The organism is Bacillus benzoevorans (genome assembly GCF_014207535.1).
Lineage (GTDB): Bacteria > Bacillota > Bacilli > Bacillales > Cytobacillaceae > Bacillus_BD > Bacillus_BD benzoevorans.
On sequence record NZ_JACHGK010000013.1, the window covers coordinates 1 to 57,671 of the forward strand.

At 37.9% G+C, this 57,671-nt stretch carries 56 protein-coding genes and 2 pseudogenes (1 of these 58 running past the window's edge); 43 read left to right on the forward strand and 15 right to left on the reverse strand.

The features are described 5' to 3' along the window. Both HNR53_RS16330 and HNR53_RS16335 read right to left on the reverse strand, forming a co-directional pair. The coding region (locus HNR53_RS16330) for an IS3 family transposase (RefSeq protein WP_184527948.1) at nucleotides 1-210 on the reverse strand (210 nt) is incomplete at its 3' end. Between the two features lie 53 nt (nucleotides 211-263). Continuing rightward, nucleotides 264-581, reverse strand: coding sequence for a helix-turn-helix domain-containing protein (locus HNR53_RS16335; protein ID WP_184527951.1), 318 nt, complete (start codon nucleotides 579-581; stop codon nucleotides 264-266). Between the two features lie 227 nt (nucleotides 582-808). On the opposite strand from HNR53_RS16335, the pseudogene HNR53_RS23245 reads away from it, so the two are divergent. The 13 genes and pseudogenes from HNR53_RS23245 to HNR53_RS16395 form a co-directional block, all read left to right on the forward strand. Further along, nucleotides 809-975: pseudogene (locus HNR53_RS23245) on the forward strand (NAD-dependent epimerase); the annotation flags it as partial. Continuing rightward, nucleotides 938-1,426 carry a VanZ family protein gene (locus HNR53_RS16340; protein ID WP_246439626.1) on the forward strand — a complete coding sequence of 163 codons (489 nt, stop codon included), beginning with the start codon at nucleotides 938-940 and terminating at the stop codon, nucleotides 1,424-1,426. The pseudogene HNR53_RS23245 and the gene HNR53_RS16340, both read left to right, overlap by 38 nt. 463 nt (nucleotides 1,427-1,889) lie before the next feature. Beyond that, a complete protein-coding gene (locus HNR53_RS16345) occupies nucleotides 1,890-2,246 on the forward strand; it encodes an ElyC/SanA/YdcF family protein (RefSeq protein ID WP_184528204.1) in 357 nt (118 codons plus the stop codon). 727 nt (nucleotides 2,247-2,973) lie between these two features. After that, nucleotides 2,974-4,140, forward strand: coding sequence for a nucleotide sugar dehydrogenase (locus HNR53_RS16350; protein ID WP_184527953.1), 1,167 nt, complete (start codon nucleotides 2,974-2,976; stop codon nucleotides 4,138-4,140). Between the two features lie 151 nt (nucleotides 4,141-4,291). Next, entirely contained in the window at nucleotides 4,292-4,744 is a 453-nt protein-coding gene (locus HNR53_RS16355) for a VanZ family protein (protein WP_184527955.1), read from the forward strand. Nucleotides 4,745-5,022: 278 nt separating this feature from the next. Continuing rightward, a complete protein-coding gene (locus HNR53_RS16360; protein WP_343065351.1) occupies nucleotides 5,023-6,594 on the forward strand; it encodes a YifB family Mg chelatase-like AAA ATPase in 1,572 nt (523 codons plus the stop codon). Further along, on the forward strand, nucleotides 6,587-7,144 hold the full coding sequence (locus tag HNR53_RS23665; RefSeq protein WP_184527956.1) for a transposase: 558 nt from the start codon (nucleotides 6,587-6,589) through the stop codon (nucleotides 7,142-7,144). Before HNR53_RS16360 ends, HNR53_RS23665 begins: the two co-directional genes overlap by 8 nt. 142 nt (nucleotides 7,145-7,286) lie before the next feature. Further along, nucleotides 7,287-8,351, forward strand: a complete 1,065-nt coding sequence (locus HNR53_RS16370; RefSeq protein WP_184527957.1) for a GAF domain-containing protein — start codon at nucleotides 7,287-7,289, stop codon at nucleotides 8,349-8,351. Beyond that, the gene (locus tag HNR53_RS16375) at nucleotides 8,326-8,508 is read left to right on the forward strand and encodes a hypothetical protein (protein WP_184527959.1); all 183 of its coding nucleotides are present in this window, start codon (nucleotides 8,326-8,328) and stop codon (nucleotides 8,506-8,508) included. The genes HNR53_RS16370 and HNR53_RS16375 overlap by 26 nt, the downstream gene beginning before the upstream one ends. A 209-nt stretch (nucleotides 8,509-8,717) precedes the next feature. After that, nucleotides 8,718-9,521, forward strand: a pseudogene (locus HNR53_RS16380) (ATP-binding protein); the annotation flags it as partial. 316 nt (nucleotides 9,522-9,837) lie between these two features. Next, nucleotides 9,838-10,446 carry an MBL fold metallo-hydrolase gene (locus HNR53_RS16385; protein WP_184527961.1) on the forward strand — a complete coding sequence of 203 codons (609 nt, stop codon included), beginning with the start codon at nucleotides 9,838-9,840 and terminating at the stop codon, nucleotides 10,444-10,446. A gap of 2 nt (nucleotides 10,447-10,448) precedes the next feature. Continuing rightward, complete coding sequence (locus tag HNR53_RS16390) at nucleotides 10,449-10,715, forward strand: hypothetical protein (RefSeq protein WP_184527962.1); 267 nt, start codon at nucleotides 10,449-10,451, stop codon at nucleotides 10,713-10,715. Nucleotides 10,716-11,502: 787 nt separating this feature from the next. After that, nucleotides 11,503-11,718 (forward strand): hypothetical protein, encoded by a 216-nt coding sequence (locus tag HNR53_RS16395; RefSeq protein ID WP_184527964.1) that lies wholly within the window; start codon nucleotides 11,503-11,505, stop codon nucleotides 11,716-11,718. Nucleotides 11,719-12,017: 299 nt separating this feature from the next. Here the strand turns inward: HNR53_RS16395 and HNR53_RS16400 are convergent, their stop codons facing one another. Beyond that, the gene (locus HNR53_RS16400) at nucleotides 12,018-12,221 is read right to left on the reverse strand and encodes a hypothetical protein (RefSeq protein ID WP_184527966.1); all 204 of its coding nucleotides are present in this window, start codon (nucleotides 12,219-12,221) and stop codon (nucleotides 12,018-12,020) included. Nucleotides 12,222-12,583: 362 nt separating this feature from the next. On the opposite strand from HNR53_RS16400, the gene HNR53_RS16405 reads away from it, so the two are divergent. Together HNR53_RS16405 and HNR53_RS16410 are read left to right on the forward strand one after the other, a co-directional pair. After that, nucleotides 12,584-13,468, forward strand: a complete 885-nt coding sequence (locus HNR53_RS16405; protein ID WP_184527968.1) for a HipA domain-containing protein — start codon at nucleotides 12,584-12,586, stop codon at nucleotides 13,466-13,468. After that, nucleotides 13,461-14,207: an HIRAN domain-containing protein gene (locus HNR53_RS16410; protein WP_184527970.1), complete on the forward strand. Its 747-nt coding sequence runs from the start codon at nucleotides 13,461-13,463 to the stop codon at nucleotides 14,205-14,207. Before HNR53_RS16405 ends, HNR53_RS16410 begins: the two co-directional genes overlap by 8 nt. A 35-nt stretch (nucleotides 14,208-14,242) precedes the next feature. Here the strand turns inward: HNR53_RS16410 and HNR53_RS16415 are convergent, their stop codons facing one another. Beyond that, nucleotides 14,243-14,593, reverse strand: coding sequence for a hypothetical protein (locus tag HNR53_RS16415; protein ID WP_184527972.1), 351 nt, complete (start codon nucleotides 14,591-14,593; stop codon nucleotides 14,243-14,245). A gap of 500 nt (nucleotides 14,594-15,093) precedes the next feature. Here HNR53_RS16415 and HNR53_RS16420 point away from each other — a divergent pair, with 500 nt between their 5' ends. The 9 genes from HNR53_RS16420 (at nucleotide 15,094) to HNR53_RS16460 (ending at nucleotide 22,611) form a co-directional block, all read left to right on the forward strand. Further along, the gene (locus tag HNR53_RS16420) at nucleotides 15,094-16,635 is read left to right on the forward strand and encodes a YifB family Mg chelatase-like AAA ATPase (RefSeq protein ID WP_184527974.1); all 1,542 of its coding nucleotides are present in this window, start codon (nucleotides 15,094-15,096) and stop codon (nucleotides 16,633-16,635) included. After that, complete coding sequence (locus tag HNR53_RS16425) at nucleotides 16,636-17,253, forward strand: transposase (RefSeq protein ID WP_246439628.1); 618 nt, start codon at nucleotides 16,636-16,638, stop codon at nucleotides 17,251-17,253. It abuts the gene before it with no gap. A 58-nt stretch (nucleotides 17,254-17,311) separates the two neighbouring features. After that, complete coding sequence (locus HNR53_RS16430; RefSeq protein ID WP_184527976.1) at nucleotides 17,312-17,710, forward strand: hypothetical protein; 399 nt, start codon at nucleotides 17,312-17,314, stop codon at nucleotides 17,708-17,710. Beyond that, nucleotides 17,700-18,047 (forward strand): hypothetical protein, encoded by a 348-nt coding sequence (locus HNR53_RS16435; protein WP_184527978.1) that lies wholly within the window; start codon nucleotides 17,700-17,702, stop codon nucleotides 18,045-18,047. Before HNR53_RS16430 ends, HNR53_RS16435 begins: the two co-directional genes overlap by 11 nt. An 834-nt stretch (nucleotides 18,048-18,881) precedes the next feature. Beyond that, complete coding sequence (locus HNR53_RS16440; RefSeq protein WP_184527980.1) at nucleotides 18,882-19,532, forward strand: hypothetical protein; 651 nt, start codon at nucleotides 18,882-18,884, stop codon at nucleotides 19,530-19,532. Between the two features lie 323 nt (nucleotides 19,533-19,855). Continuing rightward, a complete protein-coding gene (locus tag HNR53_RS16445) occupies nucleotides 19,856-20,554 on the forward strand; it encodes a hypothetical protein (protein ID WP_184527982.1) in 699 nt (232 codons plus the stop codon). Between the two features lie 86 nt (nucleotides 20,555-20,640). After that, nucleotides 20,641-20,907 carry a magnesium chelatase subunit ChlI family protein gene (locus HNR53_RS16450; protein WP_184527984.1) on the forward strand — a complete coding sequence of 89 codons (267 nt, stop codon included), beginning with the start codon at nucleotides 20,641-20,643 and terminating at the stop codon, nucleotides 20,905-20,907. Further along, nucleotides 20,900-21,457, forward strand: a complete 558-nt coding sequence (locus tag HNR53_RS23670; RefSeq protein ID WP_184527986.1) for a transposase — start codon at nucleotides 20,900-20,902, stop codon at nucleotides 21,455-21,457. The genes HNR53_RS16450 and HNR53_RS23670 overlap by 8 nt, the downstream gene beginning before the upstream one ends. Nucleotides 21,458-21,549: 92 nt before the next feature. Then, nucleotides 21,550-22,611, forward strand: coding sequence for an S-layer homology domain-containing protein (locus tag HNR53_RS16460; RefSeq protein WP_184527988.1), 1,062 nt, complete (start codon nucleotides 21,550-21,552; stop codon nucleotides 22,609-22,611). Nucleotides 22,612-23,143: 532 nt separating this feature from the next. Here HNR53_RS16460 and HNR53_RS16465 read toward each other — a convergent pair. Further along, complete coding sequence (locus tag HNR53_RS16465; RefSeq protein ID WP_184527990.1) at nucleotides 23,144-24,184, reverse strand: S-layer homology domain-containing protein; 1,041 nt, start codon at nucleotides 24,182-24,184, stop codon at nucleotides 23,144-23,146. A 352-nt stretch (nucleotides 24,185-24,536) separates the two neighbouring features. On the opposite strand from HNR53_RS16465, the gene HNR53_RS16470 reads away from it, so the two are divergent. Together HNR53_RS16470 and HNR53_RS16475 are read left to right on the forward strand one after the other, a co-directional pair. Then, nucleotides 24,537-25,163: a collagen-like protein gene (locus tag HNR53_RS16470; RefSeq protein WP_184527992.1), complete on the forward strand. Its 627-nt coding sequence runs from the start codon at nucleotides 24,537-24,539 to the stop codon at nucleotides 25,161-25,163. Between the two features lie 43 nt (nucleotides 25,164-25,206). Beyond that, a complete protein-coding gene (locus tag HNR53_RS16475) occupies nucleotides 25,207-27,060 on the forward strand; it encodes a hypothetical protein (RefSeq protein WP_184527994.1) in 1,854 nt (617 codons plus the stop codon). Nucleotides 27,061-27,339: 279 nt separating this feature from the next. Here HNR53_RS16475 and HNR53_RS16480 read toward each other — a convergent pair whose 3' ends face one another. Both HNR53_RS16480 and HNR53_RS16485 read right to left on the reverse strand, forming a co-directional pair. Beyond that, nucleotides 27,340-28,395 carry an NERD domain-containing protein gene (locus tag HNR53_RS16480; RefSeq protein WP_184527996.1) on the reverse strand — a complete coding sequence of 352 codons (1,056 nt, stop codon included), beginning with the start codon at nucleotides 28,393-28,395 and terminating at the stop codon, nucleotides 27,340-27,342. A gap of 179 nt (nucleotides 28,396-28,574) precedes the next feature. Further along, on the reverse strand, nucleotides 28,575-28,841 hold the full coding sequence (locus HNR53_RS16485; RefSeq protein WP_184527998.1) for a hypothetical protein: 267 nt from the start codon (nucleotides 28,839-28,841) through the stop codon (nucleotides 28,575-28,577). A 186-nt stretch (nucleotides 28,842-29,027) separates the two neighbouring features. Here HNR53_RS16485 and HNR53_RS23675 point away from each other — a divergent pair, with 186 nt between their 5' ends. The 5 genes from HNR53_RS23675 (at nucleotide 29,028) to yghU (ending at nucleotide 33,384) form a co-directional block, all read left to right on the forward strand. Beyond that, complete coding sequence (locus HNR53_RS23675; protein WP_184528208.1) at nucleotides 29,028-29,183, forward strand: VanZ family protein; 156 nt, start codon at nucleotides 29,028-29,030, stop codon at nucleotides 29,181-29,183. A gap of 417 nt (nucleotides 29,184-29,600) precedes the next feature. After that, entirely contained in the window at nucleotides 29,601-31,238 is a 1,638-nt protein-coding gene (locus HNR53_RS16495) for an RNA-binding domain-containing protein (RefSeq protein WP_184528000.1), read from the forward strand. Nucleotides 31,239-31,571: 333 nt separating this feature from the next. Then, entirely contained in the window at nucleotides 31,572-31,703 is a 132-nt protein-coding gene (locus tag HNR53_RS23680) for a VanZ family protein (protein WP_377802204.1), read from the forward strand. Nucleotides 31,704-32,094: 391 nt separating this feature from the next. Then, nucleotides 32,095-32,343 carry a hypothetical protein gene (locus HNR53_RS16505; protein ID WP_221452363.1) on the forward strand — a complete coding sequence of 83 codons (249 nt, stop codon included), beginning with the start codon at nucleotides 32,095-32,097 and terminating at the stop codon, nucleotides 32,341-32,343. 252 nt (nucleotides 32,344-32,595) lie between these two features. Then, nucleotides 32,596-33,384 carry a glutathione-dependent disulfide-bond oxidoreductase gene (yghU, locus tag HNR53_RS16510; protein ID WP_184528004.1) on the forward strand — a complete coding sequence of 263 codons (789 nt, stop codon included), beginning with the start codon at nucleotides 32,596-32,598 and terminating at the stop codon, nucleotides 33,382-33,384. Nucleotides 33,385-33,531: 147 nt separating this feature from the next. Here the strand turns inward: yghU and HNR53_RS16515 are convergent, their stop codons facing one another. From HNR53_RS16515 to HNR53_RS16530, 4 genes are all read right to left on the reverse strand, one after another. Continuing rightward, nucleotides 33,532-34,425: a hypothetical protein gene (locus HNR53_RS16515; protein ID WP_184528006.1), complete on the reverse strand. Its 894-nt coding sequence runs from the start codon at nucleotides 34,423-34,425 to the stop codon at nucleotides 33,532-33,534. Further along, nucleotides 34,403-35,218, reverse strand: coding sequence for an ImmA/IrrE family metallo-endopeptidase (locus HNR53_RS16520; protein WP_184528008.1), 816 nt, complete (start codon nucleotides 35,216-35,218; stop codon nucleotides 34,403-34,405). The genes HNR53_RS16515 and HNR53_RS16520 overlap by 23 nt, the downstream gene beginning before the upstream one ends. Continuing rightward, nucleotides 35,215-35,622 carry a hypothetical protein gene (locus HNR53_RS16525; protein WP_184528010.1) on the reverse strand — a complete coding sequence of 136 codons (408 nt, stop codon included), beginning with the start codon at nucleotides 35,620-35,622 and terminating at the stop codon, nucleotides 35,215-35,217. The genes HNR53_RS16520 and HNR53_RS16525 overlap by 4 nt, the downstream gene beginning before the upstream one ends. A gap of 361 nt (nucleotides 35,623-35,983) precedes the next feature. Then, a complete protein-coding gene (locus tag HNR53_RS16530) occupies nucleotides 35,984-38,899 on the reverse strand; it encodes an AAA domain-containing protein (protein ID WP_184528012.1) in 2,916 nt (971 codons plus the stop codon). 455 nt (nucleotides 38,900-39,354) lie between these two features. Here HNR53_RS16530 and HNR53_RS16535 point away from each other — a divergent pair, with 455 nt between their 5' ends. The 6 genes from HNR53_RS16535 (at nucleotide 39,355) to HNR53_RS16560 (ending at nucleotide 45,183) form a co-directional block, all read left to right on the forward strand. Further along, nucleotides 39,355-39,705, forward strand: a complete 351-nt coding sequence (locus HNR53_RS16535) for an ASCH domain-containing protein (RefSeq protein WP_184528014.1) — start codon at nucleotides 39,355-39,357, stop codon at nucleotides 39,703-39,705. A gap of 18 nt (nucleotides 39,706-39,723) precedes the next feature. Next, complete coding sequence (locus tag HNR53_RS16540; protein ID WP_184528016.1) at nucleotides 39,724-40,158, forward strand: hypothetical protein; 435 nt, start codon at nucleotides 39,724-39,726, stop codon at nucleotides 40,156-40,158. 675 nt (nucleotides 40,159-40,833) lie between these two features. Further along, nucleotides 40,834-42,168: an AAA family ATPase gene (locus tag HNR53_RS16545; RefSeq protein WP_184528018.1), complete on the forward strand. Its 1,335-nt coding sequence runs from the start codon at nucleotides 40,834-40,836 to the stop codon at nucleotides 42,166-42,168. After that, on the forward strand, nucleotides 42,161-42,838 hold the full coding sequence (locus tag HNR53_RS16550) for a retron system putative HNH endonuclease (RefSeq protein ID WP_184528020.1): 678 nt from the start codon (nucleotides 42,161-42,163) through the stop codon (nucleotides 42,836-42,838). The genes HNR53_RS16545 and HNR53_RS16550 overlap by 8 nt, the downstream gene beginning before the upstream one ends. Before the next feature lie 258 nt (nucleotides 42,839-43,096). Next, nucleotides 43,097-43,681 carry a DUF7713 domain-containing protein gene (locus HNR53_RS16555; protein WP_184528022.1) on the forward strand — a complete coding sequence of 195 codons (585 nt, stop codon included), beginning with the start codon at nucleotides 43,097-43,099 and terminating at the stop codon, nucleotides 43,679-43,681. A gap of 488 nt (nucleotides 43,682-44,169) precedes the next feature. Continuing rightward, nucleotides 44,170-45,183: an outer membrane protein assembly factor BamD gene (locus tag HNR53_RS16560; RefSeq protein ID WP_184528024.1), complete on the forward strand. Its 1,014-nt coding sequence runs from the start codon at nucleotides 44,170-44,172 to the stop codon at nucleotides 45,181-45,183. Nucleotides 45,184-45,244: 61 nt separating this feature from the next. On the opposite strand, the gene HNR53_RS16565 is transcribed toward HNR53_RS16560, so the two are convergent. The 3 genes from HNR53_RS16565 to HNR53_RS16575 form a co-directional block, all read right to left on the reverse strand. After that, on the reverse strand, nucleotides 45,245-45,820 hold the full coding sequence (locus HNR53_RS16565) for a competence protein ComK (RefSeq protein WP_184528026.1): 576 nt from the start codon (nucleotides 45,818-45,820) through the stop codon (nucleotides 45,245-45,247). A gap of 466 nt (nucleotides 45,821-46,286) precedes the next feature. Beyond that, nucleotides 46,287-46,964 carry a stalk domain-containing protein gene (locus HNR53_RS16570; RefSeq protein WP_184528028.1) on the reverse strand — a complete coding sequence of 226 codons (678 nt, stop codon included), beginning with the start codon at nucleotides 46,962-46,964 and terminating at the stop codon, nucleotides 46,287-46,289. A 258-nt stretch (nucleotides 46,965-47,222) separates the two neighbouring features. Continuing rightward, nucleotides 47,223-47,798 (reverse strand): competence protein ComK, encoded by a 576-nt coding sequence (locus HNR53_RS16575; RefSeq protein ID WP_184528030.1) that lies wholly within the window; start codon nucleotides 47,796-47,798, stop codon nucleotides 47,223-47,225. A gap of 1,082 nt (nucleotides 47,799-48,880) precedes the next feature. Between HNR53_RS16575 and HNR53_RS16580 the strand changes: the two genes are divergently transcribed. After that, a complete protein-coding gene (locus HNR53_RS16580; protein WP_184528031.1) occupies nucleotides 48,881-49,741 on the forward strand; it encodes a hypothetical protein in 861 nt (286 codons plus the stop codon). 483 nt (nucleotides 49,742-50,224) lie between these two features. After that, nucleotides 50,225-51,550: an MFS transporter gene (locus tag HNR53_RS16585; protein ID WP_184528033.1), complete on the forward strand. Its 1,326-nt coding sequence runs from the start codon at nucleotides 50,225-50,227 to the stop codon at nucleotides 51,548-51,550. 136 nt (nucleotides 51,551-51,686) lie between these two features. Here the strand turns inward: HNR53_RS16585 and HNR53_RS16590 are convergent, their stop codons facing one another. Further along, on the reverse strand, nucleotides 51,687-52,208 hold the full coding sequence (locus HNR53_RS16590; RefSeq protein ID WP_221452364.1) for a zinc-ribbon domain-containing protein: 522 nt from the start codon (nucleotides 52,206-52,208) through the stop codon (nucleotides 51,687-51,689). Between the two features lie 554 nt (nucleotides 52,209-52,762). Between HNR53_RS16590 and HNR53_RS16595 the strand changes: the two genes are divergently transcribed. From HNR53_RS16595 to HNR53_RS16610, 4 genes are all read left to right on the forward strand, one after another. After that, the gene (locus tag HNR53_RS16595) at nucleotides 52,763-54,334 is read left to right on the forward strand and encodes an IS200/IS605 family accessory protein TnpB-related protein (protein ID WP_184528037.1); all 1,572 of its coding nucleotides are present in this window, start codon (nucleotides 52,763-52,765) and stop codon (nucleotides 54,332-54,334) included. A gap of 245 nt (nucleotides 54,335-54,579) precedes the next feature. Next, nucleotides 54,580-56,235 carry a leucine-rich repeat domain-containing protein gene (locus tag HNR53_RS16600; RefSeq protein ID WP_184528039.1) on the forward strand — a complete coding sequence of 552 codons (1,656 nt, stop codon included), beginning with the start codon at nucleotides 54,580-54,582 and terminating at the stop codon, nucleotides 56,233-56,235. Nucleotides 56,236-56,450: 215 nt separating this feature from the next. Then, entirely contained in the window at nucleotides 56,451-57,374 is a 924-nt protein-coding gene (locus HNR53_RS16605) for a hypothetical protein (RefSeq protein ID WP_184528041.1), read from the forward strand. 293 nt (nucleotides 57,375-57,667) lie between these two features. Continuing rightward, nucleotides 57,668-57,671 carry the 5' portion of a cyclodeaminase/cyclohydrolase family protein gene (locus HNR53_RS16610; RefSeq protein WP_184528043.1) on the forward strand. The gene runs 587 nt beyond the window's last position, so only the first 4 of its 591 coding nucleotides appear in the window; it begins with the start codon at nucleotides 57,668-57,670; its stop codon lies off the right edge, out of view.

Here is a 57,671-nt window from a genome sequence, read left to right on the forward strand (position 1 = left end):
CATGATACGAGCTACTTTTTTATGATTGGCAATAGTACCTTTTTCTTTTAAATATTTAGCGATTCTTTTGGCACCATACGTACCGTTATGAAGAGTGTAAGCTCTTTTTATCTTGGTTAATAACTGCTTATCCTTATCTGAGATATTCTTCTTAGGTCTTCTCAGATAAGCATAGTATCCACTTTTGGAAACTCCTATGACACGACACAAAAGAACAATAGGATATTCCTTTCTTAAAGTTGAAATAGCTTCATATTTTTTGCTTATTCGTTCTCTTTGAGAAAGGCCTGGAACTTTTTTAATATCTCAATTTCCATTTCTTTTTCTTTTAACTTTTTCTCTAATTCTTTAACTTTTTTACTATCATCATTAGTTTTAGATGTAGCTGTAAGCGACCTGGAATTTTCTAATCCACTTTCACCGTATTCTTTATATGCATTGATCCAACGATAAACTGTATCTCGATGTAAATTGAGTTGGTCCGCAACCTCTTTAACAGGTTTCTTATCCTCTAATATTTCAAGTACCGCTTTTAACTTTACTTCGACACTATTATGTGTGAATGAGCTATTCTTCCTCATACCAAATGACCCCCTAAAATGTAGATATGTCGTATCATTATTGCCCATTTATTGTCCATTATAAGGGGGTCAACCACTGTCACTTGTCGGAATTTACCGAACTGTTTCTGTTGATAAATGAAAAGAAAAATGATTTATTGGTTGGGTCCCAGGTAAGTAGATCTTTATAAAATACGACATTGAATCATTTGTTTGCCCGAATTGTTGCAGGCATCTCCTCGATCAATGAGTTTGGTAGAGTATTTGAACCGATTAAGCCAGGCGATGTTCCGGCTACTCGCGCGACTACGGAAACGCTGTAGGAACTTTGATTGAAAAAGGGCTACAAAAGTTTGTGGATTGGTATGTGGGGTATTATGTGGAAAGTGATAAGAAGACTCAAATCAATGTATAAGATTTTTGTTGGGCTTGCTGCTATTGTTTGGATGGGGGTTATTTTCCTCCTATCCGCTCAACCAGCCACAGAGTCCAATGAACTTAGCAAGGGCATTACAGAATATATAATTAAGATAGTGGAAATGGTTCATCCAGGCGCTGAATTAAATATATGGATAAATAATAACGAAGTAAGAGGGCATGCACATTTTGCTACTTATTTAGTGCTCGGTATTCTGGTAATGCTTATTTTGAGGAGTATGGGGATACGTGTTATTCAGAGGATGGGACTGGCTTTATTCCTTTGTGTTCTGTATGCCGTATTCGATGAAATTCATCAGATCTTTTCTCCGGGAAGAGGGATTCAGTTAAAAGATGTTTTTGTTGATAGTATTGGGGCAAGCGTTGGTATTATACTAGTATGTGTTATTGGTTGGATAGGTAGAAGAGGGAAGCTCGCTAGGTCGTAATGGTTTAGCGTCCCGAACTTTGTCGAATTAATATTATTGACGTCAGGATGAGCTCGTAAATCTTATATTTTTTGCAATTACTAATCAGTTCGTAACTTTAAAGGGTCTATCTAGCTAAAAAACTGGATAGACCCTTTAAAGTCAGTATTTCCAATATGTGCATCCAATGCATGGTGATACACACAGATGAGATAACAAAAAGGAATATAATCCAGATATTAAAAGGTAAGTAATGAAAGTAAAAAGAAGAAATGTATGGACCTTATTAGTTGGGATTACCCTCTGTGTTGCTATTATTATTTTATCTATTCTATATTTCCCTAGGACGCTTTTGATTGATTTCTTACTTTATGAAGATCAGCCGGAAAAAGCGGATGTGATTATCTTGATAAGTTGCCGGGTATGCGGACAAAGTATTATTAACAAATGCATTGTCCTCTGGCAGCACAGTCGAAGACGCTGAATCCTATGGAATTCCACGAGACGCACTTTTAACAGAAACAAAGCGACTAGTACATATAAAAATGCCCTATATTCAAAAGGCATCATTTTAGAGCATGGAATTAAATCGGCGCTTGTTGTGACAAGTAATTATCATATGAGAAGAACAAGATTAGCCTTTGAACGGGTGTTTCATGATACAGATGTTTCATTTACCTATGTTCCGTATCATCATGACACCATCACAAGGGACAGTTGGGAAGAGAATGAAGGGTTATTCCAACGGGAATATAAGAAATTGATTGGTGGGTACTTTTTGTATTTTGACGGCATGATTACCCCATTGAGGAAAAGGTTTGAGGAGATTATGGAGAGATAACCATAGTTTTATCAACCTTGTTTTATATTCTCTGTCATACAACAAAGTTCCCGTTTTATCCAAGTAATCCAGGGAAAGTGTGAATTGATGGGGTTCTTTGATAAACTACCGAAATCGCTGAAGAAGACCATAAGGTATATTTTACAGGATGTTCATTCTATAGATAAATTAGAAGAAATAAAAAGAATACTTAATTCATATATTAATCAGCGGATGAAAGAATTAAAGAAAGAAAATTAGGTTGCAGAATAGGAAATTGCGTTGGGTGTCTACTGATTAACCTAAATTTACCAATTGGAATATAATATTTCTTTATAGCCATCCGGGTCAAAAATGCAATAAGAGGTTTTAAACAATAATTGTGGAGAGTCTATAGCATTTAGTTTTCCGTTTTAACCGCCTAGCACAGATTAAATGCTACAGTTCTGTAAGATAATATTTATCCTATTTTATTATTAAAATTTAACAAGTCAGAAGGTGTGGAGAATTGGCATATTTATCATACTTAGTGTCCCACCTTTTCTCTTATATTATAGTTATCCATCCATGATCAAGGTACCGACCGACCTCGTAATATAATTTCCTCTTCATTCTATCATATTCTTACATATTCCACTTTAAGTTTACGCCGTACACGAAACCTATATAATGTATACTGATATTTGAAAGTTCCATTTTAACCTAGCATCAATATATTATAAAGCAATGAAAGAAGGATGGAGCAACTATGAAAATTACAATTGCTGGAACAGGTTATGTTGGGTTATCCAATGCAATATTATTGGCCCAACATAATGAGGTTATTGCTCTAGATATAATTCAAGAAAAAGTAGACATGATTAACAATAAAAGGTCTCCTATTATTGATACTGAAATTGAGGAATATCTAGCTACAAAAGATTTAAATCTAACAGCTACTACAGATAATTATAAAGCATATAAAGATGCGGAGTATGTCATCATCTCAACTCCAACGAATTATGATCCAGAAAAGAACTATTTTAATACAAGAACAGTTGAAGCTGTGATTGCAAATGTGTTATCTATCAATCCTGATGCGGTTATGGTTATTAAGTCTACAGTACCTGTAGGATATACAGAAAAAATAAGAGAGAAATTTGAAACAGACAATATCATCTTCTCACCAGAGTTTTTGAGAGAAGGAAAAGCTTTGTATGATAATTTATATCCATCACGAATAATTGTTGGTGAACAGTCAGAAAGAGCTAAAGTGTTTGCTGACTTATTAGTTCAAGGTGCCATTAAAAAGGATATTCCTGTGTTATTTACAAATTCAACAGAAGCTGAAGCGATTAAACTATTTGCCAACACATACCTTGCAATGAGAGTTGCATTTTTTAATGAGCTTGATTCTTATGCAGAGATAAGGGAATTAGACAGTAAGCAAATAATTGATGGAATAGGCTTAGACCCGCGTATTGGTAATCACTATAATAATCCATCTTTTGGTTATGGAGGTTATTGCCTGCCAAAGGATACAAAGCAATTATTAGCCAATTATGCAGATGTTCCTAATAATATAATGACAGCTATAGTTGATGCCAATAGGACAAGAAAAGATCATGTTGCTGAAATGATTCTAAAGAAGGATCCAAAGATAGTAGGAATCTATAGACTTACCATGAAAACGGATTCTGATAATTTTAGACAGTCAGCAATTCAAGGTGTTATGAAGCGTATTAAAGCTAAAGGCATTGAGGTTGTTGTTTATGAACCAGCACTTCATGAGAAAACTTTCTTTAATTCAAGGGTGATTAATGATTTTGAAGAATTTAAGAATATAAGTGATGTCATTGTCGCAAATCGTATGTCTGATGATTTACGGGAAGTTGAGGATAAGGTTTATACGAGGGATTTATTTAGTAGGGATTAATATTATCCGCTGGGCTGAATGAGTTGGCGGCTTGGCGGATATTATTTATTGGAAGCATTGGTCTCACAGTGCTGGACAAAGTCCGTAATTAAGGAATAATAGGGATGCCAGCAAATTGGTGTGAGAGGTAATATCGAAAGGAAACATATAAATGTATAAAATTCTATCTTGGATAGCTGTTATTGTTTGGCTGGGAGTTATTTTCTACTTATCCAGCCAACCAGCTACAGAGTCCAATGAGCTTAGCAAGGGCATAACAGAATATATAGTTAAGATAGTGGAAATGGTTCATCCAGAGGCTGATTTAAATATCAATAATAGCAATATACGAGAATATGCCCACTTCTTTGCTTATTTAGTGCTTGGCATATTGGTAAAGGTTATTTTGAAGGTTATTGGAATACGTGGTATCCGAGGGATGGGACTGGCTATACTGCTTTGTGTCCTTTGTGCCGTATCCGATGAAATTCATCAGATCTTTTCTCCGGGGAGAGGGATCCAGTTAAAAGATGTGATTGTTGATAGTATTGGGGCATGTATAGGGATTATCCTAGTATTTGTCCTTGGTTGGGTAGTAAAAAGAGTGAAGCTCGCTAGGCTGTAGTGGTTTAGCGGGTTTTTACTTTCCATTTATTAACGATAGATTTTAATGGTAATTTATTGAAGTCTAATAATAAATACTATCTAATTTGACTATACAGACTTCAATTGGTGTAAGAAAGATCGGGTGCCAGGCACCATCCAGAGAATTGGAAATGACTTTTAATAAGTGCCTTTTATAGCATTTGAATTAAGATTTAGGAGAATAAATAATAGGTAATATTAGCTATGAAAATAGACTGAATAACTGTATACTGTAATTATTGGAATATATTGTTGGAAGTGATAGAAACGAAAGGGGTTGATGATGAATTGTCAGCAACGGTTATGACGGTAGGCTTAAATGGAATGGATGGCTACCGTGTCAAAGTAGAAGTGAATGCCCGAAAAGATAAGGAAGCATTTGTGATTGTTGGATTGCCGGATGCTTCTGTTAAAGAATCAAAAGAACGAGTTTGGAGTACATTGTATGAACGGGATGCTGATATTCATGAGAAGAAGATAACAGTAAATTTATCTCCTCCAGAGTTTAAAAAAACAGGACCTGGTTATGATGCAGCAATGGTGATCGCAGTATTAAAATCAATTGGCGAATTAGATGTAGAACTCCGTGAAGATCAATGTATTATTGGTGCAATTTCACTCAATGGGGAGATGCAACCATTTGAAGGGCTTGTACCTGTCATTACAAATGCAATGAAACTAGGCTTTAAAGAGATTTATATACCTCCTATTAATACCCGCCTATTTCCTACGACATTGGGAACAGAACTTATACCGGTTTCCACCATTTCCGGACTTATCTCACATTTACAAGGGCAAATAACATTAGATATTCCACTTTCCCCACCTATTGAATTAAGAGAAACGCAACAAATGAATAAAGAAGAAGTGCCTCAAATGGATTTTCAGGCTATTATTGGACATACACGGGCGAAACGAGCATTGGAAATTGCAGCGGCAGGAGGTCATCACGTTTTGTTAAGTGGTCCACCTGGATGCGGAAAAAGCATGCTTGCAGAGGCATTTCCCTCCATATTTCCAAATCTCGATCCTGAACAAGCCTTAGAATTATATGGGATTTACCAATTAGGTAGGGAGGAACTTCCTTCAGTAAAATACCGACCTATGCGGCATCCACATCACTCAGCATCCGGGGTCTCTCTACTTGGGGGTGGAACTTATCCAAAACCAGGAGAAATATCATTTGCACATTGTGGAATTCTGTTTCTTGATGAACTTGCTGAGTTTTCAAAAAAAACATTGGATATGCTTAGGCAGCCATTAGAAAGTGGCCGAATTACGATTAGCCGTGCGAAACAAACGGTCACTTATCCAGCAGAATTCACCCTAATTGCTGCCACAAACCCTTGTCCATGCGGGTATGATGGATCATCACAGCGATATTGCGTTTGTACACCAAAACAAATCGCTTCTTATAAACAGAGAATATCAGGGCCCATTTTGGATAGAATGGATTTTGCCTTAACATTAACAAGTGTTCCCCTTAATCAAGCACACCCCAAAACTGAAAGTTCTACGGTTATTAAGAAACGTGTTTCAAAGGCAAGAGAGCAACAATATAATCGTTATGGAAAACAATTATTAAATAATCGAGTCCCTTTTCAATTGATCCAAGATACAAGCCCGATTTCTAATCAGCAAATGCAGTATCTACATCAGATATGCTGGGAAAATAAATGGAGTAACCGAACGCAAATTAAAATCATCCGCGTGGCACGTACAATTAGCGATCTTTTCGAAGAAACGTCCATTTCTGAACAGGCTTTAAAAGAAGCGATAGAATGGAAAATGTTCTCAAACCATTTTATGAATGGAGAAAAGGATGGGTAGAAAAAGAAGAGAATATATTCCACATGCCTATCACCACATTTACTCAAGAGGGAACAATCGACAAAACATATTTCATGATGGTATTGATATGATGGAGGTCCTTCGACTTTTAGCTATGATCCATGCAGATTTCCCAATTTCGGTAAGTGCATACTGCATCATGACAAATCACTATCATTTCCTATTAAAATCCGAGAATCTATCAATATCCAAAATCATGAGCATTTTTAACAAACGGTATACTGATTATTATAATCGCAGATATCATCAAGTTGGTCACGTCTTTCAACAACGATTTAAAAGTTCTCCTATCCTAAGCCCTCAAGATCTTCTTCAAGTAAGCAAATATATACACCGAAACCCGATTAGTACGAAAAGGCCAATGGTTAGCAAAATGGAAGACTACCGATACAGTAGCTATCAGTTTTACAAAAAAGACATTTCCCCACCCTATTCTTTTATAAATTTAACCGACCTCCCAGCAAGCCTTTTCCGTCTAAGCGAAAGAACTCTGGAACATTACTGCAAATATGTTGAGTATGATCCATGAATTACCAAATCCTTGGCAGGTGCCTGGCACCCGATATGTTATCCCTTGTGTTGTCTTTGATGAATTAAAAATGAGTTGTATGATTTCCAAATTTATTAATCTCTCCCGTAATAAAAGCGACGAAAACCGGAGGTAATCATATATGAGTAATAATAAACCAATGTCACCTAGTGACAATGAGACCCAAATGGAGGAAGAGCAAGCAATAAAAGAAAAACCTTTACATAAACTAATGGTATTAGCCTGCTATTCTACTGCTTTGTGTTTAGTTATTTCTATTGTATATGGTTTTACAGGAATTGCTGCCGATATCATTAATAAAACTACAAAGTATCAAATAGATAGATTCCAAATATTGTCGTTTGTAAGTATCTTTTATTTAATGTGGCGTTTAATGATAAATCTCGGTAACTTTTGGAGGTCCAACGAGAAGAACGAAATAGGTACTGCGGTCACGAACTTTCCTAATCCCTTTTATGACCCTAGTTTTACAAAGGGGCCCTTAGTACTGAGAATGAAGTATCGTGAATTATTGACTCAGTATAGATTCAATAGAAGCCTTTTGAAAAAAGGCCAGGAAACTGCTGCAAAGTTAGGTGTAGCTATTCAGGAAATTGAGTCAAAGCTAAGAGTTTTATTAAGGCATAATGACAATTCCAACCGCTTAATAAGATCATTTAACTACTTACTTTGGACAGGGGATGAGCATCTTGTTCATAAGATACTTAGTCAAATTCTTGCTGAATGTATTACAGTTCTTGAAAAGGATCAAAGTGATAAATCTATTTCATTGTTTCAGGTAAAGGAAGGCAAATTATTTATTAAGGAAAGTGTTAGAATAAATGCTGAATCAGTTGCTAAAAGATCCTTTTCAAAGGGTATAGGTTTTGCTGGATATATATGGAGTATAAGGAAAGCAGAGATAGTAAATCATATTGAGAAAAATGATGAACGTTTTATTGAAGGTGGTTTGCCAGCAACACCTATAGGTTCTATACTAGGTTTTCCATTAATTGTGGAGGAGGAAATACTTGGTGTCCTATGTATGCAATCCGAATCTGAAAATGGATTCAGTGCTGCAGATTTAAGAACTGTTGAATTTTATGCTAGAATGTGCACCTTGATTTTATTATATGATATAATAAACAAAAGAGATTTTAACGTAAAAGGGGGGGGTAATATTGGCAACGTTGAAACAACCAATTAAAAAGACTGGTTATGATGATATTGATTCGATACTTATTGAAGCCCATAAGCTTATTCAGGAAAGTAATAAACTTCAAAAAGATATTGAAGTTGCTGTAAAGTTTAAACCCCAAAATCCCTTTAAATCTCGTAGGAAAAGGAAAATAGTTAAAGTATAAATTAAGGATACAGAATATAATTTTTAATAAAGAAAGCCTCTATTCCAATTAGGTCTAGAGGTTTTTTAGATCTTAGTGCCTGTCCATTGTCTAAATTTTGTCGAATGGACCTTTATGCGTTGCGATCTCTAAAGTAGACAATATAAATTCGGATTTACCTTCTGGGACTAGGGCTGGCAAGATCTAGTCTCTCTCTCCTTCTCGGATAGCTGGAAGGGATGCTTCCTGCGCTGATGGCGGCCAAGTTTTTAGGATTCAAGAGGGCCTATTTGCCATATGATCCGCTAATCCCGTTAGACATGCTGGAAGGATTGGAATGCATTGTTGTGCAGCATATCAATGATGTATTGCAGCATTTAGCCGGACAAACATTATTGCCGCTTCACATACCCTTGCAAACAATTGATCTAGCAGCACAGCCATTTGAGCATTCAAGGGATTTTCGTGATATTATTGGCTATGAACAAGCGAAGTGGGCATTTGAAATTGCTGCTGCCGGCGAACATAATGTTTTAATGAGCGGACCGCCAGGCTATGGAAAAAGCCTTTTTGCTGAAACCTTCTCTTCGATCTTACCTCCTTTGACGCGTGCTGCACAGCTTGAAGTAATCAGCTTGTATCAGTTAGCGAAAGAATATCTGCCTTCATCAAAAATTGCTCCCTATCGAAATCCTCATCATTCCGCATCAGCTCACGCATATCGGCGGCGGCTCTTATCCAAAACCAGGAGAAATCTCACTCGCCCACCGGGGTATTTTGTTTCTTGATGAAGTAGCCGAGTTCCAAAAGAAAACATTGGATATGCTTAGACAGCCGTTAGAGACCGGAAAGGTCACAATCAGTCGGGCGCAATCAAAGGTGACGTATCCTTCTTCTTTTATTCTGTTAGCCGCAATGAATCCATGCCCATGTGGATATCTTGGCTCCAATACCCGCTATTACCCTGTACACCCAAACAAATCCAATCGTACAAAAATCGCATCTCTGGTCCTGTACTTGACAGAATCGATATTGGTGCCTGTCACTTCCCGAACTTAGATGGCAGCCGGGACATTATGGACGAATCTATTTGGAAGGCAATCACATTGCGGCGTGAGAGTAACGCTAAAATTCAGGTGAGGGTGGGGAAGGGATACACAACCAGAAAACAAAAAGGGAAATTATGTGGAACATAGGTACCGGAACATCTTTGTCTCGTTCGGTGTTCAACATATTTTCAGCCATGCTATAAAAAAAATGAAAAGGAGTCCACAACATCTTTAGTCACATTATTGAAATAAAATTCCAAATAGTAGAAAATAATTTTATAAAATAATAAAGGATGATTGTATGCCAACTACAGGGGAATTTGTCACTTATCCAGTGGGACAAGGATTATTTTATGCTGGAAAGTTAATCGAGAACGGTGAAATATTTAATTTTATTTATGATTGTGGTAGTAAAACCAATAAAGAGCATTTAATGAATTGTATAACTGAATATCAAACTTTTAATGGTACTAATGATATTGATATGTTAGTAATTTCTCATTTTGATAGCGATCACGTGAATGGTTTACAAGAATTAGCTAAGAAATTTAAAGTTAAAAGAGTTTTCTTCCCTTATATTAAAAATATAAATATTCGTATGTTTTCATATGCATTAAAAGTTTTAAAACTTAAGAGAGTCATTCGAAAAGAGACTCAGGTAATTTTAATGAGCGAAACTGAAAAAAATAATCATGAATTACCTAGTTTAGATGAGCTGGAATCACAGGGATCTAATTCTATTAACCAACTAGAGTTACAGGAATTTGATACCGATAAAGATGTTAAAGAAAAAGAAGATTTAGTTAGACGTTTTAAATTTTTTGTATTTAAAAAAAGATCGGGTGCCAGGCACCATCCAGAGAATTGGGAATTGGGACGCGGGGACAGTCTCGTGTCCCGCTGTAGATAAACATGGCGCTATTCCGCCGTCTTTCTTGTGCTTGGCAGTTGGGGGAACAGGAAGAAAAAGATCGGGTGCCAGGCACCATCCAGAGAATTGGGAATTGGTACGCGGGGACAGTCTCATGCCTCGCTGTAGATAAAGAAAAAGATCGGGTGCCAGGCACCATCCAGAGAATTGGGAATTGGTACGCGGGGACAGTCTCATGTCTCGCTGAAGATAAACAGAATCATGATCTGGGTGCCTGTCACTTGTCGAATAATCTTTTTGGCAAATAAGGCATAAATCACTTTTTTTATTATTAAGAAAGTGCCGCCTCTTCATCAAATGTAAATGATCAGCTCCGTCTTCATCGAAAGTCGGAGCTGATCGTCGCTTTCCCGTGAGTTCTGCTTATTTGCCAGCAGCCAGCATCAATTGCCGGCTACTTTTCATGGCGTTCCTTCTGTTGCTCCATATGTACGAATCAATTGTTATTATGCAGCCAACACCAAACGCAATAGGTTGGACCAATGATCTTTAGCAACCCACCGAGTTAGCGTCTAGGTTTTAGATAGCCTACTTGGTGGGGTTGTTTTTTAAAAACGAAATTACCAATCTAGTAACATTGATCTTGGTGCCTGTCACTTCCTGATATTTGTCGAACGAATGTTCTTGATACAAAGAGAATAAAATGATTCAAATTCACCGAATGAGAAAGCGGAAGTCTCCATTTTTGATAGTAAGTAAGAGAACGCGCCCCTTCCATCAACTGTAAATAAGCAACTCCGCCTTTATCGAAAGTCGGAGCTGCTCGTCGCTTACCCGAGATCTTGGTGCCTGTGTCACTTCCCGATAATTTGATTACTGCCATCGAAATGTACCAGTAGTGACATGATTTTTACCACCGATTGACAATGTAATTACCAATGAATGACATGTAATTTACCAGATTGAATATTTCGGTTTTAATTAAGCCACTCCTAAGAAATGATCCTCAGCAATCGGGCCATATAGTTCAATAATAAGACAAGTTTGTTAGATGGAAAAAATGTTATAATTTTACAAAAAAGGAGGCGTTGAACAATGACCGTTAAGTTGCTTGAATACGTTAATAAACGAATTGAGGAATTAACAGCTTTTAAGTCAGAAACTCTAAAATCATTACAAGATGTGACTAAGACGATTAATGAATTGAGTTTAGAAGAGGAAAAAGATATTTTGGAAAATAAGATGAAATTTTACTCTGCTTCAGGTGCACTGGAAGAGTTAGAAGAACTAAAGAGAGTAATAAATAGTTAGTTGGATATTACGATCGGGCGCTTTTATTAAGTAATTAAAGCATAATTTCTCACTTACAACACTGAGAACTTATGCTTTTTTATTTAAATTTCTATACAGTTTAAATCCACATTTTACCTGACGATGTCATACCCTTACAAAATTTTGTATTAGAGAAGTCTTTTATTGGTAAGGAGTTGGCACAGCATGGTAAATTTCTTGGCAAAGGATGGTACAAAAGATGGCAGAGGTGGTAAATTGTGATGGCAGTAATCATAATTTTCACCAATTGTTTACGCCGCTGTGGCCAGCCTGTATTTTTACCTTTTCTTCAATATAACCTTTCCAGGTGACTTTTTTTCAATATTATAAGAACGCAACTTATTCAATGCCCCTACACCACCTGCAGCAACAGCAATCGATACAGCTGTAGTAGTCGTAGATACACCAAGAATGGATACCGCTGCTCCTCCTCCAACAATAGACGCAACCCCAGAAACTCCAGCAGTTGCTGGAGCGGCCAAGATAGAAGTAACTGCTATCCCTATTGCACCAATTGCTACTACCCAAGCTACTTTACCTGTTGCTTTGGCTTAAGCACCTATAAGGGGAATTTCCTATTTCTTTGTAAACATAGGTATTTTTCTAATGTCTGCCCACTATTTTCCAAGTATGGAAATACGTTAATTTATAAGATTCTTTGGAAAGAGATCTCCTCAGGGTGATTATGACCACTGAAATGTACCAGCAATGACAGAAGTTATAAAAAACTGATATTTATGTGTCGTTAGTTTTTGTGTATAGGATTGTCGACTTTTTATTGGGTTTTTTTCTATACATATGTTAAAATTCAGTTAAATTATATGAAAAAGGAAACGGATAAGTAGTGTTAAAGGATATCAGTGAGTGGGAACGAATTGGTTTTGGCGGAAAAAGTACTCTAGAAAAGGAAGAATTAAAATCACCAGATGGTTTAAAATACTTAATCAAATATCCAAGAAAATTTAATCAAGGTGTTTCTTGGGAGGACATCACTGAATTAATTGCTGCTGAAATCGGGAAGATATTAGGATTAGAAATGATGAGGGTTGAAATTGTTACTAGAAAAGGTCAAAGGGGTTGTCTTCTTCGGAATTTTGTAGAAGAATATGACGCTATGATGGCAGAAGAAGGGGGAGCTTTGCTACCTAGCCTAGCCGAAACTTATAATGAACTTCAACAATCCTCTTTAAAAAATATCGAACTTATTAAAGCTGGTTTTGCGATGATAGAGAAGTTTGGGTATTGGGAATCCATTAAAACCGAATTCATTGATATGTTATTGTTTGACAGCTTAATTGGGAATCAGGACAGACATCCGTTTAATTGGCAACTTCTGTTCTTTATTGAAGAAGGGCCAATATTCTCTCCAATATATGATAATGGGGCTTCCTTAGGCTTTCGGTTTGAAGATGATCAATTGATGAGGAAAGTTTTAAATGCTCGGGAAATGAATAAATATATAGAGAATACAAAAATTAAGGCAGGTTTATTTGAAAAGAAAAGCGTGAAAGCAAAAGATCTGTTAACTTTTATCCAAAAACGTTATCCTAAAGAATTTACTAGTAGCGTGACCAAACTAATAACATTTGATATGGCAAGATATGAAGAGTTTATTCAGTCTTTAGACTTTTTAAGCGATGCACAAAGTGTATGGCTACTTCATATAATATCTTTTCGTAGAAGGAAAATATTAGAATGGATTGGGGAGGAGGTAGAAAAAAATGAGTGATGTGAAAACTCTTTTAGTTGTATGGCAAAATAAAAAAAATCTTCTCTATTATCATATCGGAACTCTCTCCTATTACAATAATGAGTATGAATTTGTTTATACGCATTCTAATACAGGGGAACGAAAATTACGTGATGCGATAAATAACGGCTATATGTACCATCCAGCATTCCCACAACCTGATAAAATTTATCGTTCAAAGACTCTTTTTCCGGCTTTTGATCGTCGGTTACCTTCGATCGATCGGCCAGATTTTAAAGCAATCTTGTCAGATTTGGGGTTAGATGAAAACGCTACAAAGATGGATTTACTTCAACAAACTCGTGGGCGCTTAGCTAGTGATACTTACTCTTTTGAACAACCACTTCGAGTCGAAGAAGATGGAAAATTACATTCTAGTTTTTTTGTACATGGAATGCGGCATCGTAATTTACCGGATCAATGGCATATGTGGTTATCTAAAAATGATTCACTTAAATTGATACTAGAGCCTGCTAATGAGTATGACTCTAATGCGGTAGGTATTTATACCTGGAACGGGAAACACATTGGGTATGTACCAAACTTTTATAGTAAGGCTGTCTTTTCTTTGATAGAAAATAGGGCTACCCCATCTGTTATCGTGGCTTATATTAATGAGAAATCAACTCCTCATTGGTGGTTAAAAGTAAACTTTGAATGTGAGATACCTTCACTAAAGGGCATTAAAACTGACGAATTGTCCCCTGTTATGCAATGAACCGAAGCACGTAGGAAACATCGGAACAGTTTCTATTAGACGACAGTCGGAAGTTTTACGCGGAAAAACGGCATACCAAGCGGCTTTAGCTGCCCGGTATGCCGCTTTCTATTTTCGGGATCTTGGTGCCTGTCACTTCCCGATAAGGAAGCTCCTTCATCCGTTAACTCAATTGGAATGATAAAAAAATCATCATCACCGCTAGTGAGCCTTATAATTCCATTGGGTTCGACGATTAATGGTTGTTTTGAGCGGGTGACTTCCAATTCATTTCCTGAATCCTCCATGCTTATTAACGTATAGTCATCGATTAAGATCGCTTCTACTATATGTGAAAACAATTCTCCGTCGGCAATCCATTCATAAATATAAGTAACCCGTTTCATATTCTTCATCTCCTTTTACCTCAATAAGTATAGACAAATTCTCAAATAAGAATAAGGCTTTTCAAGGGGTAAAAAAGGAATATATCACCAAAATCCCGAATTATACGTGTCTACTATCATGGGCGCAATTCACTGTCACTTCCTGATATTTATCGAACGAATGTTCTTGACGTAAACAGTATAAAATGATTCGAATTACTGAATGAGAAAGTGGAAGTTGCTATTTTTGATATAAGTGAGTTAGTTCTTCTCTTAATCAAAAAGGGAGGAACTTCTTATTACTTACCTAGAACAGTCCGTTTGCACATAAAGAAGCAGCTTGCTTAGTGGCTGCTTCTTTTCAAATATCTTAATCGTCTGGGTGTTGGGAGTTTGTCTTAATCAGTAGTTCCCTGAATTATAAAAAATACGAACTATTGTTCCGTGAAAAGATTGACAACTAGTGAAAAAAGTCCTATTCTATAGATAGAACATTTGTTCTTTAGAAAGGAGAGCTGGATATGGCAACGATTGTAAATAGTATTGGATTGCGGGGAATAGAAGGATATTTAGTGCAAATAGAAGTCCAAATTGTTCCGGGAAAAGAAGGGATTAGTATTGTTGGTTTGCCGGATCTTTCCGTAAAGGAATCCAAGGATCGGGTTCTAGGGGCGCTAGCTTCACAGGATTGCGAGCTGCCGGAAAAAAGGATTATTATCAATCTCTCACCAGCTGAGCAAAAGAAAAACAGTCCGATATTTGACTTAGGCATGGCTATCGGAATGATGAGGGAAGTGCATCATTTTTCATATAAAATCCCGAACGATGCAGCGTTCCTTGGTGTCCTGTCCTTAGACGGCTCAATAAAGCCTGTCGATGGAATGCTGCCAGCGATTATGGCGGCAAGGGAAGAACAAATCAAAACTCTTTATCTTCCCCACATCCACGATCTGCCCATTCAGGAAATAGACGGGATGGAATTACGCTTTGTCACTCATATTAATGAAGTAATTGAATCATTTTCAGGGCAAACAACCTTGTTTACCCATACATCTTCAAAATTCACACCTCAAGAATCCACTGAATATACACCTGTTTATTCCAAAGATTTTAAAGATATCATCGGTCATAAGCATGCAAAACGTGCCTTTGAGATTGCAGCGGCCGGTGGGCATAATATTTTGATGTCCGGTCCTCCAGGCTGCGGGAAAAGTTTACTGGCTGAAACTTTCCCTTCTATTTTGCCGCCGCTCACCAATAAAGAAAGGTTTGAAGTGATCAGCATTTACCAGCTGGCCAGAGAGAAAAACGACTCTTATCAGATCTCGCCATTCCGGGCGCCGCATCATTCATCATCAGCGATTTCATTAATTGGAGGAGGAACGCACCCGAAACCGGGGGAAGTATCGCTGGCACATAATGGGGTCCTATTTTTAGATGAAATGGCGGAATTTCCAAAACGGACGCTCGATATGCTAAGACAGCCGCTTGAATCGGGAAAAGTAACGATCAGCCGCGCTGCCTCTACAGCGACATATCCTTCCCGTTTTATCTTAGTTGGAGCCATGAATCCCTGTCCATGCGGTTATTTAGGAGCCCATAACAAATATTGCACGTGCACATCGAAACAAGTGATTGCTTATCAAAATCGAATTTCCGGACCGATGAAAGACCGATTTGATTTATTACTAACGCTGCAATCAGTTTCGCTTGCAAAAGAAGGAGTTGAGCAGAGGCAGTGTTCTGCCGAAATTCGAAAGAGAGTAGTTGAAGCACGTGATAGACAGTACAAACGATATGGGGATGGAATCTGTAATGGTAATGCACCAAATGAATTATTTTTAGAATGCACTCCGTTAACATCTTCTCAGAGACAGATGATGCAGCAATGGTCGAGTAAAGAGCAGTTCAGCAACCGAGTGCAAATGAAAATCCATCGATTAGCCAGAACGATTTCAGATTTACAAGGCCAGGACGAGTTAACGAATGAATCTTTATGGGAGGCCGTGAATTTCCGTAGACATCAGCTTCGCGATATTCAGAAAGTGCAGGTGAATGTGTAGATGGCTAGGAAGAAGCGAACGTGGCAGAAAGATGAATTTTATCATATCGTTTGTCGTGGAAACCGGCGCGATCCTCTTTTTATGGATAAGTGGGATTTTATCACCTTTCTTTTTATCTTGCAGCAGGTATACGAAAAAATCCCCTTTGAACTCGTGTCATATTGTTTCATGACGAATCATTACCATCTCCAATTACGCTCAAAGAAAGAACCCATTTGGAAAGTCATGTCCCTGATTAATAAAAGATATGCCGATTATTATAATACAAAATACCGCCTCACTGGACATGTCTTTGAAAAGCGGTATTTTTCAAAAATGATCTTTTCCCAAAAAGGAATGATCGAAGTCAGCTGTTACATCCATTTAAATCCAATTGAAGCTCGTATGGTGGAAAACCCCGAGGACTATCCATGGAGCAGTTATTCCTATTATAAAAAGATGCCGATTTGCCCGTATGATTTTTTTACAAGAGAAATTATTTTGAATCAGTATACAGGTTCTATATTCGAGAGGTCTGCTAAATACTGCGCGGAAGTGATGGCCAGGATTGAGCATGGATTTGAAGTGGAATCCATTGGATGGAATGAATTAGCCGGGGCTTGTACGGTGTCTATTTAAGGGGGAGAGTCGGTTCAGCTTTTCCTTGATAACTAAATGTGAAGGAGGAATAGTCGGAGTGAACAGCGAGACAGAAGGGAAAATTAGACATATAATAAAGGATATAAACAATAACGGTCTGAATTGGAAAATGGGAAAAGGCATTGAACATCTAAAGAAAAGAATAAAAAGACACCATATACCTGAAGACTTTACGATGGAAGCATATGAGAGATTGATCATTGACATTATAAACTACAAAGAAAATGAAATATACTTATATTATCTTAAAGGTTACGAACAAAATTATTATGTGTTTGCTAATCCAGAAATAAAATGGCTGGTTATAATAGGTGAAAATACTGTAATGGAGTCGGCTTTTAAGATTGACAAAAAACCGTATCATGTTTACTTGTCTGAAAGTAGAGGTTTTACCTATCTAGGAACTGTTAAGGAGGTTCTGGAACATGAATCTTAATGAATACAATATTGACGGAATTATTGAAGACTATGGGGATTATATAGATAATTTCGGGGCTAGTGCAATTGAATTTTATAATTTCGTGATAGTAGAAAGAGATTTCCTTGAAGGTGTCAAGGATAAATTAAGTAATGAACAAAAACGTAATTTATTGGTATATGACCTAAATTTCATCCACAAAGCAGAATCGATTTATAATTTTTTGAAAGATGATATTAATTTTTCCGAGATCGCTAATCCAATAAAACATTGGTGGTGGCATGTAGATAAGATTGCAAAAGGAAGCTTAAGCATAAAGTTTGATTATACCATTGATGTAAATGTGACTGCTTGATCAATGTGTCACTTCCCGATGTTTGTTGAACGAATGTCCCTGATGACAGAATAAGTTTGTGTTTTCATTAATACTAATTTGTTCATAACCTATAATGGTCTATCCATCTGAAAAATTGGAATGACCATTATAGGTTAATTTTTTAAATTGATGACCAAAAATGGATGGAACGCAGCTGTTAGCATATAGATGCTACATACATGGCACTCGCAAATTAGGTACATAAAGAATTCAGACGAGAAATAAACGAGGCAAAGTAATGAAAGTAAAAGACAAAAAAATATGGACCATATTGGCAGGGGGTATTCTCTGTATCGTAAAGATAATAAGGAAGATCGATAAGGAAGATCGGGTGCCAGGCACCATCCAGAGAATTGGGTGAGCTCTGGTTCCTTTTTACTTCTCATCATCCTGAAGTTTCTCAGATAGCTGGAAGGTCCATCAAGGAATGCTGTTTTCAAATCAATGTCTATGACGTTAAATCTTAATGATCCCGCCCATGTATTTGTCAGTCTTGGTATTCCACCAACCAAACCATTGGCGTGTTTGTCAAGAGCGATTGCAGCGGTGCCCTACCTAATAAACGAGAAGAAAGATAAACATTTAGGTAGTTTTCATGGAAGTTTTGACACTACCATGTAGATGTGCCGTATCTCTTATAAGGGGCTGTCTAATTATTACTTGTATAGGAAAAATAAGAAATAAGACATGGTATAATATAACTAAATATTTATAAAGTCATGCTTATGTGGCGCGGCATTTTATGATATCAATGATTAATTAAACATGATTTTTATTGTGTAGCTTCGCATGAAAGCCAGGGGTGGAACATCTATGTTAAATAAAGTACAAAGAAATTTCCGCAGGCAAATGAAAAATATGAATATAGAAGAAGACAACTATCATCGTATTTATCGTTCACCAAGAAATACAGCTTTTAGAAAAAGTCCCTTTTTTATCATGGGTCCTATTGGGATTATCCTTTTCATTTTTATTTTTTTGGGCGTACCAACTAAAATGATGAATGATTATCAAATATATAAAGATAAAAAGATGAATAATTATTTACAGCAAGAGGCTGCATTGGAGCAAAATAGTAATCAAATTATAAACAATATCATAACAAGTATGCAAAATGGTAATCTAACTGTAGAAAGTACCAGCCTAGCAATATCGCAGATTGAATTGTATATAAATGAGTTTTCAAAGGTGAAAAGGCCTGCAGCATTTAAAGAACACAGCAAAGCATTTGAATCTGTATTAGATGAACAATTATCTTTGTTGAGGCTTGTGGAAGTAAGTTTAAAAACTAACTCTATAAATAACAGTCAGATTCAATATTATGTTCAAGAGCTCAATCATAAACACGTTCTGAAAAGGAATGCTTTAATAGCAGCTTTTGATTCGGAAAAGATTAGATATGAAATATTGAGTGATGGTTCCATTAGATATTGGTATAAAAAGGATACTTTCTCAATAGATTGACTTTGTTTTGCTAACACTGTGAAAGCTGAAAAAAAGATTCTAAATTCGGAAGGAACCGGGGTCACATCAAAGGAAGATCGGGTGCCAGGCACCATCCAGAGTAATGACTACAAGAACTACCTTACCGACAACTAATTGTTCGATTTAACTTCAAAAATGATAAACCGAATTGTCCTTTTGTCAAACATAATCGTTCGAAAAAACTCAGGAGTTCAGCACCCAGATCGGCACCGTTTTTGGTATAATTAGATAATTGGAATATTATGTTATTTAATTCTTATAGATGTCTCTTCGAAACGTATCTAGCTTTAGGGGGGATTATTGTGGTCAGCTCAAATTTATCTATTAAGCAAAAAGCAGCAGGTAAAGATTTATACATAATTGTTGGCATCACACTTGTTACATTGACCCTTTTCATGGTTTTCAATTCGCAAATTATGGCTTTTGCTAAGGCTCCTGATGAATCTATATTATTGCGGACACTCTTTATGGCAATGTTTCAATTCGGCCTTACCGGTTTGGGAATTACTGTCGTTGCTTTATACAGGAAGGAAAGTTTTCTAAAGTTTGGACTTAAAAAGGATCATCTTATTAAAGCAGTCCTCCTTTCTATTTTAGTGCTAATACCGTACATCATTTTTGGCTTTGCTACAGGAGCAATCACTACCTACATGCCTTTTCATACTTTCTTTTTTACGAAAGAGCTGCTTGAGGCTGGATTCCCAACTAGTATTTTGGGAATAACAATTATCGCACTTGTTTGGGGGTTTTTTGAAGGATTCAACTATGTGGTCATAAGCGATAAAATCAATCAACGTTACCCTTCTAAGAGTATTTGGCTCAACTGGGGTGCAATTTCCTGTGGGATATTTTGTCTTTTAATTCATGGGATGGTTGGAGTTACAGCAGAAGCACTGACTATGTTTATTATGATCTATGGAATGCTTGTTGTTAAAGAATATACAGGCAACGCATGGGGATGCGTTTTAATATTTATGCTTTTCTGGAATGCAATTAGTTAATACACATCATTTCCTTAGAGTAGGTTCCCCGCTAGTAACGCTAAACAACATCCTACACAATATGGCCCTAAAGAAGAGAAGATCGGGTGCCAGGCACCATCCAGTTAAATAATCGAGTCCCTTTTCAATTGATCCAAGATACAAGCCCGATTTCTAATCAGCAAATGCAGTATCTACATCAGATATGCTGGGAAAATAAATGGAGTAACCGAACGCAAATTAAAATCATCCGCGTGGCACGTACAATTAGCGATCTTTTCGAAGAAACGTCCATTTCTGAACAGGCTTTAAAAGAAGCGATAGAATGGAAAATGTTCTCAAACCATTTTATGAATGGAGAAAAGGATGGGTAGAAAAAGAAGAGAATATATTCCACATGCCTATCACCACATTTACTCAAGAGGGAACAATCGACAAAACATATTTCATGATGGTATTGATATGATGGAGGTCCTTCGACTTTTAGCTATGATCCATGCAGATTTCCCAATTTCGGTAAGTGCATACTGCATCATGACAAATCACTATCATTTCCTATTAAAATCCGAGAATCTATCAATATCCAAAATCATGAGCATTTTTAACAAACGGTATACTGATTATTATAATCGCAGATATCATCAAGTTGGTCACGTCTTTCAACAACGATTTAAAAGTTCTCCTATCCTAAGCCCTCAAGATCTTCTTCAAGTAAGCAAATATATACACCGAAACCCGATTAGTACGAAAAGGCCAATGGTTAGCAAAATGGAAGACTACCGATACAGTAGCTATCAGTTTTACAAAAAAGACATTTCCCCACCCTATTCTTTTATAAATTTAACCGACCTCCCAGCAAGCCTTTTCCGTCTAAGCGAAAGAACTCTGGAACATTACTGCAAATATGTTGAGTATGATCAATGAATTACCAAATCCTTGGCAGGTGCCTGGCACCCGATATGCTTTTAAGGGAAAAAATGGTAAAATGGTAGAAAGGCGGTAATGGAGGGTTATGTATGGGAAAACTTTTAAAAATAGTTATGTCCGTTTTTATGCTGTTCTTTATTTTCCAGGTTCATAGCAACGCTTCGGCTGAGGAAAAAATAACAAAATTGACAGATATTAAAGGTCATTGGGCAGAGAAGGATATTCAATTGTTATTGGAGAAGGGGGCGATATCCGGCTTTTCCGATGGAACCTTTAGGCCGAATAACGACATTACGAGAGCTGAGTTTGTGAAGATAATGGTCAATATGTTCCAGCTTCAATCGACTAACCCCGATTCAAGGTTTAGTGGATTGTTATTTGAAGACACATATACAAAAAATAAGGGCAATTATCATTGGGCAACCGAAGAGATTCATATTGCCGCGCATTTGGGAATTGTTAGTGGAACGGAAAAAAATAAGTTTTCGCCAAATGCCCCAATAACTAGGGAACAGATGGCGATTATGATCAATAATTTAATCTATCAAGCGACCCCATTTCCGTTGCAGGAACTTTCAGAAACACCATTGAACGAGATCTTGATCATAAATAAATTTAAGGATGCGCCAATGATTTATAGCGGGGCAGCCGATAAAATTAATAATCTAGTATTATTGAAGATTATGTACGGCACAGGTGATGGTTATTTTTACCCGAAAAAGACAGCTACTAGAGCTGAAGCAGCAGCTATTTTAAGCAGGGTGCTGGCAAAAGCAAGTGATCAAGGGGTATCCATCGTATATCCTGGAGTGTATCCTAACCATCAACGGGCCTTTGAAAACCTGCCTGTTGAAATCCAGGATTGGGTACGAGAAGCTGATAGCTGGCAGCAAACGCAACCACCAGAAGAAAGCCATGTGTGGTATCGTGAAGATGCAACCTATGCCGCTGCGTTACGTATCTCTGGATCTGGCTCATGCCTAGGGCTACAATTAAAACGTCTTGATCAAACGCCTGATAAAACAACTGTGACATTCCAGTACACTTATGCCATTCCTATTGGTTATAATTGTCCAGCATATATCAGTGCTCAAGTAATCGTTGTAAAATTACCTAAAACGAACAACGGAGAAGTGCGCATATTAAAATAAGGGTCGGATTTATAATGGAACAAAGGGTCAAGTGAAAGATCGGGTGCCAGGCACCATCCAGAGAATTGGGAATTGGGACGCGGGGACAGTCCCGTGTCCCGCTGTAGATAAACATGGCGCTATTCCGCCGTCTTCCTTGTGCTTGGCAGTTGGGGGAACAGGAAGGAATTGTTTGTTTTTTGAACTTCATTCAGCAAAGGTTTTCATGCGACGAGTAATCGCAGGAGCAGAAGTCCTTCACTTCTGTAAGTGGGGGATGAATGCAAATAAGTTTTCCAATTCAGTGAGGGTTCAAACCCTAGCTGAATGAAGTTAAGCCTCCGGCGAGCCTTGCATTTTTTAAAGGAAATTTTTCGAGCGAGCTCGACGACGGACAGGACGTCCTAGTCAGGCTAGACATAAGGATGTGGCGCTCTGAAGCGTGAAAAAAATCGGGCGCAAATTCGACGGGGCGAATTTAATCACTCGACAAAATTCGACAAACTTTGAGCCTCACAGCGACCTGGCGAAACATTCGCTAGGTCGCTGCACTTTATTTCAGTACTTCGATTTCTACTTTTTCGGTTGGCGGCAGTTTGATGATGATGGCATAGTTAATGCCAATATCAATACAGGCAAAGTCAGAAGAATGAGGGTAGGTGTTTTGGAATGTAACGGTTGTTTTGCCTTCCGTTTTTTCGATTCCTTTTAGGATCATTCCATTGCATGGGTTAGACCACTTTCTGGCAGCGGCATACACACCGTCCTCTTCATACCATAGATGGGTTTCTTCCTCCGCTTTTGTATACCAATCCTTTATTTTCGCCGGCATTTCTTTTTCAATACGCTTGTCAGTTACATTGGAGAAGACAATCTCGACATCTTGATTGCTGACTTTATCCAGCACTCTGCTTAGAATGGCAGCAGCTTCAGCCCGTGTAGCATGCTTTTTCGGGAGGAAGTATCCGTTCTTATCCCCTTGCATGATTTTTAAAATCACAAGTGTGTTAATCGGATCCGTTGCTCCTCCGTATATGGATGAAGCATCCTTAAACTTATTCACAATCAGAATTTTGTCTAAAGGTGTGTTGGAAAGTTCCTGAAGCGGGAAAGGTGTGGCAGTATAAATTAAATTGTGAATGATCAACGCCATTTGTTCTCTTATGATCGGGGCATTAGGAGTAAACCTATTGTCACCCGTCCCTTTGACAATACCGAGATTGGTTGCAATATTAATCTCTTCTACGGCCCAGTGTAAGGACTTCTGTCCTTCTGCTGAAAAAGGATCCTTCGTATATTCCTCACCGTAAGTATCCTTATAAAACATGCCGAGATTTTTACCGTCCGTTGATTTCAAGTCAAACATCCTGACAACTATTTTGACAAACTCAGCCCGTGTAATCGTTTGGTTTGGCCGGAACGTTCCATCAGAAAATCCCGAAACCGCCCCATTATCAATGAGTTTTTGGATATCCTTCTCTGCCCAATGGCCCTTAATATCCGAAACATTGGACCCGTCCGCCGCGGCTCCTTGCGGCAGGGAAAAAGCCAAAACACAAACAAAAGTCAAAAGCAGCAGCCATTTCCTTTTCAAAAAAACCCTCCTTGTCTTTAAAAGTAAAAAATAACCATTCCCATCATGAAAATTATACCAAATATACCTCGGTCAAAATATTGTTTATTTTTGAACATCTTGATCTGGGTGCCTAGTCACTTCCCGAACTATTGCTAACCCTTTACTGGAATAAGGTATTTAACATAAACACAATTATCTGCAAAAAGAGGACCTCGAGGTTCCTCAGGAATTATAGATATAAGATTTTCGGGAAGTAATAACCGATATCTTTTTTAATTGGAGACGGTTTTGTTATCCAGATATCTATATAGAGTTAAAAGTCCAATCATCTAAAATACCTAACATATAATATATACAAGAGGTGATTTTTTTGAGTAACTGTAACAAACCATTTCGCGGGTGCTGCCCACTTATTGCTATTCCAACACCGCCGCAACAAAAACGCTGCCTCCCAGGACAACGAGGACCTCAGGGACCACAAGGACCTCAGGGACCACAAGGACCTCAAGGACCTCAAGGAGCCCAGGGGTCACAAGGACCTCAGGGACTAACCGGGTCTCAAGGATCCCAGGGGATTCCTGGGACAGCAGCATCTACGGACTATGGGTATTTTTTTCAATCTACAGCGCAAATTGTACCTGTGGAAAATGATATTACTTTTGACAATAACGGGACTATGTTTGGTGGAATTGCCCACGTTCCTGGTGAGGCCGAAATAACCATTACAACCCCAGGAAACTATAAGATTATTTTTTCGATTACAGGGCAGCAGCCTAACCAATTTTCCCTTTTTGTCAACGGTTCACCGTATCCAGGCAGTATTTATGGTTCTAATAATTCCGATCAACAGAACACGGGATTTGCTATTATTTCTGTTCCTTCAACTGCAACCCTTACTTTACGTAATCATAGTTCAACTGCTTCGGTATCTCTTGAAACACTTGCAGGGGGAACACAAAGTAATGTTACGGCATCTGTTTTAATTCAACGGTTGTAGCGTTTAGATAGATTCCCAATAACTAATGGAGGTGTTGAGATTAGTGTTTAGTAGTTCGGGTAACCACATTTTAGGATTCCCAAGGTCACAGGGACCTCCAGGTTCACAGGGACCTCCAGGGCTACAGGGACCTCCAGGGATACAGGGACCTCCAGGGCCGCAGGGATCCCCAGGAGCCCCAGGATCACAGGGACCACAAGGGCCTCCAGGTTTTTCATCCGACCATGCATATATTTTTAATCTGAGTGCACAAACTGTCCTGCCCGGAACTGACATATCATTCGGCAGCAATGGTTCTATTTTCGGTGGAATTTCTCATGTTATCGGTAGTCCCGACATTGTAATTAATAATCCAGGTGATTATTACGTTTTATTCAATGTCACTGGTACAACAGGAAACGAGTTCGCATTATTTTTAGATAATCAATTAGTGGAAGGAACCATTTTTGGTTCAGATAACAATACTCAGCAAAATACTGGGCAATCCATTGTAACAGTTTCTTCTGTTCCTGCAACCCTAACATTAAGATATCACAGCAATATTCCCATTCTTTCCGTTCAACTGCAAACTCCAGCAGGAGGAACGCAGCCCAATGTGACGGCTTCTATCTTTCTACAGAAACTAGGAACGCAAACTTCGGCCAGTGTTGCAACGAGTGCAGAGTTGTTAGCTGCACTTAGTAACGATGACATTAGTACTGTAAATCTCGTTCCCGGAGTGTATGACATAAGTGCTAACCCTCCTGTTATTCGATCCACTGCCGTTCGTCTCCAGTCCGTACCCCTAGGGGCAACCGTGAACCTTAACCCAGATCAAGATTTCTCTTTGATTACCGTTGGCGACAATGTTACGGTATTAGCCAATCGAATTCGCAACTTAAACCAAGGGATAAATTATCCTGATATGTATGCGGCCGTTGCAGCTGCCAACCCGGGTGACATCATTGAACTTCAACCTGGAATTTATACCATTCAAGTACAGGGGCCTCCTGCTCCAGTTCAGCAATTTATTATCAATAAATCATTGACCATTAGGGGATTATCCAGGGAATTGACACAAGTCCAGTTTAGCAATGTAGCGGGAGCCCTGGACTTTTCTTATATGTCTATTCGGGCAGACAATGTGACCATTGAAAATATCCACTGGATTGGCCCAACTCCTGCCGGACTAAATCAAAACTCATTATTTAATATTCAATTGAAGGCTTTCCCATCCACTTTATATCAAAACATCACGATGCGATATAGTATCTTTGAAGGGGGAAGGAGAACCGCTTTTATCAATACCGATACCTTTTCTTTTATCGGTAATGAGGTTATTCACACTGGGGATCGTGATGCACTTGTTTTTGAAAGAATTCAGGGTATTACTTTTGTCTACGGGAATATATTTACAGGTGGGCCTTCCAGCCGCAGAACGGTTTCCATCGAAGGGAACTTTGCCAGAGATACGATTGAAATCTCCAATAATAAAGCGACTAGCTGGCAGCAATTTATTCTTTTTAATTCTGTAACAACAAATGTTACATTTCATGTCAATGAAAATATTGTCGATCATCAAACTAGATCTGGCAGTTCGATTATTTTCTTCATGGTGCCGGGCGGTATAGATTTTTCACAATTCAACGATATCTTTATCAAAGAAAACATTCTTATTCAACCAAACCCGATGCGTCTAGCAGTTTACTTGGATTATTCATCTGGAGGTCCATCATCTGTCCCCTCAAATGGACAAATCCAGGTGCATTTTAACTATTTTAGTTTTGCCCTTCCATGGGGAAAACAAGTGCCACCACTCGATACTGTCGATCCTTCATTTCCGGTAGGATTTAGTGCCGGGGCTCCTCTAGGAATGAGCTTGGCCGCATTTAATCTAGTTGGAAATGTTAATTTTTGATCTTGGACACAGGGGGACGGTTCTCACGTTTCCCTAATTAATTCCAATTGATAGTTTGAGAGCGATAGGTGGGGAGCATGTTAGAATAAAAAAGGCAGCTGAATGATATCATGCCGGGTATGTCGACAAGGTTTTATTAGCCACTGCATTGGATCTCGGCAAGGGTCGAAGATGCTGAATGGTGTTCATTTTATTTAATGATCAACCCTCTAATGGAAGAGCGTTTCTACTAATATAATAGAATGGCTCTTGTTTATTGAACTACGTTAGATATCCTACTTATCGATGCTGATAGTTTTTTATAATTCCAATCAATTCTTCACCAAAAGCATTGATTTTCGTTTCTCCAATTCCATGAATGGTTTGTAAATCATTCAGGTTGCATGGTTGCTTTAGAATCAATTCTTCCAATGTTCTATTACTAAATATATGAAATGCTTTTACGTTTTGTTCAGTTGCTAATTTCATCCGAAATCGTTTCAATGTTTCTTCTAAATCGGTATTATTGGTTTGAACTGATATCATCAGTTCATTGCTTTCATTTTGTGTACTGATTGTTTCTTCTAATAATTTCATTTCTACTGAGTCAGTTTCGTCATCAATAAATTCAAAATGTGAGGCCTTAATATAATCGCTTATTTCCTTCATACGGTTATCCAAAAAATGAACTGGCGATGCTTTTTCGAGTTCTTGTTTTATATATCCCACTAAACCGTCTGCACGTAGTATTTTTTTCTTTACCTGTTCACTTGCCTTTTTAGTATTTATAATCGTTCGATTATTTGAAAAAACAACAACACTTTTTATTGGTGTTCGTGTAACTGCACCCATGTCCCTCATATAAGATTCAAAAACTTCAACTTGTCTTTCTGCTTGCCTAATAGGACTATAGAATCCCTCTTGAAAAGCTAATTTATTTCCTTTGTACACTTGTCGAATAAATTCATCTTTTTCATTAACTAAAATGTTGCCAAAGTAATTTTTCACTTCTATCACTAACATGAATTTTCTTGTCAAAACAACAAAGTCTATTTGTGCTTTCAAATCTTTATGTGCAATACGAACATCATGAAGTATATGTATCGGAAGAAATGAGTTCTGTAATTCAAAAAGAACCCTATTTTCGCCCTTCAATCCGAGTTCTAATAGTTTTATTTTGTTGTTAAGAAACTTATTTTGTTTTTCATCTGCTGTATGTTCCAGTTTCTTTTTATATTGTTCAATTAACTGAATACTTTCTGCTGCTTCCTTCACAAGAATGGGCGTTTTCAATTTTTCTATATCAGTTAAAGCATTAGCAACTCTTTTAAAAAATCCAACTTGTTTATATTCCATATAATTTAACCTCCATTTCTTTGTTAAAGTACGAGTGTATCTTATCTATCATTTAGCATAAATATTCAGTTCACTCTGAAGGTTGCTCCGAAATCTTAACCAATTATTTAATAGAAGTTTGACAACACTATAAAACTGTCGAGGTATATACCAATCAATTAAAGAAACGCCAATGTCTTTTATCTGCCTTTATAGCGTCTAATAAATTCCCTGCCAAATTCTCTCGTATTCAATCGTGTTCTATCTTTTGGTTCGTACTCAATGCCAAAAGAGAATTCTTCATTCAATCTTTTAAGCTCCCCGTACATATTCTTTACATGCGTTTCAATCCCATTATCAATTTTGTGGATTTCCAGCCTGGGTAATGGGTTATTATCAGAAAATAGATATATACGATATAATCCGTTAGCGGAATTTACCTCAATTGTTTCCAGCAACTTATCCATACCATTACTCCTGAATGAATTCTGTCTTTAGTCCTATTATAGCATGTGTTAGGGATGCGGGGGTAGGTCATGTGACCCGCTATGAATTGTTCGAAAAAGATCGGGTGCCAGGCACCATCCAGAGAATTGGAAATGACTTTTAATAAGTGCCTTTTATAGCATTTGAATTAAGATTTAGGAGAATAAATATTTAGTGCTCGGTATTCTGGTAATGTTTCTTTTGAACAGCCTGGGGATACGAGTATTCAGAGGATTGGATTAGCTTTATTCCTTTGTGTTTTGTATGCCATATTCGATGAAATTCCTCAGATCTTTTCTCCACAGGGAGCGGGATTCAGCTGAAGGATGTCCTTATGGATAGCATTGGGGCAAGTGTTGGGATTATACTAGTATGTGTTATTGGTTGGATAGCGGTGTTTGTCAACAGGGATACAGGGACAGGTATCATGTCCAACCAAATATTTATAATTATTGAGTCAACGGCACAGTGACACTCCGGAATTTATCGAAAAATCCTGTTTTATAAAATGTTCCACAGGAAGCTTTAGATCAGACTCCTACCTGGTTAAAGTTAAAAGATGTAAAGTGAGTTCTGCCTTTAACTAGTTGTATTACTCTATGGTGGTAATATTTGGATTAATTATGATAAACCTTACTTTAAGTAATGAAATATTTTTATTAGGTGTACACTAACCTATTGTTTCCGTTTTCCCTTTTAATCTTGGTATAATGTTTGTATCAGGTTAGGAGGTGTATTTTATGGAAATTAGTGAAATAATCCAACGGGGTGAAACTAAGTATGTGGAGTTCAAAAGTTGGGTTAAGGCAAACAAGAAGGAACTAATGAATATCTTAACAAATGAGGCAGTAGGGTTTGCCAATACGGATGGTGGTATTATCTTAGTCGGTGTTGAAGATGATGGAGAAATTACCGGATGTGATGACTATGATGAACAGAACATTATTGAGAGTATTTATGACAAGACTATTCCTAAACTTTTTACTGATATAGATGTAATAAGGTTTGCTGGTAAGGATATTTTAAAAATAGTAATTGAAAAGTCTCCAGAAATTGTAGCTACTTCAAAAGGAGTAGTATATAAAAGATTAGGGAAGAATACAAAGCCATTTTATCCATCAGAATACATCTCTAATAATATAAAAGGATTTAAAGGGGACTACTCCGCTAAAGTTATCGAACCTACTACCAAAGATGATATAGATTTTACTGAAGTAGAGCGGTTAAAGTTAAAAATACAGTCCCGTGATAAAGATTCTACTCTATATCAATCAGACAATATAACGTTCTTAAAGGATTTGCGATTGATAGATGTTATTGGCGATAAAATCCAATTAACAGTAGCAGGATTGTTATTTATTGGAACTAAAGAAGCGATTGCCAAGTATATGCCACAGGCGGAAATAATTATTCTTACATATAATGATGGGCATACTGAATATAATAAGAGATTAGAGTTAAAAATGCCTTTGATTCAATCCGTAGATAGAATTCAGCAGTTTTTTGAAGATAGAAACGGGATAAAGAACATCCAAATGGGACTGTTTAAATTAGAAGTTCAAGACTATCCTATTAATGTTTTTCAAGAAGCGCTTCTTAATGCTATCTCACATCGAGATTATGAGAGTAATTCTTCAATTTTTGTTAAATTTTATCCTAATGAAATAATTATTGAAAATCCCGGTTCATTTCCAACTGGGGTTAATAGTTCAAATATTATTACGCACCCTTCATCGCCGAGAAATAAATTGATTGCGGAAACACTTCAAAGACTAAAATATGTTCAACGTTCTGGGCAAGGCGTAGATATAATATTTAAGGATATGCTTTCTTTAGGAAAATCAGCTCCAGAATATAATTTGTATTCTGAAGCAGTAAGTTTAACTTTAAGAAGCAGTTTGGAAGACATAGAATTTCTAAAGTTTATCACTAAAGAGGAAGAAAACAACGGCGAGTTTTCAGTTTCAGAAATCTGTATTTTAAAATACGTTAAATCTAATAAAACCATTACACTAGGCAAGGCTGCAGAGGTGGCGCAAATTACATCCCAGTCGGCAGCAAATGTATTAAATAAACTTTGTCAAAAGAGAAATATTCTGCAAAGGGAAGCAAAAAATAAATATATGTTTACTCATCGAGTATACGAAAATTTAGATGACAATATTGAGTACACAAAAGATAAGGACTTCGATGAAATACAGGCTAAAACAATGATTATTGATTACTTGAATAAAAATGGTTCGATTACTCGCTCCGATGTGGAAAGGTTATGTGGCTTTTCATCTACAAGTAGTAAACGTATATTACAACGTTTAAGGGATGCAGAAATTATTGATTTAGAAGGTAAAGCAAGAGCAAGTTATTATAGATTAAAATAATATTTATTTCATTAATAGTCAAACAGAATGGACTAATACCACAAAATTTGGACCGATTCTGGACCAATGATGGACCGATACCACAAAGTTTGGACCGATTCTGGACCAATAGTGGACCGATACTACAAAATTTGGACCGATTCTGTGAAGATCTTGATCTTGGTGCCTGTCAGAGCGACTGAGCCTAGGTTGCAACATATAGTGGGTGGGATTCCGAGAAGATCGGGTGCCAGGCACCATCCAGAGAATTGGAAATGGCTTTTAATAAGTGCCTTTTATAGCATTTGAATTAAGATTTAGGAGAATAAATATTTAGTGCTCGGTATTCTGGTAATGTTTCTTTTGAACAGCCTGGGGATACGAGTTATTCAGAGGATTGGATTAGCTTTATTCCTTTGTGTTTTGTATGCCATATTCGATGAAATTCATCAGATCTTTTCTCCGGGAAGAGAGGGATTCAGCTGAAGGATGTCCTTGTGGATAGCTTTGGGGCAAGCGTTGGTATTATACTAGTATCTTTATTGGGTGGATAGGGAAAAGAGGGAAGCCTGCTAGGCCGTAATGGTCTAGCGGGCTTTTTCAAAATCCACATTGTCAGCGTTTGACCAAAGTTCTGGATGCAATCCATGATAGGTTTTCGACATTTGAAGCGGAAGCGGGGTTGCTTTTGCACATCTAAAGTGACTGAAAGTTGACGGTATTGCCTGTCCAATTGTTGAAGATAATGACCTCGAAAAATTTAGAGAGTTAGGAAGTCTTCCTTCGTGTAGGCCTAGAACTGAACTTCTTAGGATTAACATAATTTCCCTTTTTGATATAATAAGTTATAATATAAAACTTTATTTGAGGTGGTTAAATGATGGATAAAAAAGTTGATGTTAAAAATAAATATGCTGGTGAATTGATGAAAATTAATAATAAGTTAAACCAGCTAGAAAAGGGAAGAATTTATGATCTAACAAACGCACAGATGGATGGCTACCTTTCAACAAATATCGAACAGCTGAGAGAAATGATTGAAGATTTGATTTACAAGATAGAATACGATGAAGAATCAATTAGTGAAAAATTAAAAAAGTCTTTTGATAGATTCCATTTGGAATAGGATTTGATCTAGTGGTCTATTGATAGCTGTCTAGTTACTGGATTGAATCTCACGCATCTGTCAGGAAGATCGGGTGCCAGGCACCATCCAGAGAATTGTAGTACAGCCGCATAAGCCTATTTGACGCTTACGCAACTGTAGATAAAATTAATGAATAACCGAATCATAAATAGATGATAAGCTAAATATTTGGAATACTTTTATACTGTTAGTATGATGGAGTTAATAATAGATAGTAGGAGGAGTGTTGAGATGACAAAATATGAATTACCAGACGTTTGGCAGTGGGAAGAAGAGAATTCGAATAGAGGCGGTAATCGTCCGACAGCCGGTGAACGTTTCGAACAAAAACTACCAGTCGGAGAGGCACCGTTCCAACTCTATTCACTGGGAACGCCGAATGGTATTAAAGTGACGATTATGCTGGAAGAATTAAAAGAGTTGGGTGTCGATGATGCAGACTATGATTTGTATAAAATCAATATTGGAGCCGGCGATCAATTTGGTTCAGATTTTGTCAAGATCAATCCTAATTCTAAGATCCCAGCCCTGGTCGATCAAAGTCTAAATCCACGAGTAGAAATTTTTGAATCAGGGTCGATTCTGCTTTACTTAGCTGAGAAATATAATAAGCTGATCCCGACAGATATTCATGGACGGACTGAAACCCTTAATTGGCTATTCTGGCAAATTGGGGCAGGGCCTTTTGTTGGTGGAGGGTTTGGTCACTTTTTTGCTTATGCGCCAGAGCCTATGGAATACCCAATTGATCGTTTTACGATGGAAACAAAACGTCAATTAGACTTACTTGATAAAGTATTAGCTCAGCGTTCTTATATCGCTGGTGATACCTATACTATCGCGGATATTGCGATATGGTCTTGGTACGGGCGTTTAGCTTTAGGAAAATTGTATGAAGGCTCGTATGAATTTTTAAACATGGATGAATATACTCATCTCTTGGAATGGGCTCATCGTATTGCGGAACGACCAGGCGTTCAAAAAGGTTTGGCAGCAGAGTACCAATCGCTTGCGGAGTAGTTCATTGATCTTGGTGCCTGTCACTTGTCAAAATATGTTGAACGAATGTTCTTAACGTAAAAAAGATCGGGTGCCAGGCACCATCCACTATTTACACTTTCCTTTTAGAACTTCTTCCTTCATATACCCACCATAATATTTCCAACCCTAAAACTGAATTTTAATCCTATCCTCGATGATCCAAGTAGCGAGCTGATGATTCGGAATGGGAGTGTGGCATGGAAATCCATCTAAACTATAAAGGACCACCCTCGATTGATTTCTTCCACTGTTTTCTATTACCTGCATGAGTCTATTCCTATCAATTTTACTTTCTTGATACATTACCTGAATTAGTGTCTCATATGATAAGAATCGATATTGTTCAATCAAATCCGAATGATCCTGCAGATCTATTAATTCAAGTAATCTTTCATTTCCAATAAAGGTTTTAAAAGCACCATATATCCCTTTAACATCTTCACTAAAAATATAAATAGGACTATAAAACATTCTTATAAAGGCTAAAGCAAATATCGTTATAATACGCTCCCCTGCATTCTTTCCGTTGTGAAATATAGCAGTACTAAATTCGTCAATTACAGAAGAAGAATGAATGTTTATTTGCCTAATAGAATTATGGATATTTTGATTAATTCTTGTTGCTTCCATAATAATATTTTTAAGTAAAGAAAGGCTTTCATTTTTCCCAACCATCCTTTGTAAAAAAGCAGCAATTGTTTCTAGTCCAGCCACATAAATTTCTTTCTCTGAGGAAAGAATTTCAAATAACTCATAATAAGTGTCTTTAAATCTCTGTTCATTTGGAAGATTCCGGGCCGCTTCTTCTAAAATAATATCTGGAAGCACAATTAATTTTGATTGTTTTAGACCCTTAACCAATAATGGAAAACTAACAAAGTCCCTTTTCATTTTTGTAAGCATCATATTATCAATAATATAAAGTGAGGATTGGTCATTAAGAATAGTTTGTAAATCATCAACATCAAATTTAATAAATGGTAAGATGGAATTAATTTTAGGATCTTCGATAACTCTCATATTTTTTGTCTCCATCTGATTTTTTACGCCATTCTAGTACTATTTCATAGAGCTTATTATACCTATCCATAATTGATTGATAATCCTCTTCGTTCATATTAGATGATGCTACAGAAGCTAGTCTATCTATATTATCTATCCTAATTTTGTTGCTAGGAGAAAATAACGTACGGTCAATATAATCAGGAAGATTTCTTTTATAATCATAATCGATAATTTCTTTAGCCTCTACTATTTCAATTAGGTTATTCTGGGCTAGTTTTATTACAATGGCTTTATAAGGTAATTCAAAAACAGCAATTAAATTAATAACAATATCTACCAAGCTTGTGCCATCGAATTCTTTTTTAAAGAATTTAAATTTCCGTTCTAGAGCAAAATCATTGATTAAAAACTCACTGGCAAAAAGATTAGGCAGCCGCTCTTTTTCATCAAATATACTATCAATTAGAATAGAGTTTTCTTCTTTCCCCTTTATCCTGTCTTTATCAAAGAAAAAGTGATAAAATTCATGCGCCCACATAAAATTTTCATATATTTTAGGCTGTGCGGTGTTAATTTGAATATAGAAATTTTGATGATGATAAAAAACAAGACCACCATATTCTAGGTTGTTAATTGGAAATTCCAAAACATAAGAATTTTCATATAGATGCGTCTTAATAAACTCTAGTGGCTTTGAAGTAATTAGTGGGTCACTTAATGCCCGTAGAGAATCAATTTTCTCTTTAACAATTGAGTGATATTTTTGATTATATAGAATAATTTGCTCAATATTTTCTTTATTTATCAAGATAATTCCCTCTCCAATACTTCATTCACGGGGCTAGATACAGAGTGAAGAACATCAATTAATTCCACAAACTCTCTAAAAACTTCCATGCCTTTATTAAACTCCAGATTTTCTTCTCCATGATACGATAGAGCTACATAATCCATGAAATTCTCCGGTCGATTAAGTTCTGCTAAACTTTTTGGAAGATCAATGTCGGTACGATGAAAATAGAAAGGATCCTTTAGTCGAAACAATTTTAAGATTTTCTCTTCAAATTGATTGATATTTCCTTCACCTTTTAGAAGTTTATAAAAAGTGGGTTTACTAATACCAATACGTTCAATAATCCAATTATGTTTTATCCCTTTAGTATCAATATATTTTTTTATATTTTCTGCAATAATAACTTTTGTCTCGCTCATTTTTACACCTCCATCTTAAAGGGTATTCTTTTTGTATACCTATCCATCTTTATTATATGCAATAACGGTCAAAAAGTATACTCATTTCAATTTAAAGTATTAAAATTAGATACTAAAAGATCGGGTGCTAGGCACCATCAAGAAACAGGGGGACGGTTCGTGTTTCCCTAATTAATTCCAATTGGAGGGGGAACTTGTCCCTCCTCTGTCCCATTTATGCCTTTTCCTCTAAGCTTTAAAAGTGTATGGAAGCTAAATCATGATTCAAAGAGGGTCAAGGGGACAGGTACCGTGAACCGCCAAATAGTTCCAAATAGGGACGAGGGACCTGTCCCTCTGACCCGAACAGAAGAGACCTGTTTCATCGGTACGTAAGAACGGCTCCTTTGTTTTCGATGCTTCCCTGCTTCAAAGACTTTTTTAGCAGACCGCTTGGCTTTGATTCACTGTCTGATAAACTATTGATATCACCAAAGATGAGAAATCCGTCTTTTGCTCTTGAGACGGCGACATTTAAGAGACTTTTTCTCATGTCTAAAAAGAAACATCCGTCCTGTTTTCCATAAACAGTGGACATGATAATGAGCTTTCTCTCTCCTCCTTGGAAGGTATGAACGGTCCCAACATCAATCAATGGCTTTAACTGCGGATGCAGCGCCCGTTTGATTTCAGCCACTTGCGCCTTAAAAGGAGTAATAATACCAACTAAGCTCCTCGGAACATCCTTCGGGTATGCGTCGCAGATTTCTTGAAAATGTTCATGGATCCATGCTGCGATCGCGGCCGCTTCCTCTTTGTTAAACCTGCTTCCGGCTCTTTTGCTTGAGCGGTCTGAATCCACTTGAATATGACTAAGAGGACTTGTTAGTATGCGTGCCAAAGGATATTCAGGATCATTGGCTGCTTTCCCGCGCATCGGCTCTAGATTTCCTTGATAAACTAATTGATTACAATATTCAATGATTTCATCGTAGCAACGGCGGTGCTCACTTAAAAACAAACCGCGATCCTCGTACTTTTGATACTTGCTGCATTTACATGCTGCTTTCATGACACTTGAATCCGAAGTATTGAGCCCCAGCTCCTTCAAAAGTGGAAACTGCTCTTTCGCAGGAATCACCTGATTAGATAGTGCCAGTGACAAGTCCAAGGATTGATGGATGTTCCATACTGGCTCAATTTGGTCCACATCCCCGACAACAACTGCCTTTTTCGCCAGCGCAAACGAGCATGCAGCAATTTCAGGTGTGACTTGTCCAGCTTCGTCGACAATGAGTAAATCGATATAATTGTAAAGATATTTCTCTTTGCCATTCCCGTAGACTAACAACAGCTTTGATAACTGAAAAAATGTCATGACAAAGCACGGCGTCAGCATCGGCAGATTAGCAAAGAATATTTTCTGGACATTTTCAAGATTCGTACCCTGCTGTTTTTCAGAAAGCCGCTCCGCTGTCAGCCATCTGCATTCATAGTAATGAACAGCAAGCCAAAATGCCGCATATTTCATCGTGGTATCAGAGAATTCATTGACTTCCTCTAAAGTGGTAAAGGAAGGATGCTTTTCAATAATCTCCAGTCTGATTAATTCTTCCATCACTTCTTCAAAAATTTCTTTCAATTGTGTCACATGAATGTACATGTTACGAATGTGATTCATTTCTTTTCTGACCGCATTTATTTTCTCACGGTAGATATCCTTAACCTCAGCGGCATTCATCGCTTCGTGGATAAAGTCTTCATCCGGTTGAATAAAGCTGCGAATATATTTGGCCGCCTTTCTTTTTACAAATGGCAGAAAGAGAAACCAACAGTAGAAAAGCGGCATAGAAGCAAAGTGTTCATCCCATTCATTTCTTCTTTTTTTCATAGCACAGACCCTTTTTTCTAGCTTTTCCTTTTTCAATATAAGCCGTTGTAAACAAGTCTCCATATCTTCATCTTCAGAACGGATTCCTTCATAACTATGAAATACCTCTAAGAGTCTTTTCCGTAAATCATTTACTTTTACTAACCGATGCCAAATCGTATTTTCACATTGTTTCACATCTCGAAAATTCATCTGAAAATACTGATTGCATTCCTTCAGCATTTTTTGTATGGAGGCTTCAATATTTTCTTTGCTTTCTGCTTCTGCAAAAAAATTCTTCTTATCCCGAAAATTTGTAAAGTGAAATCCTTTTTGCTTCGCTTCCTTTTCTTTCTGTTGAGATGGGAAATACACCGCAAAACTATGTACCCCTTCTACCCATCGATGTTCTAAATGACTGTTGTTCCATTTTGTTTCAATTTTTCCAAAGGATTCAATAATATTCGTAACGGCCTGATTATTCGTCGAGGAAGCAACGATTAATGGGGCTGTTTCTTTTTTCAAAGCTCGTTCAGTAAAAAGATTAGCGACAAGCGATTGCAGTAAGGTCGTTTTCCCTGTGCCCGGCGGACCATTGACGGCTAATATCTCTCCCTCTTCCATATGATTAAAATGATTGACGCACTCTCGTTGCGAAGGGGATAAGGGATATTCTCCACCCATTTGCGCAGCGTGTTTATTCATTTCTTCATATGTATTTTTGATAAGAGGCTGAAGCGGGGTAAATTCTCGTTTCATAAAAGTTTGATAGAGCTTTAGTTCGTTCAGATTGGGATAGGCTTGAAGATCATCGTATAGCTTCAAGATACTGGCTGTTGTCCTGATGGTATCATCCTTAAATAGATAGACATGGTTCTCCAGTTCAATCCCTTTAACGGTACGTGCCTCTAACGCTGTGCTTGTTACTTGTTCATACATCTCTTTTGCAAAAGAAATGTAGCGTACCCAGTCCAGTTTCTCTTTAAGACGATACATGTTCTCGCTGACGAATTCATCAAAATCCGTTAAATTTCCGATTGCCAGTTCAGGATCGATAATGGGAAAAAGGTGCTCTCTTGGAATCCAAGGCAATTTCCCATCAGAAGGGGCAAGCATTCCGTTCGGATATAAAACAGCCGGAATATAAAAAATACCGCTCATTTCTTCTATTTTGTTGTGCACTCTTTGCTGCCCGTCGTAAATCGTTTTGATCGTCTTTGCCACGATCATCACATTGAGCGGCTCGGCTAATAATTTCTCATTCTTGCTATCTAATAACCTTTTAAAATCATCCTCGCCTAACTCCATTTTTCCTTGTAAAACATCTTCCAAATGGGTGGTGATAAAATCCTTATTTCGAAAATCAATCTTCAGTTCTGCCGCCACACTGTCCCTGAAATATTTCGTCATCTTTTGAATGTCGTCCATGCTCTCCCCCCGTTTCCATCAATCGGTATTACTATTTATATTGGTAAATAATAGAATTATTATCTAAATTATAGCAGGAAATTCCTGAACTCATCACAGGACAAAGGAATAGATTCCTTGTCATATCATGGGGAGAAGAGACTAATTGCAACGCAGGAGAATTAATTCGGAATTATTGTGGGGTCGGGGGACAGGGGGACAGGTACCGTGACCCGCCAAATAGTTCCAAATAGGGACGAGGGACCTGTCCCTCTGATCCTGCCATCCAGCCCTTTCGAACGGTCCTCCATGTCCATTGAAAGTTGGTCTCCCAAAAAAATGGATCGTGCCTGGCACCATATCTCTCTTTGACCGTAGGGTTCTCCTTGTCCATTGAAAGCCGGTCCCCTCAAAAATTTGATATACCTTACGTTTAAGGATATATTTGGATTAAAATGTAAAGGGGGTTATATGATATGAAAAATATGGAAGAGAATAAGGGGTTGCCGCCAAAGACTTGTACGATTGATCGGCTCGTTACTGTGGATGAAGATGTTCAAAAGGTTCTTGAAGGCAAAAAAACGGCAACTAGACGTAATGGAAGATATGCTGATGTAGGAGAGATCATGGAATTAGAGGGTAGAAAGTTTGTTGTGGAAAAGGTTTATTCGCAATCACTTGGGGAATTAACGGATGAACACGCGCGCCAAGAAGGATTTGATTCAGTAGAAGAATACAAACAATCGATTCTGTCCTTTCATCCCGGAATGCCATGGTTGCCGCAAATGAGAGTATGGGTGCATGAATTTAGCCCAATTAAAGAGTAATTCACTAGAGACGTGGAATTGTTCTATCGCATCTTAATTTTTCTCCATGTTCTTGGGGCAATAGGAACAATTGGTCCATTTTTTATCCTCTTGCCGATTGTGAAAAAATTGCGGACATCAAGGGATGTAGAAATAACCGCCTATCTCAGCACATTTTGGTTTGTTATCAGATTAACAAAGCACTCCGGGCATCTCTTAGTTATTTCAGGTGTTTTACTCACCGTATTAGGTCCATGGACTTGGAGAACCCCTTGGATCATGATGACACTCGTCATTTTGTTTGCTTCCTTGTTCTTCCTTGCACGAGCCTTCTCGCCCAAATTGCGGAAATTTCCTGAAAAGGATGCAAACAAGGAAGAATTGGCCGATAAACTTAGGCGTTCTCTTTGGATGTATATCATCATTTTGTTAGCTATGCTTTGGTTTATGGTTGTTAAACCTACTTTGTGGTAGATTGATCTAGGTGCCTGGTCACTTCCTGTAATTTATCAAACAAATGTTCTAGATTACGGAATAAGTTTGTGTTTTCATTAATATCAATCAGTTCATAACCTATAATGGTCTGTCCATCTGAAAAACTGGATTGACCATTATAGGTTAATTTTTGATGAAACAGGGGGACGGTTCTCGCGTTCCCCTAATATATTCCAGTTGATAGTTTGAGAGCGATAAGTGGGGAACATGTAAGAATAAAAAAGGCAGCTGAATTATATCATGCTGGGTATGCAGATAAAGTATTATTAACAACTGCATTAGCTCCTGGAATCGCGGTCAAAGATGCTGAATCCTACGGTATTTCACGTGACGCACTTTTAACGGAAAACAAAGCAAACAGTATTTATGAATGCTCTATATTCAAAAGATATAAACATTAGGATGGTTCTTTAAGAGGGCAATCGAGTTTTGCGCGAAAAAAAGCACGATGAGCGGTTATTGCACTCGTGCTTTTTGTATTTTCATGAAATATCTTTACTCAAAATTTTGATTGCCTTAGAAGAATGAAGTCGCGGTGTTTCACAATTGCTGAAAGAATACCTTCTTTCAGCAATATTTGTACTCTAAATTATCTAAATTGGGTATAATTAGTAGTATATTATAATGGGAAATTAAGGAGAGGAGGGCTAATAGATGATTATTTCTTCCTTATATATTGAGAATTTTAAGTTATTTAAAGAAAAAAGGCTAAATTTTAATGACAGATTTACATTAATAATTGGAAATAATGGAACGGGTAAAACGAGTATTCTAGAAGCTCTGACAGTAGGTTTGGGCGGTTTTTTAGCAGGTCTTGATGGAGTACAAACCAGAAACATATTATATGATGAAATTAGAAAAGAGTGGGATAAACCAGGAGATGCAACGATAACAAAAGAACCCCAAATTCCAGTAATAATTGAATGTGAAGGCTCAATTGCAAACCAACATCTTACCTGGAGAAGAACGAAAAATTCAATAGAAGGTAAGACCACAAGGTCAAATGCCAGAGAGTTGATCCATATTGCGAAAAATATGCAACAAGCCATTGTGAAGGACAAAGATCATTCCGTTATCTTGCCTGTTATATCTTATCAAAGTGCGGGAAGACTTTTTTCACAGAAGAAAAACAAATGGGTTGATCCTTTTAAACGCGAAGATATGTCACGGTTTATTGGTTATACTGATTGTCTAGAATCGGAATCAAATATAAAATTATTTGTAAATTGGCTGAGAAGAATGACAACGATCCAACTTCAAAAGAGAAAAAAAATAGGCGAATTAGATGCTGTTCTAAGTGCTGTGGAAGAGTTTATGAAAGGTTTAGTAGAAGAAAATGAAGAGGTTAGCATCGAGTATGATTTTGAAGAAGAGGAAGTAATGATTGAACTTGGAAAACAGAGAATACCATTAAGAATGATGAGTTCTGGATATAGAAGTGTAATTGGTATGGTAGCGGATATATCCTATCGCATGGCTATTCTAAACCCTCAGTTAAAAGAAGATGCTATTAAGGAAACTCCTGGAGTTATCATAATAGATGAGTTGGATCTTCATTTGCATCCGAAATGGCAATGGAAGATTGTAAAAGATTTAAAAAGAACATTCCCTAAAGTCCAGTTTATTGCCACTACACATGCGCCGATTATTATTTCATCATGTAGTGACGTTGAAATCATTAATCTTCATGACGAAAAGGACTATATTAAAAGCACAAAAGAAAATAATCCATATGGGTGGCAAATTGAAGATACTTTAACTGATATTATGAATACTTACTCTAGAAGTCCTGAAATACAAAAGGAAATAAATGAATTAGAAGAATTATATAGTCGAAAAATTCTAGGGGAGCTAACTAAAGAGCAATTGGAAGAACTAAAAAATAAAAGAAAAAAATTATTAATCCTTTTACCTGAAGGAGATCCAGCTATTACATTAGCCAAGATTGATGCAATTGGAAAACTGGCAATGGAGCAAGTTGATGATTAAAGTTAAAAGAACGAAAATTCCTAAGAGTCTACAGGTAAATGAAGCTACTTGGAAAAGTGAGTTATTATATCAAATAAAGTTAAAGGGCGAGTATTCTAAGGTTACTTCCACATACAAAGAACGTTATAAGCAAGATGATATTAAAGAGGCACTTGAAAAAATGTACTCCGAAAAATGCTGTTATTGTGAAACAATAATAGGTATTGCCAGTTATGAGCATATTGAACATTTAAGACCAAAGGGTCTAAAACAGTTCCATCACCTCAGTTTTGATTGGGACAATCTCCATTGGAGTTGTCAAATATGTAATAATAAAAAGCGTGATCAATGGAATGAGCAGGCTCCCATACTCGATCCTTGTACAGATGATCCGGAACAACATATTGACTTTGATTTATCTACTTGTAAAGCTGTTGAAAAAGATGGGTCAGAGAGAGGTAAAACAACAATCAGTCATGTAGATTTGAATCGTGAAAAACTAGTACGAGCTAGAAAAAGGGTTAAAGATAGGGCAATGAAATATATCGTGCAAATTAAGAAAACCGAGAGTACATTGGATGACGAATTTTATAAAAAAGAACTTAGGAATATGCTTAAAGGGGATCCTAATACTGGAGATATAGCGGAATATTCTATGTTGATTAAAAAAATGGTAGAAACTTATCTCTAAGGAGTGGTTCTGTCTTGTGACCACCCGAAGTTTATGGAGATTATGAAACGCGGGAGCGGTTTCCGCATTTTATTGATTAATTCCAATTGATAGTTTGATTGGCAGGTAGTTTAGGCACTCACAATCCATGTGGGTGTTTATTTGTGATGGGGGAGAGTTTACATCATTTTTTGTTTGTATTCTTGTATGTGAGGTAATAACACATCCAAAGCTCAACAATTATTTTGGATTTAATCGATACAGATGAATGAATAATACATGGAAGGAAAATTTGTAGGTGACGATATGGACAAATGTGAACATTGCGGCTCGAATGAAGTAAAGGTTCATCTTGATGGGGAAAAGGGGAGTATTTTATTTTGTATGGATTGCTACAACAAGTTCATGGCGGCGGAACTAGAAATAGATCTAGAGCCATTAATTGAAACCTTTTCTTTAAAGGATTATCAAGGGATTAATCGCACCTTTATTGTAAAAAGGAGAATAGATCCCGAAGGAATTTTTTTAGAAGCTGCTGAAAACATAGAATTTGGATATGCATTTGCTGTACATGGTGAGTTACATTCTAACCAAACAGATTTGCTTAATAAATTAATGGCAAAAACCAGAAAAGGTTTAACAGAACAACAAGTTGAAAGAGGAGTATTCCCTAATGGACAAGAATACAATACCATTATACATGATGAATTCATTGGCTTTATAGAGTATGATGAAAGTTCTGACGGAACTCCACTTATTATTATTGATGGAAAGCCCTTTACCTGGGAGAAAGTTGGAAAGATGCTGATGACGTATGAAGGTTTTCAGATAAAGGTTAGGATGTATGATATGACGGATGACTGAAAGCTCGAACCTCGCCAGGTGCTTTCCGCCTTTTCAAAGAATGAAGTGAGACCTTCTTGGAGTGCCTGTGCTCAAAGGAGCGATGTGCCACTATCACTTCCTGATTTTCGTTGAACGAGCATTCTTGATAAAGGGTAATTTTATAGAATAAAAAGGTGCTAGGCACGTTCCAGAAAAATGGATCATGCCTAGCACCTTCTCTTTTGATCAGAGTGCAATCCACCCTTTCTAAATTCATCTCGTTCAATATTTTTGTAAAAAAGTATAAAGGCTGGAGATAGGGTTGTACAGCTAAGGGAAGATTTTAGACGAACTACCCAGACTGAATCGGGGCTTTCATTTTGATAAACCTTCCATTTTATTTTACATAATAGAAAAATCTCAAAGTTTTTTCTTGTTTCAAACAATTACCAATTCAGGTAAAATTATTCTATAACTGATTTGTTTTATAGGAAAATTCAACATTAAGGGAGCTGTTTAGGAGGATTATGAAACAACTAAAAGTTTTATTCGCATTCATGATTATACTATTATTGTCGGCCTGTGCCAGCAAAACCTATGATGATGCGGTAGAAAAAGGATTGGAAAGCATAGAGAAAAAGGACTTTGCACAGGCCGTTTCTTATTTTGAAATTGCTGTAAAAGAAAAAGGTGACAGTGCAGAAGCGAAAACCTATTTAGAGCAAGCAACACTACTAAATAAGGTTGCTGTTTCGCTAAAAGAAAAGGAATATGACCAGGCTTTAAGAACGATACTCCAAATTGAACAATCAGAAGAAGCGTTACCGATTGTTAAAAGCAGTGCATCTGACTTAAAGGGACAAATCACCGAAGGGCAGCAAAATTTGGCCTATGAAGAAGAGCTCAAACATATTAACTCTCTTTTAGATGCAGAGAATTATAAAGATGCCCAAAGTAAATATGAAACGCTTAAAAAGATTTTAGGTGCTAATCATGATTTTACGGAGCAGTTTGCGGAAATCTCTAAAAGATTAAGTGAAGCCAAAGAAGAGCCGAACAAAGAGGAACCCGTAATAGTGGAAAATCCGATTGAGGGAAAACAACCAATATCGGAGCCGAAGGCGGACTTCACTTATCAGACATACACCAACAGCCGCTTCGGATTCTCCGTTCAACATCCGGCAACTTTTTCAATGGGAGAGCCTCCTGCTAATAACGATGGCAGAAAATTTTCGAATGGTGAAGCATCTATTAAAGCATATGCCAGTCATATTAATGTCATTGAGGAAAATGAAACGATTGAAACCTATTATAACCAAGCACTCGGAGATACTGCCGGTCCCATCAGCTATCAACGTCTTGGTGATGATTGGTATGTTATTTCTTATACAAACGGCGGGAATACAATCTATGAAAAAGCCAAGATGGGCAAAGGTATCATTAATACTTTCATCATAGAGTACCCTGCGAACAAACAAAGTCTATATGGACCAATGGTTGACCATATCTCTAAAACCTTCAAACCCGGACAAACAGATTGAAACAGGGGGAGAAACATGGGGCAGGGAGCTGTCCCTGTTCCTCTCACAAAAACAACCATCTTTACTTTTTCGCTTTTCCCTTCTGTTTGGCTGTGTAGTTGATCTGACCATTTTCTTTCACCAGCAGAAATCCGCTGTTTTCTTCTTCGTCACTGAGCAGGCTGATTTCCAGCCTTTGATTTTTTAATAGAGTGGCCCGCAGGAACATGGCCTCTTTTCGGAGCGTTTGCAGTTTAGCCGTTTTCATATCCACGATCAGTTCATGACCATCTGTGGTATAAACGATGGTTTGCTTTTTCTTGTAGGGCTCGATACGGACAATATGTGAGGCAACGATCCAAACCGTGCCGTCAAGATCGCCGGCTGCTTTGCATTGAATAAGGATCATGTTATGGCTTACCGATAACGCTACTGGCACATTGCATTTCCTTTTTAGATGAAAACGAGAGGAACTGAGCGCTCCTTCTAATGTACTTCCAACATTCAAGAAAGAAGCCCGGACAATCGTAAGCGGGGATTGGCGGACAAAAAAGTGCTTCTTTCCTTGAAGGACTCCGGAATATTCCTTTTCAAGGTGAAAATTTGAAAACACAGCAATGGTCTTGCGATTAAATAAATAGTCATCTCTCATATTCATATATGTTCCTCCCGTTGGTAGTTTATCGTTCATCCTAAGGCACCTGTTGGAGACTATGTTAAAAAGTGAGCATTCTCGCCTGAAAGCGGACAAAGATTTTCTTTCCTTTTAACCTTATTAGATCATGAAACCTAAAAATCTGCCACGCAATAAAGTATGCAAAAATTGGTTGAGGGCAAAACTTGGGGACGGTTTTCGCGCTTCCCTAATTATTCCCAGATAGGGATTAAGGGGCGGATGGACCTGAACTTGTCCTCTTGCTGTAGCCACGTCCCTTTAGATAGGGATATTCAAGGAGGGAGCGAGGGGGAAAGTGTCTAAATATTTTTGCCGCGCTTCTTTAGGTAGTATTTCCTAGGAAATAGAAACCACAGCAAAAAAGGAATCCGATGATCGACACATTCTAGATCATCGGATTCCTTTTTTTATTGGACTTTTTCAGAAGGCTCCAATTGCGTATTTTCCATTATTTCTGTACAGGAATATTATTAAATCGATAATCTTCGTACTCTGCTCCTAATACGATGTTGATTGTATTTGACGAAACAGGTTTAAAGAAAATCACTGATTGAGCCGTTACTCCAGGTTCAAGTGAATCAGATGCTTTCGGAACATCTTTGTCATAGTAGCGTTCAAAATTAAAATTAAGATCATAGTCATATTGCGTTCCGTTTGCGACGATTCTGCTTAGACCTTCAGCTGGCCTGATTTCTTTACTGGAGTTGTTCACATATGTAACATAGATTTTTAAAGAATCTGCATCCTGAACAACCTTATTAATGGTAACCGTCACCTTGTTGATGGTTTGTGTTGTTGCAGAAGGAGCAGGTGCAGGTGCTGGCTGTCCAGCTGAATGGATTTTTGCCGATTGGGTAGCTTGGTTATAATCAATTGTTGCTCCTAATAGATTGGATACTTCTCGTAACGGAATATAGGTCACTCCATTAGCATACCAAGAATCTGTTTTGACTGTCTTTCCATTCACTTCAAGGCCGATTCTGTTTTTGTGAATGTCTTCTCTTTCAACTGTTGCAGTAGTTCCCCGATTCGTGGTGTATTGGTTGATGATGGTGCCGGCATACACACCTACTCCCCCAAAAAGAACACTAACACATAGAAAACCAACCATTACTTTTTTTCTCATAGTTACATTTCACTCCTAGATGAATATTCCTTGGATCTTGGCTGTGTTTCCTTGCTAGTATTTCCCAAACTATTTATTTTTACTGTAGGTTACTTGTTCTTGAAAAAGTAATGGAGAAACCGGGGCTGGTTCCGAGTTTCCCTGGTTTTTACCAATTGGACCTCCCTTAAGGAGGGAACGGGTTCCAGGCATCAGCTCCCTCTTTCAAACGTAAGCTAAGATCGTCCCCGCTTGGGACAGAGCAGAAAACAACCATCCTTACTTTTTCACTATTCCCTTCTGTTTGGTCGTATAGTTCAACTGCCCATTTTCTTTCACAAGCAGAAACCCGCTGTTTTCTTCATCGTCATTGATTAGACCGTTTTGCATGGTTTGGCTTTTTAATAGAGCTGCGCGCAGGAATGGGGCCTCTTTTCGGATGTTTTGCAGTTTAGCTGTTTTCATATCTACGATCAGTTCATGGCCTTCTGTCGTATAAACGATGGTTTGATTTATCTTGTACGGCTCGATGCGGACAATATGTGAAGCAGCGATCCAGACCGTGCCGCCAAGATTGCCGGCTGCTTTGCATTGAATGAGGATGACATTATTACGTGCCGATAACGCGACCGGCACGTTGCATTTCTTGTTCAGGTGAAAACGAGAGGAGCGGAGCGCACCCTCTAATGAGCTTCCGACATGCTGGAAGGAAGTTTGGACAATCGTAAGCGGTGATTGACGGACAAAAAAGTGTTTCTTTCCTTGAAGAACTCCGGAATATTCATTCCCAAGGTGAAAATTTGAAAAAAGTGCCACAGTGTTGCAATTAAATAAATAGTCATTTCTCTTATGCATAATGATCCTCCCGTTGGTTGTTTCTTTTATAGGATAGGGACCAGTTTGAGATTGTTAAATAGTGAGCATGATCTGGAGGCGAAATGGTTCAACACCCTCGGAAGGTTCCTATGTATCATGATTACTAATGGATCTGCGAAAATGAAAACGTTTGCATTTATAGAGTGATGATGCGCCCATGACATTCTATTTCTTCAAAGCGGCATGTTCTTCATGATGGTCTGAATCGTACATCGATTCAGTTCTCTACAGTTGTTAGAATATGTACGTTGGTATTATATCACTCTGAGTTAAAATGGTAAATAATAACTATTAAAAAGTATAAAAATAGATATTTTATAGTTATTTAGAAATATACAAATAGCTTTTTGATAAACATTTTCTGATTTGTGCAGCCTGCATTCGCCACTGTATTCCCCTGAAAGTTTCCATTCGAACACTAAAACTCAAACAGGCAAAATGCCATTACTGCAAAAGAATCTAGCTTTGGAATTTTTTTAAAAAGAAGAGCCTGTTTGTAACCTCGTGAAGGTAAAACATTTTTTTCTCGGGTATCTTTACTGTAACTGAACTGAAAAATGAGGTCGAAAGTCAGAAAATTTATTTCCCTACCGCGAAATGTAATTTCCCGGGCACAAAACAGTGTTTTGTGAGTAGAAACCGCTGTTTTGTAGGCGGCAATTGAGAAATGGTTCTCTTTTTAAACATAAGTGAAGCTTGCCCCGTTTGGTGAAAACGGGGCTGTATCGATTTGGTTTCCTTGTTTTGATTCCATTGCGGAAGTCCTGTTTGTTTTCTCCCCGGCTGCCTGATCTGGTATTTCTTTTACATGAATGAAAATAGTGCTCAAAACTCGTTTTGTGGCATCGAAATGCACGGGAAATAACGGGAAATAGAGTTTGGAGGGTGGGTAATGAAGATTCGAGCCTGTGAAAGCATGTTTGGACCAGTCGCTTTCATTGATTATTCTCGTTATGGTAAAGAGGCCAGGGAGGAAAAGCTTATTCTCTTAGCATGAACTATTAAGTGGGAAAGATTAGGGAAACGGGAGAACCGTCCCCGCGTTTCGGAGGTGTAAGGATATGAGTCTTAAATCAGGTGCAATGGAACAGTATAGGGAGTATTCGCCATTTTCATCATTGGCGGAGTTCAATCGTGATATGGAAAAATGGATGGCTGAGCATAAGAAAGATTTTTCAAAAGGGGAGTTAATGGGATTAAAACGGCTGGTTCGTTTTGCAGCGAAGATACCAGGGGTCTGCCATGCCAAAATCGGCACGGTACTGAAAGCGATCCATGATGAATACGATGGCAGCGGTATTTCCCGTTCTACTTTTAAAAGAATGCTAGTGAAGGCAAAGAAGCTTGGCATGATGACCATTTATGAAACTGAACGAAAAAATGGTTCACAATCCAGCAATCTGTATGTGTTTTCTCCTTTTCCAAACCATGAACTACCCAAGGAGGAAAAATTGAACTGCCCTATTGAAACTAGCAATCCTTCTGAAATTAAAAATATAAAAGATCTAAATAAACGTAAAGATGAACCGATTCGGCTCGATCACAGCTATACTAGCGACGATGTTCCAAAACCTTTTGTGCAGCTCGTTAAATGCTTTTTCAATGATGCCAAGACCATTGAAGAATTTTGGAGAATGACGAGAATCGCAGCGTACAACTATAACAGTGAAAACGAGACGGAATTCATTCTGACAACAGCCATCGATTCTATTAAGCAGCTCGTGAGAACTATCAAAACAAAGAAAATCCATAAACCGGTAGCCTATTATTACGGCATCATTTCTCAAAAGCTGCACGAACACCTTTATCGGGAAAGGTGTGAGATCAGTATTGAGTTTGAAGGCTACAGTGGAGAACGCCCATACAACAACTACTACGAAAACCTAGCCGGATTTCTCATTGAACAAGGGGTAATCGCCTGAAACAGGGGGACGGTTCTCGGCGGGTCACGGGGACAGGTCCCTTGTCCCGTTCAAGCAGCAGGGGACAGAGAACCTGTCCCTCTGTCCCCATGAGCTCAAAACAAATAATAACTATGGGGAAATTAAATATATTAAAAATATTTTCGATATAATAAAAAAAAGTAATGGTATCCATGTTTTTCCTTTTTTATTTTTTATATTCGCTATAAAACATTACTGAAATAGCAGTTTTATCAGGTTTTTTTTAGAAAAGAAAATTAAATAATTTAAATATTAATTATTTTCAAAAAATACATTGTGCAATTCTAAGATATAAATTAAAATCATCTTAGAATTAATGTAAAAAACCGGTATTTATATTGATTCTAATGCTCTCTAGGTATTCTACTTATTTTTCTAGTTATTATGAAAACGATCTTTTGAAAAGTAACGATGTATTGAAGTCTGGTAGTTTGGATCTTTATTAAAAAGGAGGAGTTTTGCATGAATGCAATTAGCAATAAATCTGAAGTGGCTAAAGAGGATTTAATAGACAAAAAGACTAGAATGAGAGCGCTGATTGCGAGTGCGGTTGGAAGCTCGGTAGAGTGGTTTGATTTCTTCCTATATGGAACGATGGCCGCTTTAGTTTTTAATACGCTCTTTTTTCCAAGCGCTGATCCCTATGTTAGTATGATGCTATCTTATGTATCTTTTGCGTTAGCGTTCCTTGTTCGTCCGATTGGCGGCATTATTTTTAGTCATATTGGAGATAAGATTGGCCGTAAGAAAACGCTTATTATTACTTTATCGTTGATGGGATTTTCGACTGTTGCCATGGGGCTTTTACCAAATTATGAAACAGTTGGTCTATGGGCACCAGTATTACTTATCACATTAAGGCTTGTGCAAGGACTATCACTTGGTGGTGAATGGGGTGGCGGTATTTTACTTGCGGTTGAATATTCACCTAAAAAGAAACGTGGCTTTTACGGAAGTATTCCGCAGATCGGTGCGATGATTGGTTTAAGTTTAGCATCCCTTTTCTCATCCGTTTTAACAACTGTTCTTACTGAAGAGCAATTTTTAAGCTTTGGCTGGAGAATACCATTCATCCTTAGTATTTTCATCGTTGTCTTTGGTTTATGGATTCGAAAAGGAATTGGTGAAACCCCTTCATTCCAAAAGGTTGCTGAATCTGGAGAAACGGTAAAAGTTCCACTTTTTGAAACACTTACAAAGCATTGGAAAGCTGTATTAACAACAATTGGTGCTAAGTTTATTGAAACGTCTACATTCTTTATTTTTGCAACATTTACAATCTCCTATGCCGTTGGTACGGTAGGATATGATAAAACAGTTGCATTGAACGCTGTTTTAATTGCTGCGATTGTTGCGATCCCAGCTATGATGATCTCTGGTGCACTTTCAGACCGTATCGGCAGGAAAAAGATGTATGTCGCTGGTACAGTCGCCATTATACTCTATGCTATCCCTTACTTCTGGTTAATTTCATTAAAAACTACTTTTGCGCTAACAATAGCGATTGTCATTGGTTTTGGTATTATATGGCCAATGTTCGGAGCCGTTTTAGGAGCATTATTCGCAGAAAGTTTCAGTGCAAATATTCGCTATACAGGGATTTCGTTAGGCTATATGATCGGAGCCGCTTTAGTGGGTGGTCCAGCGCCGCTTATCGCAACTGCTTTACTGGCAAAATACAATAATAGCTATATCCCAGTTGGGCTATTTATTATTGTGGCTGGTTTCATCTCCTTAATTGCCATGGCGTTTACGAAAGATAGAACGGGCAGGGACTTGGATGATTGATTTATAGAAACAGGGGGACGGTTCTCGCGTTTCCCTAATTAATTCCAAATGATAGTTTGAGAGCGATAAGGGACACGGGGACAAGTCCCTTGTCCCGTTCAAGCAACATGGGACAGGGAACCCTCTGTCCCCCACCCTATTCATCATTCCTGGATTCGTCCTCGATAATATCCCCCGATAATGCGGCAATTGCCGCAATACGCTTCTCTTTATCTAATTCTACAAACTCAGACAAAATGGAGGAAATTGCTTCATTTTTATCCCCAGCGTCTTTGTAAAGCAAGTTACAATAACGAATAATTTCGGCCGCAGTTGGTGTGGATATATCCGGATAATTCTCCTGCATAAAATCAGTCACAAGAGTTACCTTTTCTTGTTTTGTCAGCTCACCCCATTTTGCAAATGCCACATCCTTATTAAAAGGGTCAAAAATCAAATAAATAGCAGCAAGTAAAAGAACCAAACCAGACAAAAAATACACACGCCAATTGACTCTCTTAAACTTTATTTTATTGGAGTCTGAAGAATTCCTATCTGATATGCTCGATTTATTTTGACGTGAAGCATAGTCTTGATCAATCCTCGCCCCACAACTCGCACAGAACGGCTTCGTACTATCTATCTGCTCACCGCAATTTGAACAAAATGCCATACCCATTTCTCCTTTTCTGAACATCGAAACGATGCATACTCCAACAGATGTCACATGGTTGTGGTTTTTATTTTAGTCTATTTATAGAATCATGAAAAGGGGCTTAAAGGGACAGGTTCCGTCTCGAAACATGGGGACGGTTCTTGTGTTTCCCTAATATATTCCAGTTAACTAGTTCGAGAGTATAGTACTCTATTTTCCAATGGTGTTAGGCTTACATAACGTACATTTCCCGTAAAGTATTTTTACAATAGAATATCCTCTAATTCATCACTCATCGAAATTTCTATTGAAACCAATTCTCTGTCTCATGCCATTCTCTTCAAGCTGATAGAAAGATTTATCCCATATTAAACGGAAATGGTAAAAATTGGTGAAATATCAAGAAACCCCTACGTTTCTCCATTATTTGGGAATATACTGTAGTAAAGGAGGTTGTAACTGCTTCAAAAAAACTACTAAATTGTAACAAAACATTCAAAAAAACTCCGTTAGTTCTCATTGTAAATCGAACATATATTCGTTATGATAAATTAAAACCAGTATACGAGGTGTTTACGATGAAAATCACTCGAATCTGTTTATTAGAAACGAATCATAATGAAGAAATCGGTCATCTCAATGAATTGATGAGAACTTGGTGCTCGGCTTTGCGATTTTCCTTTAATCGTTTATTAGAAGGAGAAAACTTTGGCGATGTCATCAAAATCGTTCAACAAAAGTTTCGTTTAAACAAGCGATACGCAGAAGATGCTGTTTTGCAAGCCCAAGCTGTTTTCACAAGCCAGAAAGAATTGCTGCCTATCCGTTTAGAGGGAGTGCAGGCGAAAATTCAAAAAACCGTTCGAAAAATGGAAGATTATCAAACAGGTAAAAAAAGACCAAAGAAAGTTCCAATCGATACCTGTTTAGTCGGTTTACAAGCTCGTCTAGATAAACTTCAAGAGAAGGAATCTGTCCTGTTAAAACACGACGAACAGGGAACCATTCCAACGGTTATTTTCGGAGGCAAGAAAAACTTTTATCATCGATTGAAGAATCAGATTTCATCAAAAGAATGGAAAGAACTTCGTGCGAATACCCTATACTCCCGTGGGGATCGATCAAAGAAGGGAAATTTAAACACAAGAATAGTGTGGGATGAAGCAGAAAACCAATTTTATTTGGAAGTGGCTAACCCTCTTCTGAAAAAGGAAGAGGCGAAAAATAGTCCTCGGCTTCGTTTTCAAGTCTATATTCCGGATAAATATTTTGCGGAAATCATCCAGATCGTTCTCCCAAATGTTGTCGGAACAACGCCGAAAGGAAAAGATATAGAGGAATTTCAAGTATACTCCATTGAAATCAAACGAAAAGGGAAAAAATATTATGTTCACCTCACGTATGACCTTAAAACCTTTGGTTCCGAATTAACATGGAGCGAAAAAATCACATCTGATAGGATGGCGGGGATTGATGTTAACATTGACAGAATTGCCGTTACAATATTAACAAAAGAAGGTCGTTTCTTGGAGTCTAAAACGTTCTATTGCCATGAAATGGAGTATGTAAAAAGGAATAGAAGGACTAATATTGCGGGAGAAACCGCAAAAGAGGTCATTTCCTATTTATTACAATGGAATGTTGGAGCCTTTGTATTAGAAGATCTTAAGTTTAAACAAGACCAAGATACAAATAAGAGGTTTAATCGTCTTGTCCATTCTTTCGCAAAAAATAAGATGCAAAAGGCTCTTATTTCCAGAGGGTTGAAATATGGATTCAAAATAAAAAAGGTCAACCCAGCCTATACGTCGGTGATTGGTCGATTCAAGTATTCCAAAATGTATGGCCTGTCCGTTCATGAGGCTGCTTCATTCGTGATTGGGAGAAGAGGTCTAGGTTTTGAAGAAAAAATTCCGAAGGAACTCATCCATCAACTCCGCTCTTTAGTCAAGCCTATGTTGATTCAAATTCTTGGGTCAATGGAAGAATCCGAGAAACAATCAACCCATGGAAAACAGAGGAGAAAGTGGATAGCCATATTGTTAAAAAACATAGAGGACTTTAAAAATAACCATAGTTGGAAACTATGGAATGTCATCCACAAAACATTTCTTGTCAAGAACCAAGAATTACAATTAAAGGAGGTGTAATCCTGATTACAAAATTCTTGCGGAAGTCTGACCAATAGAAGGAATGGTCTTTCGCAATCGCCAGCTCTAACAGAGCACCGCAGGTCGTCCTGGACAGTAGGTTCACGACAAGGGTTCGAGTCCTTTCCTGACGGAGTGATGTGAGAATCGTCAGGGCATGTCCCTTTTTCTTGGTTCGGGGGCGAATCGTGACTATTTGAAAACTTTTAATAGTTTTTAATAGATTTTTGTAACCAGGAAGTCTAATGAAGAAGTTAACGAGTTTAGTCCTTTTTGTGTTGGTCATGGGTCTTGTTACTCCGATTAATGGTCAAGCCGCAAGTGGATTTAAGGATGTTTCAGCAAGCTATACTTTTTATGATGAGGTTCTCTATCTCTCAGGAAAGGGAGTGATTTCGGGTTACGCGGATGGCACATTTAAACCGAATATAACAGTCACCCGGGCACAAGCAGCCATGATGCTCGGCCGTGCTTTGAACTTAAACGGTGAACCAAGGAATACGAAATTTAAGGATGTCACGGCGTATGTGACGGGCTCAGGATATATTGCGGCAGCTGTTGAAAAAGGGATTATCAGCGGATATGCGGATGGAACCTACCGCCCATACGATTCTGTCACCCGTGGGCAGATGGCGATCTTTTTGAACCGGGCATTTTCCTTAACACAGGGGAATGTGAATGGTTTTTCCGATATCACTGCCAAAATTGCCGCCTATCAATCTATTTTGAATGTGTCTGCCAATGGAATTGCCAGCGGATATGCGGATGGGACGTATCGCCCTAATCTAGCGGTGACTCGCGGACAGTTTTCGGCATTTATGGCACGAACATTGGAGCCATCTTTTCGCGCGGGAATGGTTTATTTTTCTGATAAAAATTTTGAAAAGGTGATAAGAGAAACACTCAACAAACCAGCGGGAAACATCACAGCTGCCGATATGAGCAGCATTAATAAAATTGAAGCCAAAGGATATGCTATTAAGAGTGTATCAGGGATTGAACATGCGAAAAATCTAACGTATCTTGATTTACGTGAAAACGAAATCAGTGATATTAGTAGATTAACTGAGTTAACCAAGCTGAGAGTGCTTCATTTACCTTTCAATCAGATTAGTGATATCAGTGCATTAGCTGGATTGGCCAAGCTTGAAATTGTTGATTTATCCTACAATCGCATCCGTGATGTTCGTGCTTTGAACGGTTTAACAGAGATTCATGCGCTCAATTTATCCGCTAACGGTATAAACGATATCAGTGCTTTGAGCAGATTGACCAAACTGATTGATCTTAAATTAGCTGCCAATGGTATAAGCGATATCAGTGCTTTGAGCAAATTCAACACTCTTTATACGCTTAATTTAACCTATAACAACATCAGTGATATCAGCGCATTAAGCGGATTAAACACCCTGCAGGATCTTGCTTTAACCGGCAATCAAATAAGCGATATCCGTGCTCTAAGGGGCCTAACCAATCTTTACGCCCTCCGTCTTGATATTAATAAAATAAATGATATCGGCGCCCTAAGTGGATTAACTAAACTTACAACATTAAATGTAAGTGTCAACGAATTTAGTGATATTCGTGCCTTAAGCAGTTTAACCAAGCTTGAGGATTTGAGTCTAGGTGGAAATGAATTAGATGATATCCGTGCATTGGGCAGCTTAATCAATCTTACAAAGCTCGATTTATCCTTAACCGGAATCAGCGATATCAGCTCCTTAAGCAAATTAATCAAGCTGCAATATGTTTATTTATCCGGCAACAAAATAAGCGATATCACTCCGTTAAGCCAACACCCGGATCTTATTTATATTAATTTAACAGATAATGAACTGAATTCAGAATCGCAAGACGTAATAAAAGATCTAAATGCACGCGAAGTAATCGTTTTTTATTAAAAGGTGGGACGAGGGGGCAGGCCTCGTCCTTGCATAGGGAATAAATTATGAACTATGGGGAGGGACGCTTGCTTCCCTTTCCAGTTAGTGACAAAATGGAATTAAAGATATGGAAGAAGTGGGCTTACCCGGATCATCATCGCTTTCAAACAATCCATTGGAGTAAATGAGGGAAACAGGAGAACCGACCCCTGTTTCACACTGGAGGGAATAGCATGAAAAGAATTCTTGTATTGGTCGTCCTTTTAATAGTAAGCGCTTTCCTATTTGGCTGTACAAACAGTGTAAAGACTTCTCAGAATGAAAAACCGCAGAAGGAGGAGCCGCAGCAAAATGTTGAAACTGACCAGGAAATGATTAAAAACCTGGTAAAGAAATTCGGCGGGAAATTGCAAAACGTTTCGCTGCTCGCCCCGCAGGACGTTTTGGTCAAGAGCTTAGAGGAAAACTATGCTGATTTTGTGGCCCCAGCACTTCTTGAAGAATGGAAAAAGAATCCGCAAAAGGCACCGGGACGGATGGTCTCAAGCCCATGGCCGGATAGGATAGAGATAAGTGCTATTGAAAAGACAACGAAAAATGAATATAAAGTGCAAGGTGAAATCATTGAAATAACCAGCGTGGAGGAGGAAAAAGGGGGAGCCGCTGCCAAACAGGCAATTTCTCTTATTGTAAAAAAAGTAAATGGGAACTGGCTGATTAACGAAGTGACGCTGGAAGCCAGAGCAGAAGAAACAAATGCAGTTGTCTATAAGAACACCCAGTATGGTTTTAATTTTACATTACCAGAAACCTGGCGGGGATACAGTATTGTGAATGATTCCTGGGAGGGAATGAGCATCAGTGGTTCCGAGGAGCAAGGGGTTGCAGCAACCGGTCCTATTATTCTAATCAGACATCCGCAATGGACCAGTGAAAACCCGCGTCAGGATATTCCGATCATGATCCTCACCGTTGCCCAGTGGAACTCTATGCAAAATGAGGAATTTCATATTGGTGCAGCACCTATCGGACCAAAAGAACTCGGCCGCAATACAAACTATGTCTTTGCACTCCCGGCCCGCTACAACTACGCATTTCCAACAGGCTTTGAAGAAGTAGAAGACATACTAAACAACAACCCCCTGCAGCCTTTTTAATGCAGGGGTTTTTCAAAACATGGGCAAAACATGGGGACGGTTCTCGCGTTTCCCTAATTACTTCCAGTTGTAGGACACGGGGACAGGTACCGCCTCTGCAGCATGGCCAGAAACCTGTCCCGTCGCCCCTTCCTCTACCTTCGCAAAAAAGTTGCCGCCTTTGGGCATACTACTCCTATAATACTCCTATTTTGTTTTTCGTGATGGTTTTAGGGATCGTTTCTTAATTTGGAAGGGAAGCACCACTCCGGGAGGTAAAACCCCATACTTCTTATCAGAAGGAGAAGATTGATTTGG

Bases quoted from the DNA above. Each gene is read 5' to 3' on its own strand.
- HNR53_RS16335 (WP_184527951.1), bottom strand. From the start codon at position 581: ATGAGGAAGAATAGCTCATTCACACATAATAGTGTCGAAGTAAAGTTA.
- HNR53_RS16340 (WP_246439626.1), top strand. From the start codon at position 938: ATGTGGAAAGTGATAAGAAGACTCAAATCAATGTATAAGATTTTTGTT.
- HNR53_RS16350 (WP_184527953.1), top strand. From the start codon at position 2,974: ATGAAAATTACAATTGCTGGAACAGGTTATGTTGGGTTATCCAATGCA.
- HNR53_RS16355 (WP_184527955.1), top strand. From the start codon at position 4,292: ATGTATAAAATTCTATCTTGGATAGCTGTTATTGTTTGGCTGGGAGTT.
- HNR53_RS23665 (WP_184527956.1), top strand. From the start codon at position 6,587: ATGGGTAGAAAAAGAAGAGAATATATTCCACATGCCTATCACCACATT.
- HNR53_RS16370 (WP_184527957.1), top strand. From the start codon at position 7,287: ATGAGTAATAATAAACCAATGTCACCTAGTGACAATGAGACCCAAATG.
- HNR53_RS16385 (WP_184527961.1), top strand. From the start codon at position 9,838: ATGCCAACTACAGGGGAATTTGTCACTTATCCAGTGGGACAAGGATTA.
- HNR53_RS16390 (WP_184527962.1), top strand. From the start codon at position 10,449: ATGGCGCTATTCCGCCGTCTTTCTTGTGCTTGGCAGTTGGGGGAACAG.
- HNR53_RS16395 (WP_184527964.1), top strand. From the start codon at position 11,503: ATGACCGTTAAGTTGCTTGAATACGTTAATAAACGAATTGAGGAATTA.
- HNR53_RS16410 (WP_184527970.1), top strand. From the start codon at position 13,461: ATGAGTGATGTGAAAACTCTTTTAGTTGTATGGCAAAATAAAAAAAAT.
- HNR53_RS16415 (WP_184527972.1), bottom strand. From the start codon at position 14,593: ATGAAACGGGTTACTTATATTTATGAATGGATTGCCGACGGAGAATTG.
- HNR53_RS16420 (WP_184527974.1), top strand. From the start codon at position 15,094: ATGGCAACGATTGTAAATAGTATTGGATTGCGGGGAATAGAAGGATAT.
- HNR53_RS16425 (WP_246439628.1), top strand. From the start codon at position 16,636: ATGGCTAGGAAGAAGCGAACGTGGCAGAAAGATGAATTTTATCATATC.
- HNR53_RS16435 (WP_184527978.1), top strand. From the start codon at position 17,700: ATGAATCTTAATGAATACAATATTGACGGAATTATTGAAGACTATGGG.
- HNR53_RS16440 (WP_184527980.1), top strand. From the start codon at position 18,882: ATGTTAAATAAAGTACAAAGAAATTTCCGCAGGCAAATGAAAAATATG.
- HNR53_RS23670 (WP_184527986.1), top strand. From the start codon at position 20,900: ATGGGTAGAAAAAGAAGAGAATATATTCCACATGCCTATCACCACATT.
- HNR53_RS16460 (WP_184527988.1), top strand. From the start codon at position 21,550: ATGGGAAAACTTTTAAAAATAGTTATGTCCGTTTTTATGCTGTTCTTT.
- HNR53_RS16480 (WP_184527996.1), bottom strand. From the start codon at position 28,395: ATGGAATATAAACAAGTTGGATTTTTTAAAAGAGTTGCTAATGCTTTA.
- HNR53_RS16485 (WP_184527998.1), bottom strand. From the start codon at position 28,841: ATGGATAAGTTGCTGGAAACAATTGAGGTAAATTCCGCTAACGGATTA.
- HNR53_RS16495 (WP_184528000.1), top strand. From the start codon at position 29,601: ATGGAAATTAGTGAAATAATCCAACGGGGTGAAACTAAGTATGTGGAG.
- HNR53_RS23680 (WP_377802204.1), top strand. From the start codon at position 31,572: ATGTTTCTTTTGAACAGCCTGGGGATACGAGTTATTCAGAGGATTGGA.
- HNR53_RS16505 (WP_221452363.1), top strand. From the start codon at position 32,095: ATGATGGATAAAAAAGTTGATGTTAAAAATAAATATGCTGGTGAATTG.
- yghU (WP_184528004.1), top strand. From the start codon at position 32,596: ATGACAAAATATGAATTACCAGACGTTTGGCAGTGGGAAGAAGAGAAT.
- HNR53_RS16515 (WP_184528006.1), bottom strand. From the start codon at position 34,425: ATGAGAGTTATCGAAGATCCTAAAATTAATTCCATCTTACCATTTATT.
- HNR53_RS16525 (WP_184528010.1), bottom strand. From the start codon at position 35,622: ATGAGCGAGACAAAAGTTATTATTGCAGAAAATATAAAAAAATATATT.
- HNR53_RS16530 (WP_184528012.1), bottom strand. From the start codon at position 38,899: ATGGACGACATTCAAAAGATGACGAAATATTTCAGGGACAGTGTGGCG.
- HNR53_RS16535 (WP_184528014.1), top strand. From the start codon at position 39,355: ATGAAAAATATGGAAGAGAATAAGGGGTTGCCGCCAAAGACTTGTACG.
- HNR53_RS16545 (WP_184528018.1), top strand. From the start codon at position 40,834: ATGATTATTTCTTCCTTATATATTGAGAATTTTAAGTTATTTAAAGAA.
- HNR53_RS16550 (WP_184528020.1), top strand. From the start codon at position 42,161: ATGATTAAAGTTAAAAGAACGAAAATTCCTAAGAGTCTACAGGTAAAT.
- HNR53_RS16555 (WP_184528022.1), top strand. From the start codon at position 43,097: ATGGAAGGAAAATTTGTAGGTGACGATATGGACAAATGTGAACATTGC.
- HNR53_RS16560 (WP_184528024.1), top strand. From the start codon at position 44,170: ATGAAACAACTAAAAGTTTTATTCGCATTCATGATTATACTATTATTG.
- HNR53_RS16565 (WP_184528026.1), bottom strand. From the start codon at position 45,820: ATGAATATGAGAGATGACTATTTATTTAATCGCAAGACCATTGCTGTG.
- HNR53_RS16570 (WP_184528028.1), bottom strand. From the start codon at position 46,964: ATGAGAAAAAAAGTAATGGTTGGTTTTCTATGTGTTAGTGTTCTTTTT.
- HNR53_RS16575 (WP_184528030.1), bottom strand. From the start codon at position 47,798: ATGCATAAGAGAAATGACTATTTATTTAATTGCAACACTGTGGCACTT.
- HNR53_RS16580 (WP_184528031.1), top strand. From the start codon at position 48,881: ATGAGTCTTAAATCAGGTGCAATGGAACAGTATAGGGAGTATTCGCCA.
- HNR53_RS16585 (WP_184528033.1), top strand. From the start codon at position 50,225: ATGAATGCAATTAGCAATAAATCTGAAGTGGCTAAAGAGGATTTAATA.
- HNR53_RS16590 (WP_221452364.1), bottom strand. From the start codon at position 52,208: ATGGGTATGGCATTTTGTTCAAATTGCGGTGAGCAGATAGATAGTACG.
- HNR53_RS16595 (WP_184528037.1), top strand. From the start codon at position 52,763: ATGAAAATCACTCGAATCTGTTTATTAGAAACGAATCATAATGAAGAA.
- HNR53_RS16600 (WP_184528039.1), top strand. From the start codon at position 54,580: ATGAAGAAGTTAACGAGTTTAGTCCTTTTTGTGTTGGTCATGGGTCTT.
- HNR53_RS16605 (WP_184528041.1), top strand. From the start codon at position 56,451: ATGAAAAGAATTCTTGTATTGGTCGTCCTTTTAATAGTAAGCGCTTTC.